The sequence below is a fragment of the Bradyrhizobium sp. Crot121 genome (genome assembly GCF_059512385.1).
Genome location: NZ_JCAMOR010000017.1, coordinates 54695 through 110930 on the forward strand (window position 1 = coordinate 54695; position 56236 = coordinate 110930).

Consider the following 56236-nt stretch of genomic DNA (forward strand, 5'->3'; position numbering starts at 1 on the left):
GAGAAGCTGGCCAAGCTGGTCCCGTTGGTCGAGGTCGGACTCAATCACGAACAGCAGCATCAGGAACTGATGTGGACCGACATCCTGCATGCCTTCGCGCAGAACCCGATCCCACCGGCATACGATCCGGCCTGGCGCTTCCCGGCCTCTAACCGCAGCGGCGAGGAATGGGTGACGCTGAACGAGGGCATCCACACCATCGGGCATGCGGGCGACAGCTTTCATTTCGACAATGAAAAGCCGGCGCATCGCGCCCTGGTCGGCCCGGTCAAATTGGCGCGGAATCTCGTGACCAACGCGGAGTGGCTCGCCTTCATCAAGGACGGCGGCTATTCGACAGCGACGCTGTGGCTGATGGACGGTTTTGCGACCGTCGAAAAGGAAGGCTGGGACGCGCCCGGCCACTGGCGCAACGTCGACGGCCAATGGCAGATCATGACCTTGGGCGGACTGCAGCCGATCGATCCGGCAGCTCCGGTCTCCCACGTCAGTTATTACGAGGCCGACGCTTTCGCCCGCTGGGCCGGCAAGCACCTGCCGACCGAGATGGAATGGGAGGTCGCCGCGCGCGCCGGGCAGCTCAACGACGCCTTCGGCATCGTCTGGCAGTGGACCCGCTCCTCCTATTCACCCTATCCCGGCTATCGGGCGATCGAGGGCGCGCTCGGCGAGTACAACGGCAAGTTCATGGTCAATCAATTGGTGCTGCGCGGCTCCTCGCTTGCAACTCCGAACGGTCACAGCCGTATCACCTACCGCAACTTCTTCTATCCGCACCACCGCTGGCAATTCACGGGACTACGTCTCGCCCATTACGCCTGATCGGTCCTCAAGCATGATCCGGAAAAGCACATACCGGTTTTCCGAAAAAATCATGCGCAAGAACAACCAAAAATCATAGCGCGCGGGAAGGCGCGTTCAGGAGAGTATCATGAATGTGCATGCCCGCGCTTTAGCCAAGGCCTATGCCTTTGACGAACAGACCGCAGCCTTTGCCGAAGATGTCATCGGACATCTCGCACAACATCCCAAGCACCTGTCGCCGAAATATTTCTATGACGCGACAGGCTCGGAGCTGTTCGAGCAGATCACGGTGCTGCCGGAATACTACCCGACCCGCACCGAGCTCGGCATCTTGCGCGATCGCGGGGCCGAGATCGCCGCGATCATCCCTGCGGGCGCCGCGCTGGTCGAGTTCGGCGCGGGTGCGACCACCAAGGTGCGCCTGTTGCTCGAGCACTGCGAATTCGGCGCCTACGTGCCCGTCGACATATCAGGCGATTTCCTGAATGCGCAGGCGGACGGCCTCCGCAAGGACTTTCCCGGCCTGCGCGTTTATCCGGTCGCGGCCGACTTCACCGCCCCGTTCACGCTGCCGGCCGAGATCGCCGAGATGCCGAAAGTCGGCTTCTTCCCGGGATCGACGATCGGCAATTTCGAGCCGCACGAAGCCACCGATCTCCTGCGCACCGCGCGTGAAATCTTAGGTGCGGGCGCGCAGATGATCATCGGCGTCGACCTCGAGAAAGACGAGCGCGTGCTGTACAACGCCTATAATGATTCAGCCGGCGTCACGGCGCGCTTCAATCTGAATGTGCTGGTGCGGATCAACCGCGAGCTCGGCGGCAATTTCGATCTCTCCGCCTTCTCCCATCGCTCGATCTACAACCGCGACCGCCACCGGATCGAGATGCACCTGATCAGCCGCAAGGCGCAGAGCGTACGGGTCCTCGGCAACACCTTTTCGTTCCGTCCCGGCGAGAGCATTCACACCGAGAACAGCTACAAATATTCGCTGGAGCGGTTCACGGAGCTGGCCCGAAGCTCGGGCTGGACGGTGCGGCAGTCCTGGACCGACGCGGCAAAGATGTTCTCGGTTCACGCGCTGGTCGCTTCGGAATGAGATTCCGAAGCCGAGCGCAGCGACACCGATTCCCACACAGCGACCACGATCATGATCGCGGTCGTGAGGAGCGAGAGCCATAGCGGCGACAGCTCGCTTCCGAACCAGCCCACCGCGAGCAGAGCGAGGATGCCGACGATGTGGGAGAGCTGCAGAAAACCCCGGATCGAGAGCTTGAACAGGATCGTCCCGACCAGGAACAGAAGCGGGCCGCCGATCGTGCTCAAGATCGTCTTGAGATCGGAATGACCGCTGGGATGCTTCAGCACCAACTCGTCCGACACCGCCGTCAGGATGATGCCGGCGACGATCGGCATGTGCAGATAAGTGTAGGCGAGGCGCGCCAATTTTCCTGATTCGGCCGATGTCGAGATCAGTTCGGAGCCGGCCTCGGCGCCCTTGTGGAAATAGATCCACCACATCGCGATGCTGGCGACCAGGGAGGACACGAAGGCCAGCACGATCTCGGTGGTCCAGCTCAGTTCGGCAAAGGTCGCTCCGTTGACGACAACAGCCTCGCCGAGCGCGATGATGATGAAAAGGGCGCAGCGCTCGGCCATATGGCCGCCTTCGACCGCCCAAGCCTCGAGCGATGACGGCCCCAACCCCGGGATCCAGAACCGCGCTGCCGGCGAGACATATTCGATCACGACCGCGATGATCCACAGCCATAGCCGGGACTCACCCTCGGCAAGGCCGCCGAGGATCCAGAACACGGCGGACGTGGAGAGCCAAGCCAGGATGCGGATGGCATTGTGGCGCACCGCCGTCCAGTGGTGCGGCGTGGAGACGAACCAGAAGGCGGTACGCCCGACCTGCATCACCACATAGGCGATGGCGAACCACAGGCCGCGGCCTTCAAAGGCCGTCGGAATCGTGGTCGACAGCACGAGGCCGCCGAGCATCATCAGGAACAAGAGGATGCGGACCGGCGTCAGTTCCGGATTGAGCCAGTTGGTTACCCAGGCCGTGAAGACCCAGACCCACCAGACCGAGAGGAACAGCAGCGTGACCTGGACCGCGCCGATCGGCGTGAAATGATGCAGCAGCGTGTGCGAGATCTGCGTGACCGCGAACACGAACAGCAGATCGAAGAACAGTTCGACATAGGTGACGCGGCTGTGCTGATGTGGCACGACGACGCGAAACATCGCGCCGCGTCGGTTCTCCGCAGCCATCGGTGCCCCCTACAGCATGCTCAAACAAAGAGATGGGGTCATGATCCGATTCCGTCCCATCGGATCATGATCTAACGAGATGATCAGGCCTCGGGCCCGCCAGGCACCCCGGTCTGCAGCGCCAATGCGTGCAGTATGCCGCCCATCTGTCCCTTGAGCGACTGGTAGACGATCTGGTGCTGCTGGACACGGGACTTGCCGCGGAAGGATTCCGAGATCACCGTTGCCGCGTAATGGTCGCCGTCTCCGGCCAGGTCGCGGATCGTCACCACGGCATCGGGAATGGCTGCCTTGATCATGGATTCGATATCGCGGGCGTCCATCGGCATCCCAGTACACCTCCATTTCGACGTTCAAATCGCGGCCGGCATGGCCGGCCACACGGAGCAAAACCTAGCGATTGCGCTCTTCTAGGTCATCCTATCAGCCACTATATACCGCTTCCAATCGTTTTAGCTGCATCATTCGGTCACAACGAACTGACCAAAAAAGGCGCAGAATCATGAAACTCCCAGGTCCCGACCATCCGATCACGATTGCCCCCAATCCCAAGCGCATCCGCGTCCGGGCGGGGGACGTCGTCATCGCCGACTCCACCCATGTGCTGACTCTGAAGGAAGCAAGCTATCCTGCCGTGCAATACATCCCGCGGGAAGACGCCAACATGGCCCTGCTCTCCCGGACCGAGCGGACCACACATTGCCCCTACAAGGGCGATGCGAACTATTTCAGCATCAATGCCAACGGCAAGACGCTGGAGAATTCGATCTGGACCTATGAGACGCCCTTCCCGGCGATGAAGGAAATCGCCGGTCACCTGGCGTTCTATCCGGACAAGGTCACGATCGAGGAAGTGGCGTAAGCGCGGAAGACAAGGTCTCGTCATGGCCGGGCCTGACCCGGCCATCCACCACGCTGCCGCTTCCCCGGCAAGAGGACGTGGATGCCCAGGCGAGCCCCGGGGCATGACGACGACGCTGCTCAATACTACGCCCTGAATATCGTGAGCCCGAGTATCAGGAGCACCAGGAAGATCACGACAAAAATATAGAACAATACCCGCGCGATATCGGCGGAGGCTGCCGATATGCCAGTGAAGCCGAGCAAGCCGGCTATAATCGACACCACAAGAAAAATCAGCGCCCATTTCAGTAACGTCATCGCCCTCTTCTCCAGCTATTTCGCGGGGACAACCTCGGGCGATAGCGCGAGTTCCAAAGCAGTGAGGCGGCGAATTGATCGCCGCCCCAGTTGACCCTGCAAGCTTCCTCTACCGTTCGATGGGCCCGGAAGAACCGGACGGAATGGCATCGTCTTCCGGGATGCCGTTCGGCGGCAGACCGGTCCCGGTTGCACCTGGCGATGTGCTGCGCGTGCCTGGCTGGTGCAGGGATGGATTCGTGGTGGACGTTCCGCCGGTGCCCATTCCGGTGGTGGAGCTCGACTGCCCGCCGGGCGCCGCCGAGATGCCGGCCGATCCCGGGTTGGTAGGTGTGGCCGCCGGTGGAGGCGTGCTGCCACCGGCCTGCTGCGCTGCCCCGGTGCCGCCGCCGCCTGGAGCTTGCGCGAAGGCGGCCGATGACACCGTCATCAATGACATCGCGATGACGGCCGATAGATGCAATTTGTGTCGCATGATAACTCTCCGCGTTGCATGCGGCCGCACCAACGTGCCGTGAATCGCCTCGTTCCGTTGTTTCGGCGACCGCGCAATCACATCGACGTTTCCGGATTGCAGCGATTGGGCCTTGCCCAATCCGGTTCCGGATTGCAACATCACAACCGATCACCTCTGAGAGGGGGGCGCATATGAGCTCGATCTCCCACACCATGGCGACCGCGGAAGCTCACGCTGCACCGAAAGCAAAAGCGCGCAACGCCGCGCTCGATCGTACCCGCACGTTCCTGACGCTGGTCGTGCTGCTGCATCACTCGGTGATTCCCTATACGTATTTCGGACACACCGATCCCAAGTACTCGCTCGTTTTCGACATGATCGTGCTCGCCACCGACAGCTTCTTCATGGCGATGTTCTTCTTCCTGTCGGGACTGTTCGTCTGGCCGGGCCTGTCTCGGAAGGGGCCGGTGCAATACTTGCTCGATCGCCTGGTTCGACTTGGCCTGCCCTTCGTGATCTGCGCGTTCACGCTCATTCCGCTGGCCTACTACTCCTTTGCGCTGCGTCAAACTCCGGATCTGAGCTTCTCCGAGTTCTGGTGGAAAACAATCACCGTCGGGCCGTGGCCGAGCGGCCCGATCTGGTTTCTCTGGATCTTGCTCGCCTTCGACCTCGTTGCGAGCGCGGCGTATCTGCTGTCACCCAAAATCATCGATCCGATCAATCGCCTGTCGCTGCAGGGGCGCGAACGGCCCACCCTGTTCTTCGTGGTCATGCTCGCGGTCACCGCCGTGCTCTACATTCCGGGGCGCGTTCACTTTGGGGCAGGGAGCTGGTTCGAGTTCGGACCGTTCTCGGTCCAGCACGGCCGCGTGCTGCTCTATGCGACCTACTTCTTTTTCGGTGCAGGCATAGGCGCCATGTATTTGGATCGCGGTCTGCTGGCTGCAGACGGCCGGCTTGCGAAGAGTAGCTGGGGCTGGGCGGTCGTGGCGCTGGTTCCGTATTGCCTGATGTGGGTACTGATCTACATCAAGCGCGAAATCCTGGGCAATCCGGTGCGGCTGCCGGACTGGTATGAGGTGACCTACGGTCTCTTCTTCGCTTCCTTCAGCGTCGCCATCATGTTCGTGATCCTGGCCTATTTCCTGCGATTCAAACAATCCGGCTGGAGCATCCTCGATCCGATGCAGCCGGATGCCTACGGCATGTTCCTGGTGCACTATCCGATCGTGCTCTGGCTGCAATATTGGATGTTTGATTTCAATTGGCCGGCGATCGTGAAGGCGGCCATCGCGTTTGTGCTGACGGTGCTGCTGAGCTGGGCGGCGACGGCGGGCTTGCGGAAGATTCCAGGCGCGAAGCACGTGTTGTGACGCCGCCGCCCTCTCCGCCGTCATTGCGAGGAGCGACAGCAACGAAGCAATCCATAGCTCCACAAGTGGCGACATGGATTGCTTCGCTCCGCTCGCAATGACAGCGGATAGAACGCGGCGCCCCTACGCCGCCTTGCCGCTCATATAGGCCGGCAACCAGCGCTCGAACGCTTCGTTCAGCGTCGTGATCGCCACCGGCGTTTCGCCTACGATTGAGATCGCGTCGCCGCCGGTGGTGCCGATGCGCGCGCACGGCATGCCGCAACCCCGCATCTTCGCAAGCACACGGCCGGCGTCAGCCTCCGGTACGGTAACGATATAGCGCGCCTGATCTTCGCCGAACCAGTAGGCGTGCGGCACCAGCGCCGTCGGTGCTGCCAACAACCGCGCGCCGATGCCGCTTGCGATCGCCATCTCGGCGAGCGCGATCAACAGCCCGCCGTCGGAGATGTCATGCACCGCGGTCGCGGTACCACCGTGGATCATCCCGCGCACGACATCGCCGTTACGCTTCTCGGCGGCGAGATCGATCGGCGGCGGTGCGCCCTCCTCGCGGCCGCAGATGTCGCGCAGATAGACGGACTGGCCGAGCCAGCCATGGGTCTCGCCGATCAAGAGGATCGCCTCGCCTTCCGCCTTGAACGCGAGCGTCGCGGACTTGGCGAAATCGTCGAGCACGCCGACACCACCGATCGAGGGCGTCGGCAGAATGGCGCGGCCGTTGGTCTCGTTGTAGAGCGAGACGTTGCCGGAAACGACCGGGAAGTCCAGCGCGCGGCAAGCTTCGGAAATGCCCTGCAGGCAGCCGACGAACTGGCCCATGATCTCGGGCCGCTCAGGATTGCCGAAATTGAGATTGTCGGTGATCGCGAGCGGCTTGCCGCCCACCGCGGTGATGTTGCGCCAGGCTTCCGCCACTGCCTGCTTGCCGCCTTGATAAGGATCGGCCTCGCAATAGCGCGGCGTCACGTCGACCGTCATCGCGAGCCCCTTCGGCCCATCCTGCACGCGGACAACAGCCGCATCGCCGCCGGGGCGCTGCACGGTGTTGCCCAGGATGACGTGATCGTATTGCTCCCACACCCAGCGCTTCGAGCACAGCTCGGGCGTGCCGATCAGCTTCTCCAGCGCCTGCGGAATGCCAAGCGGCGCCTCGACGTCGCGCGCATGGATCACGGGCTGCGCGGCGGAAGCCGTGTGCGGGCGGTCGTAGACCGGCGCCTCGTCGCCGAGCTCCTTGATCGGCAGATCGGCCATGACGTCGCCGCCATGCTTGACAACGAACCGCTTGGTCGGCGTGGTGTAGCCGACAACCGCGAAATCGAGGCCCCATTTGCGGAAGATCGCCTCGGCTTCCTGCTCCTTCTCGGGCTTGAGGACCATGAGCATGCGCTCCTGGCTTTCCGAGAGCATCATCTCGTAGGCGCTCATGCCGGTCTCGCGTGTCGGCACCGCGTCGAGATCGAGATCGACGCCGAGATCGCCCTTGGCGCCCATCTCGACCGCCGAGCAGGTGAGCCCCGCCGCGCCCATGTCCTGGATCGCGATCACGCAGCCCTTTTCCATGATCTCGAGGCAGGCCTCGAGCAACAGCTTCTCCGCGAAGGGATCGCCGACCTGCACGGTCGGCCGCTTCTCCTCGGAATTGTCGTCGAACTCGGCCGAGGCCATCGAGGCGCCATGGATGCCGTCGCGCCCGGTCTTCGAGCCGAGATAGACGATCGGCATGTTCACGCCGGAGGCCGCCGCATAGAAGATCTTGTCGGCGTCGGCGAGACCGACCGCCATCGCATTGACCAGGATGTTGCCGTCATAGCGGGTGTGGAAGCGGACCTGCCCGCCGACCGTCGGCACGCCGAAGGAATTGCCGTAGCCGCCGACCCCGGCGACCACGCCCGAGACGAGATGGCGCGTCTTCGGATGCTCCGGCGCGCCAAAGCTTAGCGCATTGAGGCAGGCGATGGGGCGCGCACCCATCGTGAACACATCGCGTAAAATGCCACCGACGCCAGTGGTCGCGCCCTGATAGGGTTCGATATAGCTCGGGTGGTTGTGGCTCTCCATCTTGAAGACCACGGCCTGGCCGTCGCCGATGTCGATCACGCCGGCATTCTCGCCCGGCCCCTGGATCACCCATGGCGCCTTGGTAGGCAGTCCGCGCAGATGGATGCGCGAGGACTTGTACGAGCAATGCTCGTTCCACATCGCCGAGAAGATTCCGAGCTCGGTGAAGCTCGGCACCCGCCCGATCAATTTCAGGATGCGCTCATACTCGTCCGGCTTGAGCCCGTGGGCGGCGACAAGTTCGGGGGTGATCTGGGGCTCGTTCATGGGTCCCTTATTAGGTAGATCGGCGGTGCGGGCAAAGGCCTTTTATGGCGCTTTTCCGCCCTGTCCAGAGCTTTGCGGCGGCGGGCCGCGGGCTGACGATTTGCAGAAACGGACAGGATCGGATTTAAGGACCGGAACTCAATTTTGAAAGCCTGCCAGCGTGAACGAGCTCTCCAAGACTGCATTCCTCCGCCGCCCCGACCTGCATGTCGCGACCGACGGCGAATTCAAGGGCTGGCGCACCTGGATCCGGGACAGTTTCGAGAGCCATATCGGCCCGTTCTGGCACCGGATGGATGAGAACGGCCGCGTGCAGTGCGCGTTCCGGGTGGAGAAAAAGCATCTCAACGGCATGCGCAACGTCCATGGCGGCTGCTTCATGGCCTTTGCGGATTACTGCCTGTTCGCGATCGCCTCGGCCGAATTGGAAGGCCCGGGCGTGACGGTGGCATTCTCCTGCGAATTCCTCGACGCGGCACGCGAGGGCGAATTGGTCGAATGCGTGGGCGAAGTGACCCGCGCGGGCGGTTCGCTGATCTTCCTGCGCGGCATGCTGAAAACGGGTGAGCGCTCGCTGTTCACCTTCTCCGGGACGATCAAGCGGGTGAAGCTGAAGGCGCCGCTTGAGGCCAGCGCATAGCTCCCGCCTTTCCTTTTTGCGCTCTCAGGCTAAGACTGGCTCCAGCGCGCCAATGCGCCGGGAGCAAGAGGTGCCGAAGAGCACATTAAGGACGGGTAGCGTGACGGCTGCCGTGGAGACGTCTGCACGATCAGCGCTGAAGCGGCCGCACCATCGCTGGCAGGATTATGCGCTGCTGCTCGCGCTCGCCTGCTGCTGGAGTTCGACTTATCCCTTGACCAAGATCGGTCTCGGCTCGATCCCGCCGATCACCTTCATCTCCGCCCGCTCCCTGATCGCGGCGCTGTTCCTCCTGGTGATCCTGCGCATCCGCGGCCGTCGCATTCCGACCGACGCCAAGGCGTGGAAGCTGTTTGCCTTCCAGCAGACCATCAACTCGACGGTCCCGTTCCTGGTGATCACCTGGGCGCAGCAATATGTGGCGGCGGCCCCCACCGTGGTGCTCGCCTCGACCACGCCGATTTTTGCCTTCCTGATCACCTGGGCCATCACGCGGCATGAGCCGGCGACACTGTTGAAGCTCGCTGGGGCGATCCTTGGCCTCGCCGGCACCGCCGTCATCATCGGCCTCGATGCGCTCGGTGGCCTCGGCAGCGAGATCTTTGCCGAGATGGCAATCCTGCTCGCCACCATCTCGTTTGCCTGCGCCACGATCTTCGGCCTGCGCCTGTCCGATTACGACCCAATGGTGGTTGCCGCCGGCTCGCTGTTGTTCGGCGGCCTCGTGCTGCTGCCAGCCGCCATCGTCGTTGAACATCCCTGGACGCTGCATCCGACGCCGCAGGCGCTCGCCGCCGTCACGACCATGGGCATCTTCTCCAGCGCGATCGGCCTGATGCTGTTCTACATGTGCCTCTCCCGCCTCGGCACGCTGATTACCAACGCGCAAGGCTACCTGCGCATCCCGATCGGCGTTGGCCTGTCGGTAGTGCTGCTCGGCGAAGCCGTACCCTCGAACCTCACCCTCGGGCTTGTGCTCGTCATGGCGGGCGTAGCCGCGATGACCGTTCCGGGCGACCGTTACAGGCTCGCCCTAAACTGGCTGCGGATGCGGCTGAGGGGCTGAGGGCCTCGAAAGCCTTTACTGCAGGCTCACCAGGGTCAGATCGACGAACCACGATTGCGGCGAGACGAATCCCTTGACCTTCGGGCTCATCGCGCGCGGGTTGAGATCGTGCACGATGTAGAGCCAGGGCGGGTTGTCGACCAGGCGTTCATGCGCCTTGCGATAGGCGGCCGCGATCACCTTGGGGTCGGTGGCCTCCGAGATCGTCTTGAGCGCATCGTCGAACTCAGGGTCCTTCCACTGCTCGAAATTGAACCCGTTCGGCGAAAAATTCTCGGACGAGAAATAGCGCGCCATGATGCCGGCATCGGAGGATGGCGACGAGATATTGAGCCCCATGGCGCCCTGCAAAGTGGGACTATCCGGCGTCGCCCGCGCGGCGGTCAACAGAACCTGCCATTCGATCACGTCGAAGGCCACGTTCACACCGCACGCCTCTTTCAGGTTTTGCTGCAGGAATTCGTTCATCGGCAAAGGCAGCATCTGGCCCGAGCCGGAATTCGAGATCAGCACCTTGAAGGACAATGGCTTCGCCGCCGTGTATCCGGCCTCGGCGAGCAGCGCCTTGCCCTTGGCGGGGTCGAACTTGTAGCGGTTCGCTGGCGAGCCGAAATCGGGGTCGCTGGCCTTGAGCCAGCCCACCGAAGGCTCCGCGGTCCCGTTCAGCAGTGCAACGAGCCCATCGCGATCGATGCAATAGTTCAGGGCCTGGCGGACTTTCACGTCCTTGAAGGGGCTGTTGGTCGCGCCGATATTGTAGAACCACGGCCAGACATGGGGATAGGAGCCGGTGGTGATGGTGAAGCCCGCCGATTTCAGCGAAGCGACGCCGTCGGCCGGCGGCACCTCGATCCAGTCGACCTGACCGGAGCGAAGCGCGGCCAAGCGCGAGTTCGCTTCAGGGATCGGCATGAGCACGACGTTGTCGACCTTCGCCCTTTTGCTCGCGTCCCAATACCCATCCCAGCGCATCAGATCCGCCTCCTGACGCGGCACGACCTTGGTGATGCGGAACGGTCCAGTACCGGCCGCGGGCAAAGTCGCGACGTTGGCCCAATCCCGCCCCGCCTTTTCGAACGAAGCCGGCGATGTGAACAGAAGATACACCGCCATGTAGGGGAAATAGGACGCCGGCTTGGTCGTGGTGATGGCGACCGTGAAGTCATCGATCTTCTTGTAGCTGCCCATCACGGGAACGCGCGCTCGCGACATCGCCGAACTCGCGGGCTCGAATTGCGGGCTGGACGTGTTGAAATAGCGCTCGAGATTCCAGATCACGGCATCCGCATTGAAATCCGTGCCGTCGTGGAATTTGACGCCATGGCGCAGATGGAAGATCCAGGTCTTGTTGTTCTCGGGATCCTGTTCCCATTTCTCTGCTAGCCCCGGACGCAAACCGGCCAATCTGTCGGTCCTGGTCAAATCCCACAGCACCAATCCCTCGAAGATCGGGTAGCCGAGAAAGCGCATTCCTTCGAAGCCGTTGTTCGGCAGCCCCGTAGCCGTGGGGATATCGGATGCTGTCATACCAATGCGCAGCGTGGTTTCGGCCATTACCGCATGCGACGAAAGCAGCGCGGCGGCGAGCGTGAACGTGCAGCAAGCCTTGCGAATGAGCATAAAACTCCTCCCGTCCGACGATCGGAAAGATCCGTGCCTGGATCGGGGAGTTACGGGCAAGTTTCAGGCCAGCAGTGCTGAGCCGATTATTTCTGGTCGTCGGCGAGCAACTTTTTGTATTTCTCGACATCGCGCGCGACGAGCTGTTGCAGCACGTCCGGCGCATGCTCGTTGGCGTCGGGCGCAACCGTCGACAGATCGGTGAAGCGTTTTTTCACCGCCTCGCTCTCCACGGCGGTCCGCGCCGCGGCGTTCAATTTGGCGATGATCTCGGGCGGCGTACCCTTTGGCGCGAATAACCCGTTCCAGCCCTGCGCCTCGAATTCGGGCAGGCCTGCTTCTGCCGAGGTCGGCAGATCAGGCAGCGTCGCAAGCCGCACGGTCGAGCCGACCACGAGTCCCTTCACCAGCTTCTCGTTGATCGCCTGCGACACCGAGGCCGCCGCATCGCAAACGCCGTCGATCTGGCCGCCGATCGCATCCGTCAGCGCTGGCGCAGCCCCGCGATAGCCGACCAGCGTCACGTCGATTCCGGCGGCGTTCACAAAACTCTTGCAGATCAGGTAATTCGAGGAGCCGACGCCGGCATGGCCAAGATTGATCTTGCCGGGATTCTTCTTCGCGTAAGCGATGAACTGCTGCAGATCCTTGGCGGGAAAATCCTTGCGCAAAGCAATGATGCCAAAGGTCTTTGCGACCACCGCGAACGGCACAAAGGAGTCCGGCGTAAACGGCAGTTTCGGATAGATCGTGTAGGTGGCGGCGCTGGTGCCGGCGTTGCCGATCGCAATCGTGTAGCCATCCGGCTCCGCACGCGCGGCCCGGGACAGCGCGGTCGAGCCGCCGGCGCCCGCGACATTCTCGATCACGATCGGCTGCCCTAGCGCCACGCTCATCTGCTCGGCAACCACGCGCGCAATCACGTCGGAGGTGCCGCCGGCCGCGAACGGCACGATCATGGTGATGGGGTGTTTCGGGAAATCCTGGGCGTGCGCCGTAGTCGCAAGCCAAAGCGACGCAATCGCCGCGAGCCACCTCGCGACGACCGACTTCACGCGGCCTTTTCCAGATGCTGGACCAGGCCCGCAAACAGGCCGCGGCCGTCGGTGCAGCCCATGATGTCCTCGACGTGATTTTCCGGATGGGGCATCATGCCGAGCACATTGCCGCCGTCGTTGACGATGCCGGCGATCGATTGCGCGGCGCCATTGATATTGTGGCGCTCGTCGACCACGCCGTCCGGCGAGCAGTAGCGATAGAGCACCCGTCCCTCGCCTTCCAATCGCTTGATCGTCTCTTCATCCGCCTCGTAATTGCCCTCGCCATGGGCGACCGGGACGCGGATCACCTGGCCGGCATTGTAGCCGCGGGTGAACGGCGTGTCGGAGCGTTCGACGCGCAGATGCACGTCGTGGCAGATGAACTTCAATCCCGCATTGCGCATCAACACGCCCGGCAGCAGGCCGGATTCGCAGAGGATCTGAAAGCCGTTGCAGACGCCGAGCACGAGACCGCCTTTGCCGGCGTAGTCGCGCACCGCGTTCATGATCGGCGCCCGCGCTGCAATCGCGCCGCAGCGCAAGTAATCGCCGTAGGAGAAGCCGCCGGGCACCACAACGAGGTCGGTGCCTTCAGGCAGCGAGGTCTCGGCATGCCAGACCATCGCCGGCTCCTTGCCCGAGATGAGCTTGAGCGCCCGCGCCATGTCGCGCTCGCGATTGATGCCGGGAAAGACGAGGACGGCGGATTTCATCAGAGCAGTTCGACCCGATAATTCTCGATCACGGTATTGGCGAGCAGCCTATCGGCCGCCTCCTTCAGCGCGGCTTCCGCCTTGGCGCGATCTGAGCCGGAGAGTTCGATGTCGAACACCTTGCCCTGGCGGACGCTGGCGACACCATCGACGCCGAGCGATTTCAGGGCGCCCTCGATCGCCTTGCCTTGGGGATCGAGGATGCCGGATTTCAACGTAACGGTGACGCGTGCCTTCACTTAAACCTAGCCCCTCTCAGCTCTTCACCAGCACCGGACCGGAGCCCGCCGGCCGCTCGTTCTCCATGAGGATGCCGAGCCGCTTTGCCACCTCGGTATAGGCTTCCAGCAGCCCGCCGAGATCCCTGCGGAAACGGTCCTTGTCGAGCTTCTCGTTCGACTTGATGTCCCACAGCCGGCACGAATCGGGCGAGATCTCGTCGGCGACGATGATCCGCATCATTTCGTTCTCAAACAGCCGCCCGCATTCCATCTTGAAGTCGACCAGTCGGATGCCGATCCCCAGGAAAAGCCCAGTCAGGAAGTCGTTGACGCGGATAGCGAGCGCCATGATGTCGTCGATCTCCTGCGGCGTCGCCCAGCCGAAGGCGGTGATATGCTCTTCCGACACCATGGGGTCGTTGAGCTGGTCGTTCTTGTAGTAGAATTCGATGATCGAGCGCGGCAACTGCGTACCTTCCTCGATACCGAGGCGCTGCGACAGCGAGCCGGCGGCGACGTTCCGCACCACCACTTCCAGCGGCACGATCTCGACCTCGCGAATCAATTGCTCGCGCATGTTGAGGCGACGGATAAAGTGCGTCGGCACCCCGATGTCATTGAGGTGCTGAAACAGGTACTCCGAAATCCGGTTGTTGAGGACGCCCTTGCCCTCGATCACCTGGTGTTTCTTGGCATTGAACGCGGTCGCGTCGTCCTTGAAGTGCTGGATGAGGGTTCCGGGCTCGGGACCTTCGTAAAGGACCTTGGCCTTGCCTTCATAAATGCGGCGTCGACGGCTCATTGGGATGTACCGTGTTTTGTTGAAATCCATGAATCTGGTGTGCTCCGGTTGACTAGGGATCGCGACCCACGACGGAGCTGCCGCGGAAGCCTGGAACCCCAAACAGAACAAGAACCAAGCCGTATGGCAACCTATCCGATTGGCCCATCCAGCACAATCGACCCGGACCCTTTATGGCCGACTTATCCGCCTTGGATTAGGGCGCCAAAATCTGCCATTCTGCCTGCGGCTTAACGGCTCGTTGTCTTGCCGATTCGTCCCTTCTATCTAGGCATCCGCCGGGGCTGCCGCAACGCAAGCTCCATCCGTCCGTCAGCAGCAATTGGAACCACCGATGACCACATTCGATAAGCGCGAGGAAGGTTTTGAGAAGAAATTCGCCCTCGACGAGGAGCAGAAATTCAAAGCCGAGGCGCGCCGCAACAAGTTGTTAGGCATGTGGGCGGCGGAAAAGCTTGGCCTCGCGGGCGATGCCGCCAACACCTACGCCAAGGAAGTGGTTGCCGCCGATTTCGAGGAAGCCGGCGACCAGGACGTGCTGCAGAAGGTCTTCAAGGACCTCACCGCGAAGGGCGAGGCCATCACGGAAGCTCAAATCCGCGCCAAGATGGACGAACTGCTGGTGCAGGCCGTGGCGCAGGTGAAGGCGGGGGCATAGGCCCGCTGCTCGGGGCTATTTCAACGTGATTTGAAAGCTCATCGAGCCGTTGATGGTCAAGCCCTCCTGCTGCTGACCAAATTGCCGGTTGATGTTGATGTTGCTGGTCACCGATTCCATCCGGCAGTCCTTGGCCAGCACTTCCCGCAGCAGATCACATTCGCGCGCCGCCATCTCATAGACGATGCGGCGCGCGCGTTCACGGAGCTTCTACGCCTCATCCCCCTCTCCGGTCGGACCGGCGATAAAGAAATTGATCGAGCTCTGAACCCGCACCGCCCCCTCCTGGCGCGGAGAGCTGCCGGATTGCTCGACGACGATCCGCTGCGCCGGCGTCTGGGCGAAAGCAGGAGCGATCAGGAACAGCAGGCCTATAGCTGCCGGGAGAAGAAGGCGCATCGGCGACATTATGGCGGACCCTTGCGGTTGAAGTGACGCGCCGGTCTATAGCGACCTTGGATTGCAATAAGACGAACCCTTGCCGCGAAAAATCGATGCACCACTTCATCCCGCGTTAACCGCCGTATTGTCTATCCCTCTTTGAACCCGTACTCCGGTACGTTGCCGCTGGCGCCGTAATATTTGTACGGCAGGAATTTTCCGGACATCGTGAACTTGACGCGGTCGCCCTTGGGACTCGGCAGGCGCTCCATCACCATGTCGAAGTCGATCGCCGACATGATGCCGTCGCCGAACTCCTCCTCGATCAGCGCCTTCCAGGCCGGGCCATTGACCATCACGAGCTCGTAGAAGCGGTAGATCAAGGGATCGGTCGGCGGCATCGGCACGCCCTCCCCGCGCATCGGCGTCTCGTTCAGCATCGCGATTTCCGACTTGGACAGGCCGAACAGCTCGCCGGCGTTCGCGGCCTGCGGCTTGGTCAATTTCATCTGGCCGAGGATCGCGCCTGTTATCAGCACCTCGGAATAGCCGCCGATCTCTTCGCAGATATATTTCCAGCTCCAGCCCTTCTCGCGCTTGATGTCGAGCAGCTTTTCGGTGAGGTCGGAACGTTTCATGTCAGGGTCTCCTTCTGCTCGTCATGCCCCGGCTTGTCCCGGGCATCCAAATTGTTGATCGGATTCAGGAAGACGTGGATGGCCGGGACAGGCCCGGCCATGACGTCTCGGTTGGCGGCTCGGCGTCCGATGCGATCGCCAATTCAGGCAAACGCGGCCGCACCGTCGGCACGTTGCGCGGGTCGTGGTCGGTGGCATCAGCCGCAAAGCTCTTGCTGCGGCTGACCAGGAAATCGATGATGTGGTTGCGGAGCGCGTAGTAATAGGGATGGCGGTGCAGATCTATGCGGCCGCGATCCTTGGGCAACGGATTTTCGACGATCTCGGCCAGCACGGCGCCCGGGCCGTTGGTCATCAGGAAGATCTTGTCGGCGAGATAGATCGCCTCGTCGACGTCGTGGGTGATCATGAACGCGGTCTGCCCGGTCTCGAGACAAATGCGCCGCACCTCGTCCTGCAGCGTGCCGCGCGTCAGCGCGTCCAGCGCCGAGAACGGCTCGTCCATCAGCATGATCTTCGGCGTGATCGACAGCGCCCGCGCGATGCCGACGCGCTGCTTCATGCCGCCCGACAGTTCGGACGGACGCTTGTGCTCCGAACCGGTGAGACCGACGAGATCGATGAACTTCTGCGCATGCGCCTTGACCTTCGCGCGGTCCCATTTGCGCCATTTCGAGCTGACGGCGTAGGCGACATTGCCGAGCACGGTGCGCCAGGGAAGCAGCGCGTGGCTCTGGAAGATCACGGCGCGGTCGAGGCTTGTGCCCTCGATCGCCTGCCCGTCGACGATCACGGCGCCCTCGCTCGGCTCGTCGAGGCCTGCCAGGATGTTGAGCACCGTGGTCTTGCCGCAGCCGGAATGGCCGATCACGCAGCCGAATTCGCCGCGCGCCATCGAGAGCCACAAGTCCTCGAACACGGTGGTGGCGCCGCCTCCCGCGCCCGGATAACGCCGCGCGATGCCTTCGATCGAGATGAATTTGTCGGTCATCGCCCTACTCCGGAAACGTGACCATGCGCGTGAAGCGCGCGAGGATCTGGTCGAGCAGCATGCCGACGATCCCGATCATGAGGATAGCGATGATGACATTGGTGATCGAGAGGTTGTTCCACTCGTTCCAGACGAAATAACCGATGCCGGTGCCGCCGACGAGCATTTCGGCAGCGACGATCACGAGCCAGGCGATGCCGATCGAGATCCGCATGCCCGTCAGGATCGTCGGCGCCGCGGCCGGCAGGATCACGGTGAAGGCGCGCCTGACGGTGCCGACTTCGAGCGTGCGCGCGACGTTGATCCATTCCTTGCGCACGCCGGCGACGCCGAACGCGGTGTTGAGCAGCATGGGCCACACCGAGCAGATGAAGATCACGAAGATCGCTGAAATCGACGAATCCTTGATGGTGTAGAGCGCGAGCGGCATCCAGGCGAGCGGCGAGATCGGCTTCAAGACCTGGATGAACGGGTCGAGCGCCCGGCTGATCAACGGCGACATGCCGATCAGGAAGCCGAGCGGGATCGCGACCAGGACCGCAATCAGATAGCCGAGCCCGACGCGGCCGATCGAATAAGCGAGCTGGATGCCAAGCCCCTTGTCGTTCGGCCCGTTGTCGTAGAACGGGCGCCTCAAGTGCTCCCACAATTTGGCGCCGACATCGAGCGGACCCGGCATCGCCGATTTGCCTTGCGTGGCGGTGAGCCCCATCAGCTTCGCGTATTCCGGGCTCATGTTGGTGGCCGGACCGGTGCTGCGGGTCGCAAGATGCCAGACGCCGATGAAGGCGGCGAACAGCACGATCGAGACGATCGCCGCGCGCAGGCGAAGGGAGTTCATCATCTCCCTCTCCCCGTAAGCGGGAGCCGCCCTCACGACGCCTTCCTGATCTTGAAGCTTGCGAGATAGTCGTCCGGCTTAGCGGGATCGAACGTCTTGCCCATCACCGCGAACGACTTGTACGTGGTCGTCGGCGGCGTCAGCCCCATCTCGGCCATCAGCTTGCCGGTGTCGGTGGCGAGATAGACCTGTTCGGCCACCGCCTTGTAATCGACATCACCCTTGATCTGCCCCCAGCGCTTCATCTGCGTCATGATCCAGACGGCGAACGACTGCCAGGGGAAGGGATCGAAGTCGACGCGGCCCGGCTGCGTGACGACATTGCCGAGACCATCGGCAAAGGTGCCCGTCAGGATCTGCTCGAGCACGATCTGCGGCTGATTCAGGTAGTTCGCCGGCGCGATCGCTTCCGCGATCTGCTTGCGGTTCTCGGCCTTGTGCGCGAACGCGGTGGCCTCGATGATCGATTTCAGCAGCGCGCCATAGGTGTTCGGCATCGAGGTGACGAACTCCTTCGATGCCGCGAAGGCGCAGCAGGGATGGCCCTCCCAGATGTCCTTGGTCAGGATGTGGATGAAGCCGGCGCCGTCATAGACCGCGCGCTGATTCATCGGATCGGGCCCGAGGAAGCCGTCGATATTGTCGGCGCGGAGATTGGCGACCATCTCCGGCGGCGGCACCGCGCGGATCTGCACATCGACGTCGGGGTCGAGGCCGTGCTCGGCGAGATAGTAACGCAGCAAGTAATTGTGCATCGAATAGTCGAAGGGTACGGCGAACTTGAAGCCCTTCCAATCCTTGGGATCGCGCTTGTCCTTGTGCTTGATCGCAAGCGTGATCGCCTGCCCATTGATGTTCTCGACCGCCGGCATCGTGTAGGGCAGCGGGTTGGAGCCGACGCCCATGGTGATCGCGAGCGGCATCGGCGACAGCATGTGCGCGGCGTCGTATTCCTTGTTGATGGTCTTGTCGCGGATGACAGCCCAACCGGCGGTCTTGATGACTTCGACGTTCAATCCGTGCTTGGCGTAGAAGCCCATCGGCACGGCCATGATGATCGGTGTCGCGCAGGTGATCGGGATGAAGCCGACCTTGAGGTCCTTCTTCTCGGGCGCAGCGCCTTGCGCGAACACCTCGGTCGCCGCCTTGATCGGGAAGAACTGCGACAGCGCCGCAAGCGCCGTGGAGGCGCCGACCGACTTCAGGAAGACGCGCCGGGTCGCGTCCTGCGGAAACACCGCGCGCATCACGGCTGAGGCGACGACGCCCTCGTAACGCTTGTCCTCGCTCTCCGCAGGCTCACAGCGCAGCGCCAGTTCGGCATGGCGGTGCTCGGCTTCGCTGAGATGGCGGCCGCAACTGCAGCCGGTGCGGAGATTGCGGTCGGGATCGAATGGATTGTCGAAGATGGACATCGGACCTCCTGCGCGGCGTTTGCCAAAGGATTTACGCAAGCTCCGTGCCAGCCTCTTTTTTGAGCCGATGACATTGATGTCGCAGGCTTTTATCGGCGCCTTGGCGACTACAAAAACTCGTGATACACGAAAAATCGGAATCAAATTACGATTTTTCGGGGCGACGTGCACGATGGACCTGGCTCTCAGCGCGACCGCGAGCGCATACGATGCGAACCTGCGTGCCGCTGCCTTCGAGTGCGCGATCGAGCCGACGCTGCTGCTCGATCCCGATGCCGACGTGATCCTCGACGCCAGCCCCGCCGCCTGTTCCCTGCTCGGCTATGACCGCGCGCTGCTGCGCCAGACCAAGGTGAGCACGCTGCATGCAGGCCAATTGCCGGCTTTGATCGTCTTCACCCAGGCGGTGCTCGACAAGGGCGCGTACTGGACCGATGCGCTGACACCACGACATGCGACCGGACAGAATCTTCGGATCGAATATGCCGGCTGCGTGGTGCCGCATGACGGGCGTACGCTGATGCTGCTGACGATGAGCGACCTCGACGCGCGCCGCCGGCGCTATGTCGATGCCGCCGCCGAGGACCACATGCGCAGCGGCATCGCCACCTGGCAGCGGGTCGAGCGCGTCTTCCAGGACATCGAGCGCGAGAACCAGTTGATCCTGCGCGCCGCCGGCGAAGGCATCTACGGCGTCAACGCGGAAGGAAAGACCACTTTCGTCAACCCAGCCGCCGAACGGATGCTGGGCTGGACCGCCGAGGAATTGGTGGGCAAGGAGATCCACCCTGTCGTCCATCACACTCATCATGACGGGCGGCACTACCCAGATCATGATTGCCCGATCTATGCGGCGTTCCGCGACGGCGCCGTGCACCAGGTCGACGGCGAAGTGTTCTGGCGCAAGGACGGCTCGCCGGTCTGGGTCGAATATACCTCGACGCCGATCCGCGACCGCGGCGTCGTGGTCGGCGCCGTCGTGGTGTTCCGCGACGTCAGCCACCGGCGCGAGGCGGACGAGAAGCTGCACGCCGCACTTGCCGAGGTCGATCGCCTGCGCGAGCGGCTGGAGCTGGAAAACGCCTACCTGCAGGAAGAAATCCGCATCGAGACCAATCCGCGCGGCATCATCGGCCAGAGCGAGGCGATCCAGAAGACGCTGCGCCAGGTCAAGCTGGTGGCGCCAACGTCGGCGGCGGTGATGATCACAGGCGAGTCCGGCACCGGCAAGGAGCTGATCGCGCGCGCCATCCATGAAGCGAGCAGCCGCTCCGATCGGCCGCTGATCCGCGTCAACTGCGCCGCGATCCCGCGCGAATTGTTCGAGAGCGAATTCTTCGGCCATGTCCGCGGCGCCTTCACGGGCGCGACGCGCGACCGCATCGGCCGGTTCGAGCTGGCCGACGGCGGCACGCTGTTTCTCGACGAGGTCGGCGAAATCCCGCTGGAGCTGCAGGGCAAGCTGCTGCGCGTGCTGCAGGAAGGCAATTTCGAGCGGGTCGGCGAGGAGCGCACCCGCACCGTGGATGTGCGGCTGATCGCCGCCACCAACCGCGACCTCAAGCAGGAGGTGCAGCGCGGCCGGTTTCGCGAGGATCTCTATTTCCGTCTCAACGTGTTTCCGATCGAATCGGTGCCCTTGCGCGAGCGGCGCGAAGACATCCCGCTCTTGGCGCAGCATTTCCTGAGCAGCGAAAGCAAGGCGCCGAGATCCGATCTGCGCCTGTCGGAGGGCGACGCCAGGCGCCTTGCCCGCTACGACTGGCCGGGCAATGTCCGCGAATTGCAGAACGTGATCGAACGCGCGGCGATCCTCGCCCAGAACGGCCGGCTGCGCATCGACCTGCCCGATGTGCCCGGCAACCAGGCCTCGCCGGGCTCGACCCGCGCCAAGGCCGACGCGCGTCCCGCGGTCATGACGGCAGCGGAGCTGCGCGATCACGAGCGCGCCAACATCGTCGCGGCGCTCGAAGCCTGCGCCGGCAAGGTGTTCGGCCCCGGCGGTGCGGCCGAAATGCTCGACATGAAGCCGACCACGCTGGCCTCGCGGATCAAGGCGCTCGGAATTGCCGGGCGGCAGCGACCGGTTTACCCCCCGTCAAGCACGGCAAGAGATCGGGGCGCGCCTTAAAAGCCTGTTAGGCGGGCACGGTGTTGTTGTACCCCGGGAAGACAGGGGTGCTCTGCAATGAAGTCCGACAAGGGACCTTACAGCCGGCCGCGCTGGGGCGTGACGCGCTGGCTGGCCGACGCCGGTCCCGGCGCGCCTGAGGATATCCGCGCGGCGCTGATCGCCGACCTCCACGGCTCGCTACCGGTGTTTGCGGCCGGCGCGGTCAACACGATGGCGGTGGCAGGCGTGATCGCGATCCGGCAACCGACCGCATTGTTCATCGCCTGGCTCATCCTCGAAGTCGCGATTTGCCTCGCCCGCCTTTCGGTATTGGTCGTCGCCCATCGCCGAGCGCGTGGCCGGCGCCGGACCCCGACCGACCTGCATGTGCTGCTCGCGGTCGCCTGGAGCGCCAGCGTCGGGTTCGGCGTGGCCGTCAGCCTCGCCAGCGGCGACCGGGTCGTCGCACTGCTCGCCTGCCTGTCGGCGGCGGCGATGGTCGGCGGCATCTGCTTCCGCAATTTCAGCGCACCGCGATTGGCCGGGACGATGATCCTGCTCGCCCTCGGCCCGATCGTCCCCGGCGCCGCGCTTGCCGGCGAGCCGCTGCTTTACCTCGTGTTCCTGCAGGTGCCGCTCTATCTCGCGGCGATGACGGACGCGGCCTTCCGGCTCAACAGGATGCTGATCGCGACGATGCGCGCCGAGCGAGAGAACGGCCACATGGCCCACCACGATGCGCTCACGGAGCTGTGGAATCGCGCCGGTATCGTCGATGCTCTCAACAGGAAGCTGGAGGCCTCCAGTCGCGACGACGGCTCCTTTGCCGTGCTGTTCTTCGATCTCGACAATTTCAAGCCGATCAACGACACCTTCGGGCATGCGGCCGGCGACAAGGTGCTCCAGCTGGTCGCCGACCGGCTCCGCCGCGCCCTGCCCAATAGCGCCGTCATCGCGCGCATGGGCGGCGACGAATTCGTCGTGCTGGCCGACAGCATCACCGCAGAGCAGGCGCTCGCCATCGGACATCGGATCATCGACGAGGTCGCGATGTCCTATCGGCTAGGCGAGGAGATTTGCGTCCAGGTCGGCGTCAGCGTCGGCGTTGCGATGTCGCCGGAGCACGGCACCGAGGCCGAGGAGTTGCTCTCGGCCGCCGATACCGCGCTCTATGAAGCGAAATCCACCGGCAAGTCCCGCTGCTGCCTCGCTTCCTTCGAGATCAACCTCGCGGCCCTGCAGCGGCTCCAACACAGCAGCGCGGCCAAGGCCGCCGGGATGGCGGCCTAGAATTTGAAGGGTCTCGTAGCCCGGGTGGAGCGCAGCGCAACCCGGGACTTCTGCGTCGACTCTTGCGAGCGGCCCCGGGTTACGCTGGCGCTCCACCCGGGCTACGGAGCGTCTCGCCGGGCTGGCAGGTTCGATGCGAGCCGGTCCAGTTCGCCGGCCAGATCGCGCTCGACTTCGGCTGCGCGCAGGTTGAGCACGCGATAGTCCCGCTCCTCCAGCCATTCCCGTCGTTTGGCCCGGTCGGCCACGATGGTCTCGCTCTCGTCAGGGTTTTCCAGCTCGATCGCGATCCGGTGGATGAAGGAGACGAAATCGGGGATATGACGCCCCACCGGGGTCTGGCGCTTGAACAGGCCGGCAAAGCGGCGATCCTTGGTCAGCGCCTGCCACAGGATGCGCTCCGCATCGGTCGGGTTGCGCCGGAGGAGCCGCGCCAGTCCGCGCACCGTGCTGCTGGCATCGGCGGAGGCGCCGCCGCCCTGCCCCTGCTCGGCGAGGAGCGCCCGCAGCCGGGTCGCCTGCTCGCCGTCGAGCACGCCGCCCTTGGCCGGCCCCTTGCGTCCCTCGGCGATCGCCATGATCACACCGTGCAGGGTATGCATGTCCTGCTTGGTCGGCTCCATCCGGGTGAAGATGTTGCGCAGGTTGACCAGCATAGTGTCGCGCTTCTCGCGCGGCCGCAGGAACTCGACCTTGTCGAGCTCGGCGACCAGATTGTCGAAGAACGCCTGAACCTGGTGCTGGGAGGCGCGCTCGGATCGCTCAGGCATCGCGAACGGCAGCACGCCCGCGGTCGCGAGCTTGAACCACTCATAGCCCATCAGCAGCACCGCCTGAGCGAGGTTCAGCGAGGCAAAGCCGGGATTGACCGGGAAGGTGACGATGCGGTCGGCGAGCGCGACCTCCTCGTTGGTCAGTCCGGCGCGCTCGCGGCCGAACAGGATGCCGGCCCCGCCGCCGGCGGCGACGTACGCCACGATCTCGCGCGCGGCCGCTTCCGGCCCGACCACCGGCTTGGCCTGGTCATGGGCGCGGGCGGTGGTGGCGAACAACAGGTCGAGATCGGCGACGGCCTCGGTGACGGTGTCGAACAGCTCGACATGGTCGAGAATGTGGTCCGCGCCCGCTGCGGCGCGCTGCGCGGCGATGTTCGGCCAGCCGTCGCGCGGATTGACCAGCCGGAGCTGCGACAGCGCGAAATTGCCCATCGCGCGCGCAGCCATCCCGATGTTCTCGCCAAGCTGCGGTTCGACCAGGATCACGACGGGACCCCTGAGGTCGTGGCCGGTCTTGGTCTTGTCGGTGCCGGACATCTTAAAACTTCGCTTCCTGATTCAATCTCTGAACAATCTGATTCAGGTCCTGAAGGAGTTGAATCAGAGTGCCAGGTTTCCTGCTACGCCCGGATTGCCCCGTGGGCGCAAATTTCTCAAGCGGAATAATGGCTTTACGGCTGTTCTTGAATCTTCATCCGAAACCTGAGATGCGAAGCGTCGCAACCCCACTTCCACTCTTCCGCTGCCGCCTGAAGCATGAGACATAGCGGCGGCATTCTCGGCTAAAAGATGAGCCGAAACTGCATAACCCCTTGGCTTCCGCCGGCGCGTTCCCGGTGCTATAGCCCCGAGGATAATCCGCTAGTCGCGCCCCAAAGCGTGCTGTTCCCCCAAGAGGCCCTATTCCCATGGCAAAAATCAAGGTGACCAACCCCGTCGTCGAACTCGATGGCGACGAGATGACCCGGATCATCTGGCAGTACATCAAGGACAAGCTGATCCACCCGTTCCTTGATATCAACCTGATGTATTTCGACTTGGGGATGGAGCACCGCGACAAGACCAACGACAAGGTCACGATCGATGCGGCGGAAGCGATCAAGAAGGTCGGCGTCGGCGTCAAATGCGCGACCATCACCCCGGATGAAGCCCGGGTGAAGGAGTTCGGCCTCAAGGAGATGTGGAAGTCGCCGAACGGCACCATCCGCAACATCCTGGGCGGCGTGATCTTCCGCGAGCCGATCATCTGCAAGAACGTGCCGCGCCTGGTTCCCGGCTGGACCAAGCCGATCATCATCGGCCGCCACGCCTATGGCGACCAGTACCGCGCCACCGACATCAAATTCCCGGGCAAGGGCACGCTGTCGATGAAGTTCGTCGGCGAGGACGGCACCGTGATCGAGAAAGAGGTGTTCAAGGCGCCCGGCTCCGGTGTCGCGATGCAGATGTACAACCTCGACGACTCCATCATCGACTTCGCCCGCGCCTCCTTCAACTACGGCCTGATGCGGAACTACCCGGTCTATCTCTCGACCAAGAACACCATCCTCAAGGTCTATGACGGCCGCTTCAAGGACATCTTCCAGGATGTCTTCGACCGCGAATTCAAGAAGGAGTTCGACGCCAAGGGCCTGACCTACGAGCACCGCCTGATCGACGACATGGTGGCCTCGGCGCTGAAATGGTCCGGCGGCTATGTCTGGGCCTGCAAGAACTATGACGGCGACGTCCAGTCCGACACCGTGGCGCAAGGCTATGGCTCGCTCGGCCTGATGACCTCGGTGCTGCTCACCCCCGACGGCAAGACTGTGGAAGCCGAGGCCGCCCACGGCACCGTGACCCGGCACTACCGCGAGCACCAGAAGGGCAAGGAGACCTCGACCAACTCGATCGCCTCGATCTTCGCCTGGACGCGCGGCCTCGCCCACCGCGCCAAGCTCGACAACAACCCCGAGCTTGCGAAGTTCGCCGACACCTTGGAGAAGGTCTGCGTCCAGACGGTCGAGGACGGCTACATGACCAAGGACCTCGCGCTCCTCGTCGGCGCCGACCAGCGCTGGCTGTCCACGACCGGCTTCCTCGACAAGGTCGCCGAGAACCTCACCAAGGCGATGGCGGCCTAAGCCGCCTTCCACTCGCGAAGCTCTATCACCCGTCATTGCGAGCGTAGCGAAGCAATCCATCTACCCCCTGCGGCACCATGGATTGCTTCGTCGCTTCGCTCCTCGCAATGACGGAATTTGGCAAGCGCCGCTCCAATAAGGGGATCTTATGCCGTCGCTTAGGACAGCCACGATCGCCCTTCTGGTAATGGGTTCCGCGACGGAAGCTTGCGTCGCAGACCCCCTTCCCGAGGCTATCGCTGCACCGGGAGAAGCGATCGTGCTCAGCGTTCACGCCGAAGGCGCGCAGGTCTACGAATGCAAGGCTGGCCTCGAAGGCAAGCTGGCCTGGGCCTTTCGTGAACCGATCGCAACGCTGATGGCCGACGGCAAGACCGTCGGCCGCCACTATGCCGGACCGAACTGGGAACATGTCGACGGCAGCGTCGTGCTCGGCCGGACTTCCAGCAATGCGCCCGGCGCGACACCGAACGACATTCCCTGGCTCAAGCTTGATGTGATCTCACGGCGCGGCAGCGGCACGCTGTCCGGTGTCACGACGGTGCAGCGGATCAACACCGCGGGTGGCATTCTCGAAGGCCCCTGCGACAAGGCCGGCGCGACCCACAGCGCGCCCTATTCCGCGGACTACGTGTTTCTCCGCAAGGGCTGAGCGGCCCGTCGGCAAGGGCGGTGCCGTGGAATGGGTAACCCATCAGCTTCGGAGCAAGCCGCGCGATGATGGGTTTCGCTTTCGCTCTACCCATCCTACGATCCCCTCGAATCTCACATCGATGTCGTCCCTGCGAAAGCAGGGATCCATAACCACAGGGCGGTATTGTGGAGCGAGCAACCGTTGCAGCGGAGCACGCCACAAGCGCCTGTGGGCAAGTCACGCCATCAGCGATCCCAGAAAACGGATCGCCGGGATGCTCGGCAGGAACGCATAGGCGCCGCCCCGAGTCCGGACGAACCGCGGCAACCCCCGCAGCCGGATCGTCGTGCCGGATTTGAGCGGCAGGTCGAACCAACTGGAGCCAGGATCGTTGGCGCCTGTGATCGGATCGTTGGAGCCGGTGATGCGTGGGTCCTGCAGGCCAAGATTCAGCCAATCACAGGACATGGCCTCGAACTGTGCGCCGAGACTCGCCCCAATGAAGTTGCCGAGCAGGCCCCGTTCCGGTTCGGGTTTGCTCGGATCACGAGGCTTCTGCGGATCATAGAGTGGTCCATAAGGCATCCCACGCCGAACAAGACGCCGACTGTTGTTCGCCACCCGTTGCACGATCTGGCCGCCCCGCGGGTTGCACCGCCGGATATGGGCTCCGTAGGGGCAGCGGGAGTCGCCAACGTAGTCAAAATTCGCCTGATCCACTTTGGGATCAGGCGCATCCGGGGACAGTGCCATCGGCGTGCCATCGCGCCACCGGCCGCACAAATGGGCGGCGACGACCTCACGCAAAGCCGCATGACGCGACAGGCCTTCGATTGACAAGGCTTGGCCGATTTTCGCTTCAGCACCGGGTGGCAGCAACTCGTCGACCTGCGGATGCTTGATCAAATCGCTTGCGGCTCGGTCGAGATACTCCTCGAAGCCGACCACATCCTGTTCCAGCACGCGAAAGGCATTGAAGGTGCCGTTGTGTCCCAATGCTTGGGGTTGAGGCACCCGCCGCGTCAAACCTTCGAAGTTGGTCGGATGTCCCAGCAACACGGTGCCGAGCGGCGCCTTGGGTTGTCCGTCTTCATAGCGTTGTCCGTCGTGAACCTCCGCGAATCTCGGTTGCATGATGTTGTCGCGATACCCGAAGTGAACGACGTCCTTGGGGAAGGCCCACCCCTCAAGAGCACCGAGCAGCCTGAAGGCTTTTCCGTCGGTGAGGGCACGCTGCTGAACTTGGTTCAATTGCGCGACCTCGTCGGCGTAGATCGTGGCGATGAGATGGATCCGCTTGGGAGCATCGAAGGGGGCTGGCCAGGTTTCCGGCGCATTCGGCCCGACATCGCCAAGCTTCAAGGCGCGGGCGTTCATGCCCTCGATGAATTCGTTGGGGAACATTTCAAGGGAAGAATTCGGCGTGCCGAGGGCGCGCAGTCCCTCGTAGGTCAGGCCAATGTTGAAACAGGTGTCCGGCTTGGTTCTCCCCCAATTCCCGGTCGTGATCTGCGGAACATCGTCGCCGCGGCCCGATGTCGAGGCGGCGAGCCAGCGCCGGGCCGCGATGCGATCGGCGACTTCAAGAATGAGGTAGCGCACGCGAGGCTTGCGATAGCCGCGCAAAATATTGCCCTGTATATCAGCGGCGTCGAATGCTGCGCTCACCAGCCTATCCCCAGTTGGTTGCGGACCTGAGCCGCCGAAAATCCGGGATAGGCCCGGTAGCCGCTGCCGAGCGAAACGTTCGCGTTAGCGCGGAGCTGGAGCACCACCTTGCGCGGAAGCAGGCGCAGATCGTCATTGCCGGATGCGGCCTTGTCGCCGTTCAAAGCTTCCTGGTCTCTCAGAAGATCGGTGGCCGTGTCCGGCACCTGGTACAGGTCGCGCTCGTGCACCCATTGGATGAACGCCTCGACATTATGCTCGCAGGGAATCACGGCCTCCCCTCCTTCGACAAGTTCGACCACGGCGTTGAACACGCTGCCGATCGTGGCGATGAAGTCACGAATGTAGTTGGTGAAGTCTCCGTCGTAGACGGAGAACATGCAAATATTGTCGCCGACGATGACGAAGCGCGCAAAGTGCACCGTGCCGACATTGTCCAATCCGGCATATATCGCATCCTTGTTTTGCGCGATCGCCAGCGCTGCCTTCGCTCGACCGATCGGCGACTTGTCCTTGAGCGGCATGATCAGGTTCATCATGCACTGCAGATTGTCGCCAGGCTGGATCGATGGGTGGGGACCGCCGGGCAGCGGCTTCACCGGCGTGCGCCACGCCCAGTAAGGCACCAGGACCCACGACGCCAAGAGCTGGAACAGGGGGTTCTTGGGCAACCGGTCTACAAACCGATCGAGCCAACCTTTCTCACCTAGCATCAGCTTAGCTCCACCTGAAGGGGCACCCGTCGCGCATTTCGCGCGAGACTTCATAAGCGCACCGGCGGGCGTGGAGGATCGGATCCCCGGAGGGCTCGATGCCAGGTACGAGACGCCAGGGATTAAAACTGATGCGTTCGCCGTCCGCGACCTGATCCTTGGCGAGATTGGTGAGCGTAAGGGTGCCCATGACGACCCGGACTCGCCTGGCCGGCCAAGGCTTTGTGGGATCGTCGAGCGCGTCGCCCGCTTCGCCGATTGTCATCATCAGCATGAACCGGGCCGGCCACCGCCGCAGGCGCTCTTCAAGTTCATGGCGCAGATATTTATCAACCGGCGTGGCAGTGGGATCGGTGGTACGGACGCCTGCAACCGGCTGCCAGGAAAAGCGAACGGGACGACGTACTCCATGGGGATCTTCCACCATGAAGGTGTGGATGGCGTGATAGGCCGCGCGGGCATAGCTCACCGGGGCGCCGATCACCCCGGCTTCGAACACTGCCAACTGGGCGAACCGGTGTTGATTGGCGTAACTGAGTATTCCCGCACCGTCACTCGTGGTTTGCTTTGGGTACGGGTCGCGAGCAGGCTCCTTGAGCTGCAGCATGTCGAGAATCTTCCGCCACGGGGATTCTCTTTGAACCGGCTGCGGCCTCGCGACCTTGGTGAACTCGAAAAAGTCCTCAACATTGCGGGCGAAAAATTCGGCGAGCGTCGTAGCGATCAGGTCGGCTGCCGTCCCATCCTGCAGGTGGAAACGTGTCGCCATTCCCCGAACATCGGACCATCCATCATGCTGCTTCGGCCCCCCTTGTCCGTTGGAGAACCTCACCGACACGCGAATGCGCTGTCCCTTGAAGTGCTCTGCGATGCAATAGTTGCGCGCCACGTCCGAAGCCATGAAATAGCCGTCTACGCCCACGCCGATCGTGTGCACCGGCCTTTGCCCGGGGGCAGGCTCCGGCAAATTGGCAATGATGGCGTCGACGAGCCGCCTTGCTTCCGATGAATCGCCCATGCCCCCTCCATTGCGAACGGACCGCCAGCCCGAATGCCGTCGGCGCCTGATGCGTTAGCGATGTCGATCGAATTCAGCCCGCGCCCTTCCCCAAACCTTACATTTGATCGCAAGTCGGATATGTGACGTAGTTCACAAATTAGCGGAACGAAGTGCCAAGCAATTCGGATCTGATAGCGCCAGACGGTGCTCGCGCACCGATAAAACGATGGGCTGAGTCCGGAGCCAAGCGGAGATCGTCAAACGCGATCCGGTGGCCGCATCCATTTCCGCGCAACGGGAGGCTGAACGGATTGGCTCCTTAGGTCTGGATCACTGCTACATAGTTGGTCGCGGCCATACTACTAATGGATGACCGCGCTCCGCGCGGTGAACTCCCATTCATATGCCTTTTGCATACGAACTAAATTGTGAGCATGCGCTTCTATCGGCCGTGAGGGCCCACGCCATGACCAAGCACTTTTCGACGCATATCATGACAGATGCGCTCCTAATCCTGGTATCTGTAGCAATAATCACGATTGTAGCGATATCCTTCGAGTCCATTCGGGCCGGCATCGCGGCTTCTATTCCAACCCCATTCGATCTTGCGATGGAGAGGACACTCGCAACCGTCCAACCGAACCTTGCCCGCGCACAACCGACATGCCGACTTCGTTCCGCTCCTTTGCAATGGAACGTGGACTGGCTTTTCGGGCCGCCTGTAGACCGCGGTTGATGAGAGCTCGTGAAGCAGCGGTGGCGTCGCGAGGCATCGCCATTTAGCGGCCCAGCCGCCTTTGCTTCGCTACGCAAAACAAGCGGACGTCACCGGTTTGACACCAAGGCCTATTGCGGCCCGCCCTGAGACTGGATTACAGGACCGCACGACTTAGCCGTCCCGTGAGCGCCACGCTCATCAGTCGTGACATCCCGTCCACCGCATCTCACCACAGTGCCCGTGACAATCGCGAGCCGCCCCTCGTTGGCGCTGAGACATTTGCGCCTCGTCCGGTTCTGCTTGAACTTGGTCTCAAGAACGGGTCTTTGGATGAGCCCGAACAATCGGAGCTGGGACCCGCATGTTCACCGACATGATGGAGCATTCGCAAATATGATGAACCTATTGATTTCGTTGCTTGTGTTTGCGCTGATATTTGGCGGCGCCTTGGCTGGGATGGCGGTTCGGCCGTTGTTGTCGGAACGTCACCTGCAGTCGGACTCCAAGGACGTCGTAAAGCTGACCGCAGGCCTGATTGGCACACTGACCGCACTCGTACTGGGTCTGTTGATCGCATCCGCAAAAACCACGTTCGACCAGAAGGCAAGCCAGGTCCGGCAGTTGACCGCAACGATCATCCTTCTGGACGATCTGGTTACGCAATATGGATCGGAAGCAACCCCTGTCCGAAAGCTCCTGCGGCAGAGCATACCGCCGATGGCTGATCGCATTTGGCACGAGCAAGCGAACTCAAACGGGAAACCCACGCGCTTCGAGTCCAGCGTCGAGGCATGGACATTCTATGATGAACTCGAACGGCTATCTCCGAACAACGATATGCAACGTTCCCTGCAGACTCGCGCCATTGCGGCTTTCACGGAAGGCGCGCAGATGCGACTGCGGTTGTTTACGCAGGCCGGAAGTTCAATTCCGACGCCTTTTCTGATCATCATGGTATTTTGGCTGAGCGCGATCTTTGTGAGCGCCACCCTGTTCGTGCGAGCGAATATCGTTGTCACGATCGCGCTGTTCGTATGCGCGCTGTCGTTTGCCGGCGCGATCTTTCTGGTTTTGGAGCTGGATGACCCCTTCACGGGACTGATGGGGATTTCAAGCTCGACACTGCGGAGTGCGCTCCCGCCGCTGAACTCGTAAGTTCTCCACTTCGCTCGAAAACGCTCTAGGCGGCCTGCGTGCGGCGGGCCGCGTCTTACCACCAGCGCGGTTGCATCGGTTGATAGTATTGGCCGGCGCGCGGGCGCGTATTGCCAGGTTGGGGGTTCCAATTGGGCTGGAAAAAGAAGCCGAAGCCGTTGTTGTTGCTCCAGTCGTTGCCGCTCGCAACCGGGACATTGACGACCGTAGGCCGGCGCATCTTGAAGCCGCCCTGGGGCTGGTTGTTCAGCACCGCGACGAACTCGGTGCGATAGTTGGTCTCGCGGCTCAGCGGCTCATCCGAGACGATGATCGAGGATCGCGGCAATGCCGTCGGCGCGATGCGATCGAGCACATCCTGCGGGATGGTGATGCGGTCGAGCGCGTGCTTGGCGTCGTCCCCGCTGTCGATCGTGACCGCGGTCCAGCGCAGGCTCGCGTCGTTGCGCGCCATCGCCGTGAACACATGCGTGCCGATCTGCTTGTCGGGATCACGGATCGTGACCGGAACTTCAATGGTCGCATCGAACACCTCGCCTCCGTCCGGCCACTCCTTGTGAGTGTTGCGCCGCACGTAAAGCTTCTGCGTCGCGCGGCTGATGTAGACGGAGACCGGCACGAGCGCGAGCTTCGCCTCGCTCGCCGCCTTGGCGGTGTCGGCCTTCCTGGTCTGGGCCGCTTTGGCGGCGTCCTTTGCGGCGGCGACGGCGTCGAGCTTCGACTTCGCGTCGGCCCTGGCGGTGTCGAGCTGCGTCCCTGCTTCCGTGGCCTTAAGGGCGGCCTTCTCCTTCTGCTCACTGGCCTGCGCCTTGGCCTGATCCGTATTTGCGGCGGCGAGCTTCTTGTCGGCGGATGCGAGCTCGGCGTCGGCGCGAGTCTTGAGCCCCTCCAGCTTGCGCAGCGACGCTGTGAGGGATGCTGTTTCGCGCGCCGCTGTCGCGGCGGCTTTCTTCGCCTCGTCGGCTGTCCTGGCAGCCTCGTCCGCCTCGCGGGCGAGCGCCTCGGCACGCGCCGGAGCAGCCGCGACGGCCTTCGCGTCCGGCACGAATAGCACCGGGTGAGAAAACTCGACCGGCTCCGCGTCGTTCGGCGAGATGATCACCCGCATGCCGATCCGCGTCTTGTCGAACAAATTCTCCGCAAAGTCGTAGGGCATCCGCACGCAGCCGTGCGAGGCCGCATACCCGGGCAGCGGCCCGCCGTGCAGCGCGATGCCGTTCCAGGTGATGCGCTGCATGTTCGGCATCCAGGCGTCGTCATAGAGCGTCGAGTGGTGGTCCTTGTCCTTCTCGATGACGGCGAAGATGCCGGCAGGCGTCTCGCGTCCCTTGGTGCCGGTCGACACCGGCGCGCGCAGGATCCAGCCCTCGGCGTCGTAGAAAGTGACCTGCTGGGACTTGATCGACACGATCGCCATGATCGGCTCGCCCGCATCGCGCGGCGCTGTCGCCTCAGTGGGCGGCGCGGGGCGCGCCTGTCTCGCCGCGGCGTCGGCGGTCAGCGCCGCCATCGCCACGAGCGCCACAATGGCGGAACTCCCCCAGCGCCGCGTCTCCACGGTGGATTGCGTCGTGATGAACCGATTTGCCATGCCATGTCCCGGTTGAAATGCCTGTCCGCGTCCATCGAGATCGGCGACCAGCTTATTTGACTCACCCCGATACGGCTAGACCGACCCGATGTCGGCTGCTCAGCCCGTGACCGATTTTGGCCGCTGAAGCTGGCAAGCTCCGCTCCCAGATGTAAAGCGGGCCAAGTTTGGGGCGGGCCATAACGCCGGCTTCTGACCCTGGATCATGATCCGATTAGACGGAATCGGATCATGATCTCATCTCTTTGTTTGAGCATGATCTTTTCGGAAAACCGGTTTCCACTTTTCCGGATCATGCTCTAACCGGATCTTGCTGGATGACCCAGTCGTGATGCATCGAACTCTACCATCGTGATATGTTGGCATGAAGGCACAATCGGGGGCCGAACATGGAGAAATACGGGGCCGGGTCGATTGTCGTCTCCGAATATGACCCCAACTGGCCGGCGTTGTTCGAACAGGAGTGCATGAGGATCAAGCATGCTCTCGGCTCGTTCGTCCTTGTCATCGAGCATATGGGGAGCACAGCGGTTCCAGGTCTCCCATCAAAGCCCATCGTTGACCTGCTGGTTGGTGTACCTAGCCTTGAAGAGGCAAAGGAACGTTGCATCGAGCCGTTTGTGGCACTTGGCTACAAGTACATACCGGAATACGCGTCATGGCTCCCCGGTGAGTTGTTCTTCCGTAAGGGGCCTCCGGGACCGTGGACCCACCATGTGCACTTGATGGAGCCGTCCCATCCTCGTTGGGAGGCACGTTTGGTGTTTCGCGACTATCTTCGCGCACATCCCGAGGCAGCACGCGCCTACGCCAGCGTTAAGCGAGCCCTTGCTGCATCTTCAAAAGACGACATAGAGGCCTATCGAACAGGCAAAGATATTTTTGTCGAAGAGACGACGGCCAAGGCTCGTGCATGGCGCGCGAGCCTTGGGCGTCTCCAGCGCGCAAATTGAGCACGGCGTCGGCGGCCGATTTCTCAGCCGCCGCCTTCTTGCATCGAGCATGTCAAAGCTGCGATATGCCGCCATCGACAACCAGCTCCGATCCGGTCATGAAGGAGGAATCCTCGCTCGCCAGGAACAGGGCCGCCCTGGCGATTTCCTCCGCTTCGCCGAAACGATGCAGCGGGATCTCATCCTCAATTGTCGCGGCCGCTTCATTGAGTTGCTTCTCGGAAAGCCCGAGCTTGCCATGAAACGGAGTGCTGATCGGACCCGGGCTTATGGCATTCACGCGGATGCCACGTGGCGCAAGCTCCGCGCCCAACGACCGCACCAGGGAACGCACTGCCGCTTTCGTGGCCGCCAAAATGGAAAGGCCCGGTGAACCAACTTCGTTCAGGAACGACGTCGTCATGATAATGCTTGCACCCTTGGCCAGCAGTGGAGCGACCGTCTGAGCGGTGAAGAAGACGCCCTTGAAGTTTACGTTGAACTGCGTGTCGACCTGATCTTCCGTGACGGCTTCCAGCGGGGCCGCTATGCCCATGCCAGCGTTCGCGAACAGCACGTCGATACGGCCGAACGTCTCGCCAATCTGACGAACGATATTTTCAATCTCCGCCGGCTTGCTCACGTCGCCGCGCAACGCGACAACGCCGTCCCCGAGCTGACTTGCCGCCGACTGCAACCGGGCAGGATTCTGCCCGACGATGATCACGGTAGCTCCTTCGTCCCGAAACAACCTTGCCGCTTCGAGCCCGATGCCAGAGGTTCCACCGGTAACAAGGGCGATCTTGTTCGATAGTTTCATGATTCTCTCCTGGTCCAAAGGTTTTGGGTTTGTGACCGGAGCGCGCGTTCCGTTGTCAGCAAACATGATCGTTGACCCTCGCTGCCGCAACAGAGATGATCTGTGCGGGCGGCAGAGAAAAACTTGTTCGGAGATTTATGCGGGCTCCCAACCACTTGAACGCACTCCGCGCCTTCGAGGCGGCTGCCCGGCACCTCAGCTACGTTGCGGCGGCAGACGAACTCAACGTGACGCCAGCGGCGGTGGGAAGCCTCGTGCGGACCCTCGAAGCGGTTGTCGGAGTCGAACTTTTTCACCGCTCTCAGGCTGGCCCCGCACGACTTGTTTTGACCGAAGCCGCGCAAGCTGCGCTACCCGAGCTTCAAGCCGGATTCGATCACCTGACCGCGGCCTTTGAACGTTTGAAAGCATCGCGCGGGATCGTCACGATCAATATCACCGTGCCGCCAGCCTTTGCGGACAAGTGGCTACTGCCGCGCGTCGAGCGTTTTGCGGCCGATCATCCCTTGTATGATCTGCGCATCGATACCAGCGGCCGGCTCGTTGATTTCGCGGCAGAGAGAATGGGTCTCGGCATTCGTTACGGCAGTGGTCACTGGCCAGGCCTCAAATCGACCTTCCTGTTGCGCGACGCATTTTTTCCGGTCTGCAGTCCAGCGTTGCTCGAAGGGCCGCACCCGCTACGACGCCCTGAAGACCTGAAGCATCACACGCTTATCCATGATCGTTCGATGGCGTTCGAAAATGCATTCCCGACATGGCGGACATGGCTGCAAGCAGCAGGCTTTCCGGACATCAACTGCGACCGTGGGCTGCAGATCAATGATTCAGCAGCAGCCTACCAGGCAGCGATGAATGGAAGTGGCGTTGCCCTGGGTCGGACGACACTGGTCGCCCTGGATTTGGAGACGGGCCGCCTTGTTCGTCCTTTCGGCGAAGCACTCAACTGTGAGCTTGCCTACTATGTTGTCCATCGGGCCGGCGCCGACGGCGACCCGGAAATCGTGGCGTTCAAGGAGTGGATCTGCGCTGAAGCGGAAACTGATCAAGCGAAGGTCGGCTAGTGGCTTTCGAAACAGCGATGGCGATATCAGAACTGACGACGGAATGTTCGCGTTGGGGCCACCCGAACGACAAGGACTTCAGTCGGTGCGCTTGAACGACTCCGTCTTGTTACCATTGACGACCGTCAGCTCGGACGGTCTTGCCTGATCGCCGCCGGCAAATCGCAATCGCATGTCGATCGCTGTTGCGAAGAATTCCCCGGCGGCCGCAGGATACACCGGAAGCGCCTGCTGATGCGCAAACTCGACGAGAAGGCGGTTGCCGTCACGTGCCACCATGATCTTGCCGTTCACGCTCTCACTCATAGGTTCCGGCATACGCTACGTTTGGTACGATATCGCTGATCTCCGGAATCGACGCTGCGACGATTGCGGAAGCGGTTGAGTCGATTGCGGACGACGTTGGAAGCAATCGCAATTTGCCTAATTCACAAGTGTCCATTGGCGCAAGTTACAGAAAAGTCATAACGGGCATAAGTCCTTCTACGCCACCGACCGCATCCACGCTGCAAACGCTTCGATGCTGGCTTGCCGCGGGTGGTCCGGGACGTGGACGACGTAGAAGCCGTAGCCGGGCAGCGCCAGATCGTGCGCCTTCACCAGTGCGCCGCTTTCGATCTCATGGCTCACCACGACGTCGCTGCAGATCGCGATCCCCTGCCCCGCTGCGACCGCATCGATGGCGTGGATCTCCTCGCGGAAGCTGAGGTCCCAATGCTCGGTCGCGGCAGGGATATCCGGATCGACGGAGCGAGCGACGGCGAGCCATCGCGACCAGCTCGGCGCCTCGCGATCCCCGTTCAGCCAGTCGTAATGGATCAGTGGATAGTGCAGGAGGTCGGCGGCGCGCGTGATCGCCGGACCGCCTTCGCTCAATAGCGCCGGGCTGCAGACCGGGAAGAAACTGTCGCGGAAGATTTCCCGCGCAGCCAGATCGGTCGGCATCGTCCGAGCGTAGCGGATCGCGAGATCGGCATCTCCGGCGCGCAGATTGAGCACGGCGTCAGTGCCGATGATCTCCAGCCGAATCTGCGGATACAGCTTGCGCCATCGCGGCAGGCGCGGCACCAGCCAGCGGCTCGCAAACGCGTTCGGACTGGTCACGCGCAACGTGGTCCTGGCGGTCTTCGCCGACACCGCGGTGACCACGGACGCGAATGTATCAAAGCCGTTCCGGATCACTGGAAATAGCCGCTCGCCCGCATCCGTCAGCGCCAGCGGTCGCGGGCGGCGGCGAAACAGCGGCCGTCCGCAGATCTCCTCGAGAATCCTGATCTGATGGCTGATGGCGGTCGGCGTGACGCCGAGCTCGGCCGCCGCGTCCCTGAAGCTTAGGCGTCTGGCGGCGGCCTCGAAGGCGCGAAGGGATCCCAGCGGCGGAAGCTTTCTCATGCCCGCAGTCTAGATGAATCCAATTCATCCAGCGACTGAGATATTCGATTTTGCCGCGACTAAAGTGCCGTGAGAGCATTATGGCCGCCGGTTCAGCAGCATCGGACCCAAACATGCGGATCGATCATTCTCCTGTCGTCGCGCCCTATCTGAAGGCTATCGCTGGGCTCGCTCCGCTTGCCGCCGAGCTGCGCGAGCAGTGCGACCGCGACCGCCGGCTCCCTCCGCCGATGTACGCGGCACTCGCTTCCGCCGGGCTGTTCCGGCTGTGGCTTCCCAAGGCATTGGGCGGGCCGGAATTGTCGCCACTCGAATTCATGGCAGTGGTCGAGCAAGTCGCGACGCTGGATGGCTCGCTCGGCTGGATCGTCGGCAATGGCGCAGGCATGAGCCGGATCGGCGGCTACGTCCCCGAGCCGACCGGGCGCCGCTGGTTTTCCAATCCTGGCGCCTTCATCGCGAGCGCGACCGGCGCCATCGGCGAAGCGCTGCCGTCAGATGGCGGCTACCGCGTCTCCGGGCGCTGGCCCTTCGGCAGCGGCGCCCACGGAGCGACGCTGTTCATGGGTCTTGCCGCTGACAAGACGAATGGCGAAAGCCGACTCTTGTGTTGCTACATGGATCGCGACGCCGTCGAACTTGACGACACCTGGCAGGTGTCGGGTCTTCGTGGCACCGGAAGCTGTCACTTCCAGGCGCAGGATGTGTTCGTGCCTGCCGCGCACACGCACAGCTTTCTGGAGCCAAGCCCATCACAGCCCGGCCTCATGTTCCGCCTGCCGCCCGCAACCCTGTTTCCCTGGACGATCGCGGCCGTCCCGCTCGGGATCGCCCGTGGCGCCATCGAGACCTTCGTCACCCTCGCCGAAACCAGATCCCGCAGCGGCAGCTCCGCCGTGCTTCGCGACCGTGAAACGGTGCAGGCCAGCGTCGGGCGAGCCGAAGCGCTGTACAGGTCGGCGCGGGCCTTCCTTGCCGACGCGATCACGGACCTCATGGAGGACGCCGAGCGCGGCGAACCATCGACGAGCGCACGCGCCGCTTATCGCACGGCATGCACGAATGCGGCGGAGAGCGCATCGCGCATCGTCCATCTGCTCGCGGCGGACGCAGGCGCGATCTCGATCTTCGAATCCTGCCCGCTGGAGCGGGCGCTCCGCGACATCCAGGCCGCAAGCCAGCACGTGGCGATGAGCCCGAACAATTACGTCGTCTCCGGCCGCATCCGCCTCGGCCTCGATGCCGGCACGGCGAGACTTTGAAGTGCTCAAGGAGCTGGCGCACCGCTCGTGATGGTGGGCACGCTTCCGCCTTCGCTCGTTGAGCTGCGGCAGACAAGTCGCTTTGCCCACCCTACGACGTCAGCGCAGGCCTGATTCAAATTTCAAACAGCGGGCCCGTAGGATGGGTAGAGCGAAGCGAAACCCATCGCGATGGAGCAAGCGGCACACCAATGATGGGTTTCATTTCGCTCTACCCATCCTACGTCTGAGTCAAACAGCGGATGTGAGTTCGCGTTCTCGCGGCACGAAGTGCCCAAGCTTTGCGTTCGTTTCACCCTCCTCGAGATCAGAGGGCGCAGGAAAGCCGGGTGCCGGTTGCACCCATGGGTCCCGTGCAACAAAAAGCACGGGGGTAGGACCACAGGTTCAACCGAAGCATTCCGGCTTTCCCTGCGCGATGGTTTACGGCTTACTTCGTGCTCTCCCCGGTGACCGGGCTCTTTTGCCACCGTCACTTCACAAGAAGCTTAGCGCCAGCGTCGGGGCGCCAGGACCACACGACTTCGCCGTCCGTGATGCGCGTGCTCGTCAGTCATACGCTTCACGTCCACCGCATCTCACCGCAACGTTCGTGACGATCGCGACCCGCCCCTCATTCGCGTGAGACGCGCGGAGTTAAATCACTGATTTGCCCGACGGCGAAAGCGGATTATTTTTCGTGCGAGGGATGGACAGACTTTCGGTGATTTGCCCGTCGGGTTGATTTGTCGCGCCCAAAGCGGCCACATCGTCATTGCGCTCGAAGCGAAGCAGGCCGTAGCGAAAACAGGATGCCGGTTTCAAAGGTTCAGCCGCTTGGACCCGCCAACGTCCGCTTTCAGATGCAAAGCGGGCCGAGCTTGGAGCGGGCCCTACGTCGCCTATTTGCTCCTATCCGATCAACGCAACACTCGACCCAGCGTCGGCTGCAAAGGGTGGGTCGGACGTGGCCAGACGCAACCAATCGCCGCAAATGACCCAACGGGGTTTGAAGGAGATTAGCAACCTTCGCTACGACAGCCCGTTATATTGGCATCACCGGCAAAAACACGGAGGCTCCGTAGGCGCCCGGTGGCTGAGAGACCGATTGCGCTCCCGCCTGCACAATATGGAGGAGCGCATGATCAAGCATCGTCGCTTCAGGAACACCACTTTGGAAGAAATGCTCGCGGACCAGGCACAGCGTCTGGCGAGGCAGGCCCAGGGCATCCCGCCCGGCTACAAGAGACAGCGACTTGTTCGCAAAGCTCGGCAAGCCGAAACAGCTTCTCACATGATTGATTGGGTAATGTCGTCCGGACTGCAGCCGCCGAAGTAATAAGGCCGCCTCAGTAGGCGGCCTCCTTCATTTCGAATGTTACCTGTTGGCCCTTCTCAGACTCGTGGGTCCGCTTTGCGCCAAGAGCTGCCGCTACGCGAGCCGCGCCTGACCCAACTCCGAGAAAGAGGTAAAATGCCTCAGGGTTACATCCGAGGAGCAACAACATGATCCCACAAATCCGTGAGCTAGTTCCGACCAGGATCGACTGGTGTGCCTCCGCGATCATAGGCAACACGATGCCGCCCCGAGATCCTGATGACGACGAAGAGGACGCGGACGACGACCAGGATGACGAAGAGAACGGAACCGACGAATCGCCGGTCGTGCGCGAGCCAGACGAAGACTAAGCAGGATGCGTTAGTATTGGCATAGCCTGAACTTCGGAGAGCATGATCCGCAACCAATGTGCGGCGCGCGGCCTCGGCTTCCAGGGCACCAACCAACACGAACGGGCGACGGTTCTCGGCGGAGCGACCTCTCGGCGTTCACTGGTGCAGGAGACTAGCATGACCCTCATATGGCTTGGTGTGCTGTTTGTTTTCGGCGGCGTGCTCCAGATGGTCTTTCAGCCAATCTGGCGAGGTCGATTAAGCGGCGGAAGGCTGCTTCGCTCCGGGCGTGACACACTGGAACCAGAAAGACCGGGTAGCGGCTTCGAAATCAAAGCCAATTGGCCTGGACTTGCGCTGGTCGCGCTCGGCGGTGCTTTCTTGCTGGCCGGAGCTGTCATCTGAGCTGAAACGAACCTCGTTAACGTCTCGGGCATGGCGCGCACCTCAGTGCTGTAGCCATGTATCTTCTTGGACCAGGAGCGGACACGAGAGGGGATTTCGTCTGTCAAGCTGGGGATTCCGGCTTTCTGTCTGGACGCTCAATAAGTTCATATATGGGAACGTGGGTGCATTCCGACCACGATTCCAGCGCGGCTCCGCAGACCGCGCAGATCGCGTCACCCGTATGCGGCATCAAGAACTTCTCTTCGGTGCGTCTGTACTCGGCGCCGCAATTGCATTGAACAATTGTCGCCATGCCCCGAGTATGCGCTTGGGAATGTGAATTTGCTATCGCGAACGCCACAACAAGAATATCGCCCCAGCATATGAGGGGCGCCTGGCGGTCGCTTGGCGAGCCATCCTTATTTTGACGTCGATCCAAGTGACGGAACGCAGCACATCTTCGTGAAGTGTCAGCGCTCCTTCCGCGTTTCTCCGGCCGTCAGCCAAAATCCAGTGCTATAAGAAGGGGTGTGGTTTTGTTTGCGTCGGCTGTGGGGCGGGACAATGCCAATCAATCGGCTGTTGAAAAATAAGTGCGCGCCGGAAGAAATCGAGCTTTTGAACAAGGCCTTCAACCACGCTCTCAACTTGCTGGGCGTGGTTGATCGTAACGACCCGTTTTGCGATATGGTCGCTCGCAAGGTTATCGACGTCCGCGCGACAGGCATTAGCGAGCCGCGAGAGATCGCGGAATTGGCTGTGCTGCGGATTGGCCTTCGGTAAGGCCGCGTCAGTCGGCAGCCTCTTTCATTTCGCCATTTCGCGAATGTCGCCTGCTGGGCCCATGGCTGAAGATCGCGACGTCGGCTCGTTGCGCGGTCAACCGGGGCTCTTAAGACAATCAGTTGGCGCAGCGGGTCGGCGGTCCAGCCTGGACGATCGCTCGACTGCCGAATTCGCATAGTCGCCTGCCCGCACTCTGATAATGCCGACGCTGTTGGAGGTCGCCGGCATTCTGACGCCCAGCCGCCCCGCGACCAGCGTATGACGTAAACTTGCTGAACCTGCGCCTCCCGACTTTTCACGGAGGATGCACAGTACGATCTGAATGCTCTTGTAAGGAGGAAAGGACATCCCATGCACCCAGCAATCATGGCCGTAATGGCGGCTACTCAATTGGTGACGCCCGTTTCCGAGACCATCCCAAAACTCAATGTCGAAGCTACCTGCAGAGGGTCGGTGGAAGCGGATAAGGCGATGGGTTTATGCCTTACCTCAAACCTTCGATAAGTGTATGAGCGATGAGAACTCAGCGCGTCAGCAATTGGACACGATTTGGCTTTCGTATTCCCCGACCATCAGAGTCCAGTGTGAGGGAGAGGCGACGGCCGCCGGCGACCCCAGCTATGTCGATCTCTTGACCTGTCTGCAGATGAGCAATGGATCGATCACGACCTCGACCACTGCTTTGAGGGGCGCGAGCAGAAAGAAAAAGGCGCCGAACTAGGCTGTGTATCGCGGCAGCGAGGAAACGTCGATCCCTAAAGCGGGATGACTTTTCTTCGAATCGTCATCCCGCTTTAGCTCTTTGTTTGAGCATGATCTCCGCGCAAACGCTTCGCGTTTGTCGCGAGGGAAATCCGCTTCACACTTTTCCGCATCATGCTCTAGCTTCGCCAAAGGCGATCCAAAACCATAGCCCTGACCAAGTTTCCGACGCCGGTCCAACGGCCAAACCGCGATTTGGTGCGCAAAATGCCGACGTCTTCAGCATCCGAACTCGCCACGAAGATCTTTCGCGCTTTGATAAATCGCCAGCTCAGCGGATTTCGCTTTTGAAACACCATCTGAACGTCATCTTGCAAGTATCCGGACAGGACGATGGGTGGCGGGGCGAACACTTCCGGCAATGTCGCGGACAAATTGCTGTCGGTCAGAACTTGCCATCGCGAGTGTCCGCCCATGAGCGGTGACCGCAAGCTGAATACCACTCGCCCTATCCTGGTTTCGCGGATCGCATAAGAACACATCGCACAAGGCTCAACGGTTGAATAGAGCGTGCAATCATCGAGGCTGGTCGCACGGAGCGTCTTCTGGGCCAAGGCAATTGCAACCATTTCGGCGTGTCGCGTAACGTCCTGTTCGACCTTGACCATGTTGAGGGATTCGCAAATGAACTGGCCTCGCCGAGCGATGACGGCCGCAAACGGGTATTCCCCGCTTTGACCCGCGGATTGGGCGAGAGCGATGCAGCGACGCATCATGATCGAATCTAACTCTGGGTCAGACATGCTCATGGGTGCCAGCAGACGCTTGCGCAGTTTTCTTCCACCTCGTGAACGATGTGTCTGCAACGTTCACTTGGTTGTTGCGAGGCTGCACCAAAAAGGAATGCTCCGCCTCTTGATTGCGTAGTTGGCCGCTTTGACTACACGAACCCTGCAAAACTAATGTTAGGTTCGCAGTGTTGACTATGCAGATTCGGAACGTCCAAGCCCCAATTGCGCGGCGCTTGCACGAGTCATGGGTTGGCACCAGCGCTTCTATTTCGTTATCCTCGGCCTTGTGGGCGCAGGCGGCGTTGGCGCCGCAGGCGACAGATTGAACGTCAGCCAGATGTTCCAGCCCGCTGGCCGATTTTCATTGGCGAATTCGCCGTAGGCCTTCAGGTTGAGATAGCCCTGCATGTCGCCGACCGGAAAGATATAGCCGAGCTGCGGTCCGGCGCCGCCCACCCGCGACTGGAAGCAGCCGACACGATTGCCGGAGCCGCTGTCACAGCCGAGCTGCTGGTAGACGTAACCCACGAGGCCGACCTGCCACTGCTTGGTCAGGAATTGCGATACGCCCCAGTCGAGGTGCATGTCGACGCCACTCTGATATTGAGTCGCAGGGTTGATGAAGTTGTAGGTGAATCCAAGCACCGCCGAAGCTTCGTGCCCAGTCTTCGGGTCGAAATAGGTGTAGCCGCCGCCGGCGTCGATCGCCCAGTGCCCGAGCCCCAGATTTGCAAGGCGGGATGACTCGTAGGCCCCGACCGGAATGTCCCCGGTGATGTAGGTCATGTAGTTGTGAACGCCGGAATTCCACTTCAACTGGAAGAACGGGATCAGATCGCCAAATGCGGTTAGCGAGCTATCGATGCTGTCGAACCGCGAGAACGGGAACGCGCCGCCCGGCGTCGTCAGTGTTCCCGTGAGTTGTCCCGCAAGTGATGTCGAGTTGTTGCCGTAAGCTGTTAACAGGACGGCAGAGGCCTGCGCGCCCAGCACGGGTGTCTCAAAAGTGTAGGTAGGGGCCACCAAGCCCAGATTGGCGGTTGCATTGACCCTTGCGTTCACGGTGGCCGTCAGATTTGCGGGAATGCCACCGATCGTGATCTCCCGTGCCCGCGCCACGTCACCGCCGGCGGAAACCGAGGTGCGATAGTAAATCGAAGTTATCGACCAACCCGGCTGTTGGGGGGTAGCCGCGAGGCTACCGAAGAAGCCGGGTATCCAAAAGCTGATGCCGCCTTCATCGGCCCGCGCTACATCATAGGGAAGCACAAGCAAGGTCGCAATTGCCGCACTCAACCGGCAGACAAAACCGGCCGTCGATATCGATTTCCCGCCCTTCATCCGCCAAGCCCCCTTTTATTCCACCGCTCCTCCGTCACCGCCGAAGAACGATCCGGCATGCGAGGGACCGGAAACGAAAAAATGCTACCACAGCGCGTCTACGTGTGATCGATGCTTTCGCAACCTGTGCATCCTTAGCGAGAGACTGTGCCTTCCATGCCACAATTTCCGGGCTGAAAATACTTGGTGGTTTTGCCGATTCTGCATAGCGCCGCTGATTTGCGCCTTACGAACATTTTTTGAAAAATGCCCCTCAGAAGTTTCGCTGAACGCGAAGCTCCAGATGGACTGCATCCTGGTCCTTGAACTCGTAGCGCGTCGCAGGCTTCGGAGCTGCCGCCCCGAGGACCGCAGAGCCTTGGAATTTCTGGTCGAGGTGAAACCACTGCACTTCCGCCGAGAAGGTCAGGTTCTTGACGGGTGTCCAGCGGGTCACCGTGCCGAGTTGCGAGACGTTGAAGTCGGGATTGCAGACATAGTCGGCGCTCACCGCCTTGGCCGGCGTGGTGTAGTTGGCGCAGATGAATGCCTTGGCCGTGCCGTCGTAGCGGACCACCGAATAGCTGCCATAGAGGCTCGTCGACCAGTACGGATCCCAGTTGTGATTGAATGCGCCGCGGACGCCAAAGGCCTCGGTCAGATGCAGCGAGCCGTCGCCGCCGGCTGCGACCGGCAGGTAAACCGCATCGGTGGTGGCGCCGAAGCCGATGCTCTGATAGGCCGCCGGATTGCTGGAGCCGCCGAACATCGCAAAGCTCGGCGAGGTCGAATCCGTTCCGATGATGTATTTCGTGGCTCCCTTGGCGTAGCTCGCATCGAGCTTGATGTCATCGGCAGTGCCGGTCGGCAGGTTCTTGATTTGCAGGGCGGCCATCACCGCGCCACCCCATCTGGTGTCAGGGTGACCGCTGATCTCCGACAACGCAGTCGGCGCCGCACCCGGCAAGCCGACCGCGCCGGCCGGCGCGCCAGCGGTGTTGAGGACGTTGTAGGAGGCGTTCACCTCATGCGCCGCTGCGGAAATCTGGAACAGGCCCCAGGCCTGATCGACGCGGATATTGCCGACGACCTCGGGGGCATGAACGCCGGCATAGGCGTTGCCGCTGTTCAACGTGGCATTCAGCGCCAGCGACAGATTGTAGACGGCGGTGCGGTCCCACACCGTAGGATCGTCAAGTCCGATGCTGCCGGTCACGCCGTTGCCGAAGTCCGCGGTGTACTGGATGTTGTTGGCACCGCTATTGTCACCGCTTTGGCCACCCAGCAGGAACGACGAGTTGTTGCCCGGAGTGCCCTGCCAGGGCGACGCGTAGGCGGACGCTGACTTGCCGAAGGTGAATCCCGCGAACTGGACGAAGAGATCATAGATGGCGACATAGCCGCCGCCGGGGGTGTCGAGCAGGTTCGAGTTCGCGACAGGAAGCGAGCCGTTGATCGAGTTCGGGTTGAAGGTGCTGCCCCCCAGCGTGGTGAACTGGAATTTGCTCGAAGCGAAGGTGCGGACCACGCCATATTCGGTGGCGGTGCGGGTATCGACCGTCAGCACCATGCGCGAGCGGTCGACGAAATAATCGAAATAACGGTTCCGCTGCCCGGCATCGCCATTCCACGCCGGCTGGCCGTGGGCGGCGCCGCCGTTGAAGGTGACGTCGGCACGCACATAGCCGCCGAGCTTGATGCAGGTGTCGGTGCCCGGAATGAAGAAGAAGCCCGCGCCGTACAGCGAGCACGCCTTCACATATTCGACGGCCTTCGCCTTGACCGGCAGATCCGCGGCCTGGGCGCCGCCGATGGCCATCAGGCCGGCCATTATTCCGAGAACGAGATTCCGCGCCCTTTTCATTCCGGGGCTCCTTCCCGTGACTCATGCAGGTGCGTGCGCCAAGAGTGAATCCAAGACGGTCGGCAGGCAATACGTGCCAATGGACCGCGCGCAACTCGCTGGCCGGCTGTGATTTTTCTGCCACGCTGGCGGCATCCCGCTGTCGTTCCCGCGAAAGCGCAGGCAGCCGTTGTGACGCGAGCAAGCGATTGCAGAGCTGTAGGGTGGGCAAAGGCGCACTTGCGCCGTGCCCACCATCTGGCGCCGTGGTCGCGATGGCGGGCACGCTTCCGCCTTCGCTCGTTGAGCTACGGCGGACAAGTCGCTTTGCCCACCCGACGACGTCGCCGCGAGTTCTGATTCAAGATGTCAAACAGCTCTCCGCTGTCGTCGTCCGGCTTGACCGGACGATCCAGTATTCCAGAGGCAGTCGTGCTTGAGCCGAGAGGCTCCCGGATACTGGATGCCCGCCTTCGCGGGCATGACGGTGGAGTGTGTGAAGGGATGTGAGTCCGCGCTCTCGCAGCATGGGATGCCCGAGCTTTGCGTCTCGTTTCACCCTCTCATCGATATCAGAGGGCGCAGGGAAAGCCGGGTGCTGGTTGCACCCGTGGGTCCCGTGCAACAAAAAGCACGGGGGTAGGACCACAGGTTCAACCGAAGCATTCCGGCTTTCCCTGCGCAGTGGTTTACGACTTACTTCGTGCTCTTCCCGGTGACCGGGCTTTCTTGCCACCGTCGCCCGCAGACTGTCTCTACGAACTTAGCGCCAGCGTCGGGGCGCCAGAACCACACGACTTCGCCGTCCGCTGATGTTGCGTTCGTCTTTCGCAACACCCGCGTCCACCGCATCTCACCGCAACGTTCGTGACGATCGCGACCCGCCCCTCATCTACCGTGAGACGCGCGGAGTTAAATCACTGATTTGCCCGACGGCGAAAGCGGTATATTTTTCGCTGATAGTCTGGACAGACTTTTGAGTGATTTGCCCGTCGAGGCTGGGCAAGTATTCAATCAGCCTTGAACGGCGCAGAAATGCATTCGCCGTTGCGGGCGATTGCACGTAGAAAATTCCATCCTCATTGCCATGCGCGTCGCGCAAAGAAAGGACGTTCTACGAGGACGCGCCCGCGGCGAATACTTGCCCAGCCTCGTCGGGTCATTCTGTCGCGGCCAAGCATCGAAATCGTCGTTGCGCCCGAAGCGAAGCACACCATAGCGAAAGCAGGATGCCGGTTTCAAAGGCTCAGCCGAATGCCCTGCATGTCCGATTTCGGAGGTAAGAACGGAAGTAAAAAAACTAGATCCAAGAGCGACCGTTGCGCCGATCCGCAGAGGGAAGACATTTTAGTTGATATTCTCTATCCCGGAGTTGGATCGTGCCACCAGTTATGACGGTGTCAGATACGATCCAGCCTCTGCCTGCAGTAACACCTGCGACGATGAGCGTCATTTTCGGTCCCTAGGAGAGCAGTCGTAGCAACGCGCCTTACCGACTTACCACGCGTCTTCGCGAGAGTATCCGCGAAAGTAATCTGCCGCCGAGCTACAGTTCAACCTCACGGAGGGTTCGGTCTGCTGGTGGCCCATCACGTCGATATTGTCGTATCTGCTGTCGCGCCGCTCACCAGGACTCAGCGGGCATGATCATTTACGAGTGCACGGCCTGATCGTCGTTTCCGCCGCTGGTCTCCGCCGGCTCCGCCTGCGCGATCTCGGCCGCGGCGATGTCCCCCTTGCTGACTTCCCCGGTGTCGGCGATCCGCGCCTCTGCCGTTTCCTTCACATGCGCGGCCAGCGCCGGCAGGCGTTCGATCAAAGCGTGGAAATCCTGCGCGTCGAGCGCCAGCAACCTCGTCTTGCGCATCGCTGTCACGGTGCCGGAGCGGCTGGTGCGCTTGAGCAATGCGATCTCGCCGAAAAAGGTGCCGTCGGAGAGCCTGACCCGCTGGCTCGGCAATTCGATCTCCACCTCGCCTGCGGTGATGAAATACATCGAGGAGGCCGCGTCGCCGCGGCGGACCAGCACCTCGCCCTGCTCGATGGTCTGGGCTCGCAGCAGCCGCATGATGTCGGCGATCTCGGCGGCGCCGAGATGGGAGAACAGCGGCACTCGCGCCAGCATGCCCCAGGTGACGACGAAATCGCGCCGGCGCACCTCGTCGGCGAAGGCGGTCGAGATGATCGCGACCGGCAGCGCGATCATGGCAAATCCGAACACGATCGCGAACACCGTGACGATCTTGCCAAGCGGCGTCACCGGAATCACGTCGCCATAGCCGACGGTGCCGAGCGTCACCATCGCCCACCACATCGCCTGCGGGATGGTGCCGAACTTGTCCGGCTGGACCTTGTGCTCGATCGCGTAGAGCAGCGAAGCGAACAGCAGCACCGCGCCTGCGAGGATCACGAGGCAGCCGACCAGCGTGCGCCGCTCGGCGTGCAGCGCCGCCAGCAGCGAGCGCATCGCCGGCGAATAGTGCACCAGCTTCAAGAACGGCAGCATGCCGAACATCACCACCGCGGTCTTGTCGCCCAGCATCAGCGCGATCGCCGACGGCACGAACGCGATGAGGTCGATGATGCCGAAGCTCGAGAACACATATTCGAGCCGCGCCCGCACGGCCGTCGTGGCGTGCAGGGAGTGACCGGCCACGCTCCAGATCCGCACCGCATATTCCAGCGCGAACACGATGACTGCGGCGACCTCGATGGTCGTGAACAGCGTCCCGAACGAGGCGTCGAACTCCGGCACCGACGCCAGGATCGCCGCCAGCACATCGATGGCGATGATCAGGACCAGCAGCCCGACCAGGCGCGCGCCGGGCGTATAAGGCAGATGATCGTGTTCGAGCAGCTCGTAGAGCCGGTCCCGCAACTCAGGGGCACCGGTCTCGCGCTTGCCCGGCATGGTCAATGAGATCGTGATGCGATTAGACGGAATCGCATCACGATCTCATCTCTTTGCTTGAGCATGATCTCTTCGGAAAACCGGGTCCACTTTTCCGGATCATGCTTTACACGCCGGCCAAAGCTTGCTCGATCGCGGATAGCGCCGCATTGGCCTTGGCGCCGTCAGGTCCTCCGGCCTGCGCCATGTCGGGCCGGCCCCCGCCGCCCTTGCCGCCGAGCGCCTCCGATCCCTTGCGCACCAGATCGACCGCGTTGAAACGCGAGGTGAGATCGGCGGTGACGCCGACCACGATGCCGGCCTTGCCGTCCTCGGTGACGCCGACGATCGCGACTACGCCGGAGCCGATCTGTTTCTTGCCGTCGTCGACCAGGCTCTTCAGGTCCTTGGTCTCGACGCCCTCGACCGCGCGCGCCAGCAGCTTGACGTTGCCAACCTCGCGCACGCCGGCGTCCCCGCCGTTCGAGGAGGCGCCGCCGCCCATCGCCAGCTTCTTGCGCGCATCCGACAGGTCGCGCTCGAGCTTCTTGCGCTCTTCCATCAATGAGGCGATGCGCGCCGGCACGTCCTCGACCGAAGTGCGCAGCTCCTGCGCCGCGGTCTTCGCCAGCGCGATGGTGTCGTTGGCATGCTTGCGGGCGTAGCTACCCGTCAGCGCCTCGATGCGGCGGACGCCGGAGGCGACCGCGCTCTCGCTGGTCACCGAGATCAGGCCGATGTCGCCGGTGCGCCGCACATGGGTGCCGCCGCACAATTCCACCGACCAGCCAAACGCGTTCTGGCCCTGCTCGCGCGGGCCCTTGCCCATCGAGACCACGCGGACCTCGTCGCCGTACTTTTCGCCGAACAAAGCGCGGGCGCCGGCTTCGCGGGCGTCATCGACCGCCATGACGCGGGTGGTGACCTCGTCGTTCTCGAGCACCACGTCATTGGCGATGTCCTCGACCCGGGCGAGTTCCTCCGCCGTGATCGGCTTCGGGTGCACGAAGTCGAAGCGCAGCCGGTCCGGCGCCACCAGCGAACCGCGCTGGGCGATGTGGTCGCCGAGCACCTGCCGCAACGCCTCATGCAGGAGGTGCGTCGCGGAGTGGTTGCGCCGGATAGCCGAACGCCTGCCATGATCGACGTCGAGCTGCAGCGCGGTGCCGGCCTTCAGCGTGCCCTGCTCCACCTGGCCGATGTGGACGAAGAGATCGCCGGCCTTCTTCTGGGTGTCGGTGACGCGGAAGGTGACGCCCTCGCCGGTGAGCAGGCCGGTGTCGCCGACCTGCCCGCCGGATTCCGCATAGAACGGCGTCTGATTCAGGACCACCGCGCCGCTCTCGCCGGCCTTCAGGCCGTCGACCTCGGCGCCGTCCTTCGCCAGTGCCGCGACCACGCCCTCGGCACGCTCGGTCTCGTAGCCCAAGAATTCGGTCGCGCCGAGCTTCTCGCGCAGCGGGAACCAGATGCTCTCGGTCGCAGCCTCGCCGCTTCCGGCCCAGGCCGCACGCGCCTTCTCGCGCTGGCGCTCCATCGCGTCGGTGAAGGAGGCCTGATCGACGCTGATGCCGCGCGACTTCAGTGCGTCCTGGGTCAGGTCGAGCGGGAAACCATAGGTGTCGTAGAGCGTGAACGCAGTGTCGCCATCGAACATGTCGCCCTTTTTCAGGCCGGCGCTCTTCTCATCGAGAATGGCAAGACCGCGCTCCAAGGTCTTGCGGAAGCGGGTCTCTTCCAGCCGCAGTGTCTCTTCAATCAGTTTCTCAGCGCGCACCAGTTCCGGATACGCCTGGCCCATCTCGCGGACCAGCGCCCAGACGAGGCGATGCATCAACGGCTCGCGCGCGCCGAGGAGCTGCGCATGGCGCATCGCGCGGCGCATGATCCGGCGCAGCACGTAGCCGCGGCCCTCATTGGAGGGCAGCACGCCGTCGGAGATCAGGAACGAGGAGGCGCGCAGGTGGTCGGCGATCACGCGCAGCGAGGCTTTGTGCTCGCCCCTCGGGTCGGCGCCGGTGAGATCGGCGATCGCGCGGATCAGGGAGACGAACAGGTCGATATCGTAATTGTCGTGGACGCCCTGCAGCACGGCGGCGACGCGCTCCAGCCCCGCGCCGGTGTCGATCGAGGGCTTCGGCAGCGGATTGCGCACGCCGCCCTCGAGCTGCTCGAACTGCATGAACACGAGATTCCAGATCTCGATGAAGCGGTCGCCGTCCTGCTCCGCCGAGCCGGGCGGGCCCCCCCAGACCTTGTCGCCATGGTCGTAGAAGATTTCCGAGCACGGGCCGCACGGGCCGGTATCGCCCATCTGCCAGAAATTGTCGGAGCCGGCGATGCGGATGATGCGCGATTCCGGCAGGCCGGCGATCTTCTTCCAGAGATTGAAGGCCTCGTCGTCATCGATATAGACGGTCGCCGTCAGCTTGTCCTTCGGGAGCCCGAATTCCTTGGTGACCAGGTTCCAGGCCAGCTCGATCGCGCGATCCTTGAAGTAATCGCCGAACGAGAAGTTGCCGAGCATCTCGAAGAAGGTGTGATGGCGCGCGGTATAGCCGACATTGTCGAGGTCATTGTGCTTGCCCCCGGCGCGCACGCATTTCTGCGAGGTGGTCGCGCGCTGATAGGGGCGCTTCTCGACGCCGGTGAAGACGTTCTTGAACTGCACCATGCCGGCATTGGTGAACATCAACGTCGGGTCGTTGCGCGGAACCAGCGGCGACGACGGCACGATCTCGTGGCCGTTCTTCGCGAAGAAATTCAGAAAGGTCGACCTGATGTCGTTGACGCTGCTCATAGCCATCCAATCGGAAAAGGGGCCCGGAATCCGCCACAAAAGGGTTAATCTTCCGGCCGAACGCTTTTAGACAAGGCGCACGGCGGTGTCCAGAAACTGTGCAAGCACATCATAGGCTTGCCGCGATCGCGTAAACCGGCCGTTGATAGTTGCCGCAGCCGCGTTGACAGCCTTGGCCGCGTCGTGTTTCCCTCTTATCTAGTATCAGTCACGTCGGGAGAGACCGGCCTTGAGCCGGCGCCGAAGGAGCAACCGCCCCGGAAACTCTCAGGCAAAAGGACCGCGTGACCACTGACATCTGGAAAGAGGTGCGTGAGGCTTCAAGCCGGACGTACCCGCCGACGGGATAATACTCTCAGGCAAAGCGACAGATGGGGCTTTTGGGTTTCCAGGGGATGGTCCCCAGGGAACCGCGAGGGCCCTGCAATGCTTGCGCGAGACGAATCCGACCTCAAACGCACTCCGCTTTATGCGCTGCACCTCGCCCGCGGAGGCAAGATGGTGCCGTTCGCGGGCTACGAGATGCCCGTGCAGTATCCCGCCGGGGTGCTGAAGGAGCACCTTCATACGCGCGCCGCCGCCGGGCTGTTCGACGTCTCCCATATGGGCCAGCTCGCGCTGCGGCCGAAATCCGGCAAGGTTTCCGACGCAGCTTTGGCGCTGGAGCGGCTGGTGCCGCAGGACATCCTCGGCGTCGCGCCAGGACGGCAGCGCTATGCCCAGTTCACCAACGCCGACGGCGGCATCCTCGACGACCTCATGGTCGCGAATTTCGGTGATCACCTGTTCCTGGTGGTGAATGCGGCCTGCAAGGCCGAGGACGAGGCGCATCTCCGGCGACATTTGTCCGATGCCTGCGATATCGATTCGCTGTCGGGCCGCGCGCTGATTGCGCTGCAGGGGCCCAGGGCCGAATCGGCGCTGGCGAAAATTTGTGCAGACGCGCCGTCGATGAAGTTCATGGACGCCGGCCCGCGCCGCGTCGCTGAGTTCGACTGCTTCGTCTCCCGCTCCGGTTACACCGGCGAGGACGGGTTTGAAATCTCCGTTCCCGTGGAGCATGCCGAAGCGCTGGTGACCCAACTCCTGGATAATCCGGATGTGCTGCCGATCGGGCTCGGCGCGCGCGACAGCCTCCGGCTGGAGGCCGGGCTCTGCCTCTACGGCCACGACATCGACACCACGACCACGCCGGTCGAAGCCGCGCTGGAATGGTCGGTCCAGAAGAGCCGCCGCAAGGGCGGCGCCCGCGCCGGCGGCTTTCCGGGCGCGGACAAGATCCTCGACCAGTTCGAGCATGGCGCCCCGCGCCGCCGCGTCGGCTTGAAGGCGCAGGGACGCGCGCCGGTGCGCGAGGGTGCGCCGCTGTTTGCCGATGCTGATACGGGCGAGGCGATCGGCAAGGTGACGTCGGGCGGCTTTGGCCCCAGCCTCAATGCACCGGTCGCGATCGGCTACCTGCCCACCCCGCTCTCCGCCATCGGCACCAATGTTTTTGCGGAGGTGCGCGGCCAGCGCCTGCCGCTTGCGGTCGCCGCCACGCCTTTCGTTCCCAACACCTATAAACGCTAGAGGACACTTTTCATGACGACGCTCTACACGTCCGACCACGAATGGCTCAGCATCGAGGGCGATGTCGCCACGATCGGGATCACCGATTACGCGCAGCAACAGCTCGGCGACGTCGTGTTCGTCGAGCTGCCGAAGGTCGGGCGCGCGCTAAAGAAGGCGGAAGCCGCCGCCGTCGTCGAATCCGTGAAAGCGGCCTCCGACGTGTACGCGCCGATCTCGGGCGAAGTGCTCGAGGTCAATGACGCGCTCGCCGCCGAGCCGGCGCTGGTCAATTCGGATGCCGCAGGCAAGGCCTGGTTCTTCAAGCTGAAGATCGCCGACAAGGGCGAACTCGGCGGCCTGATGGACGAAGCCGCCTACAAAGCCCACACCGCCTGAGAGGTTGCCATGAACGCGCCGTTCAAACCGACCAGTGAAGCCGCGGCCACCTTCGTGCGCCGCCACATCGGCCCCTCGCCGCGCGACGTCGACGCGATGCTGCAGACCGTCGGCGCCACCAGCCTTGCCGCGCTGATGGGCGAGACGCTGCCCTCCTCGATCCGGCAGAAGGCCCCGCTCGATCTCGGCCGTGCGCTGAGCGAGACCGAGGCGCTGGCCCACATGACCGAGCTGGCCGCGCAGAACCAGGTGTTCACCTCGCTGATCGGCCAAGGCTACTCCGGCACGATCCTGCCGGCGGTGATCCAGCGCAACATCCTGGAAAATCCGGCCTGGTACACGGCCTACACGCCCTATCAGCCCGAGATCAGCCAGGGCCGGCTGGAAGCGCTGTTCAACTTCCAGACCATGATCTGCGACCTCACCGGGCTCGACGTTGCCAACGCCTCGCTGCTCGACGAGGCAACCGCTGCGGCCGAAGCGATGGCCCTTGCCGAGCGACACTCGCAGGTCAAGGCGCAGGCATTCTTCGTCGACCACGAAGTCCATCCGCAGACGCTCGCGGTGCTGCGCACCCGCGCCGAGCCGCTGGGCTGGAGCCTGATCGTCGGCGATCCCCTCACCGATCTCGACAAGGCCGACGTGCTCGGCGCCCTCCTGCAGTATCCGGGCACATCAGGCGCGGTGCGCGACCTGCGGCCCGTGATCGCAGCGCTGCGTGCCAAGGGCGCGCTCGCGATCGTCGCCGCCGATCTTTTGGCACTGACGCTGCTGGCGTCGCCGGGCGAACTCGGCGCCGACATCGCGATCGGCTCGGCGCAGCGCTTCGGCGTGCCGATGGGCTATGGCGGCCCGCATGCCGCCTACATGGCGGTGCGCGATGCGTTGAAGCGCTCGCTGCCCGGCCGCATCGTCGGTCTGTCAGTGGATTCGCGCGGGATGCCTGCCTACCGGCTGGCGCTGCAGACCCGCGAGCAGCATATCCGCCGCGAGAAGGCGACCTCCAACATCTGCACCGCACAGGTGCTGCTCGCCGTTATCGCCTCGATGTACGCGGTCTATCACGGCCCCGAGGGCCTCACTCATATCGCGCGCAATGTGCATCGCCGCGCGTCCGTGCTGGCGGCGGGATTGCGCAAGCTCGGCTTTGCGCCGACGCGCGAGGCGTTCTTCGACACGCTGACCGTCGAGGTCGGCGCGAAGCAGAGCGAGATCGTCGCTCGCGCGCGCACGGAGAAGATCAATCTGCGGATCGGCGACAGTACGCTCGGCATCGCCGTTGACGAGACCACGACGCCCGAAATCATCGAGGCGGTGTGGCGCGCATTCGGCGGTACGCTTGCCTATGCCGGCATCGAGACGGGCGCGCGCGAGGCGCTGCCAACGGAATTGAAGCGCACCACCGCGTTCCTGACCCATCCCGTGTTCCACGCGCATCGCTCCGAGACCGAGCTGCTCCGCTACATGCGCAAGCTGAGCGATCGCGACCTCGCGCTCGATCGCGCGATGATCCCGCTCGGCTCCTGCACGATGAAGCTGAACGCGACCACGGAGATGGTGCCGCTGACCTGGCCGGCGTTCGGCAGCCTGCATCCGTTCGCGCCGGCAGATCAGGCCAAGGGCTATCAGGCGCTGTTTACGCGATTGGAAAAATGGCTGTGCGACATCACCGGCTATGCCGCGGTGTCGCTGCAGCCGAATTCCGGGGCGCAAGGCGAATATGCCGGCCTGCTCGCGATCCGCGGCTATCATGCCGCGCGCGGCGAGGCGCATCGTAAGATTTGCCTGATCCCCTCCTCCGCCCACGGCACCAATCCGGCATCCGCCGCGATGGCCGGCATGGACGTCGTGGTGGTCGCCTGCGATGCGCGCGGCGACGTCGATGTCAACGATCTCCGCGCCAAGGCGGAGAAGCATTCGGCGAATCTTGCGGCTGTGATGATCACCTATCCGTCGACGCATGGCGTGTTCGAGGAGCACATCAGCGAGATCTGCGATATCGTGCATGCCCATGGCGGACAGGTCTATCTCGACGGCGCCAATTTGAACGCGCAGGTCGGACTGTCGCGGCCCGGCGATTACGGTGCCGACGTCAGCCATCTCAACCTGCACAAGACGTTCTGCATCCCGCATGGCGGCGGCGGCCCCGGCATGGGCCCGATCGGCGTGCGGGCGCATCTGGCCCCTTATCTGCCCCGCCATCCCGCAACGGACGGCGGCACGCCGCACCCGGTCGGGCCGGTGTCGGCCGCGCCGTTTGGCTCAGCGTCGATCCTGACCATCTCCTACATCTACATCCTGATGATGGGCGGCGAAGGCCTGACGCGCGCCACCGAGATCGCGATCCTCAATGCCAACTACATCGCCGCGCGCCTGCAGGCGCATTTCCCGGTGCTGTACCGCAACGCCAAGGGCCGCGTCGCGCATGAATGCA

At 62.7% G+C, this 56236-nt stretch carries 51 protein-coding genes and 1 riboswitch (2 of these 52 cut by a window edge); of the genes, 22 read left to right on the top strand and 29 right to left on the bottom strand.

Annotated features, from left to right (window positions below):
• Window positions 1–822: the 3' portion of an ergothioneine biosynthesis protein EgtB gene (gene egtB, locus AC5ZGW_RS17175; protein ID WP_130226220.1), read on the top strand. Its footprint begins 432 nt before the window's first position; only the last 822 of its 1254 coding nucleotides appear in the window; its start codon lies beyond the left edge, outside the window; its stop codon occupies window positions 820–822.
• A 109-nt stretch (window positions 823–931) separates the two neighbouring features.
• Window positions 932–1903: an L-histidine N(alpha)-methyltransferase gene (gene egtD / locus AC5ZGW_RS17180; protein ID WP_130226219.1), complete on the top strand. Its 972-nt coding sequence runs from the start codon at window positions 932–934 to the stop codon at window positions 1901–1903.
• On the opposite strand, the gene AC5ZGW_RS17185 is transcribed toward egtD, so the two are convergent.
• Together AC5ZGW_RS17185 and AC5ZGW_RS17190 are read right to left on the bottom strand one after the other, a co-directional pair.
• On the bottom strand, window positions 1879–3081 hold the full coding sequence (locus AC5ZGW_RS17185; RefSeq protein WP_130226218.1) for a low temperature requirement protein A: 1203 nt from the start codon (window positions 3079–3081) through the stop codon (window positions 1879–1881). The two genes, egtD and AC5ZGW_RS17185, sit on opposite strands and share 25 nt — an antisense overlap.
• Window positions 3082–3164: 83 nt before the next feature.
• Window positions 3165–3410, bottom strand: a complete 246-nt coding sequence (locus tag AC5ZGW_RS17190; protein ID WP_028166386.1) for a BolA/IbaG family iron-sulfur metabolism protein — start codon at window positions 3408–3410, stop codon at window positions 3165–3167.
• A gap of 173 nt (window positions 3411–3583) precedes the next feature.
• Between AC5ZGW_RS17190 and AC5ZGW_RS17195 the strand changes: the two genes are divergently transcribed.
• The gene (locus AC5ZGW_RS17195; protein ID WP_028166385.1) at window positions 3584–3943 is read left to right on the top strand and encodes a DUF427 domain-containing protein; all 360 of its coding nucleotides are present in this window, start codon (window positions 3584–3586) and stop codon (window positions 3941–3943) included.
• A gap of 125 nt (window positions 3944–4068) precedes the next feature.
• Here the strand turns inward: AC5ZGW_RS17195 and AC5ZGW_RS17200 are convergent, their stop codons facing one another.
• Together AC5ZGW_RS17200 and AC5ZGW_RS17205 are read right to left on the bottom strand one after the other, a co-directional pair.
• Entirely contained in the window at window positions 4069–4242 is a 174-nt protein-coding gene (locus tag AC5ZGW_RS17200) for a DUF1328 domain-containing protein (protein ID WP_028166384.1), read from the bottom strand.
• Between the two features lie 109 nt (window positions 4243–4351).
• Window positions 4352–4717 (bottom strand): hypothetical protein, encoded by a 366-nt coding sequence (locus AC5ZGW_RS17205; RefSeq protein ID WP_130226217.1) that lies wholly within the window; start codon window positions 4715–4717, stop codon window positions 4352–4354.
• 173 nt (window positions 4718–4890) lie between these two features.
• Here AC5ZGW_RS17205 and AC5ZGW_RS17210 point away from each other — a divergent pair, with 173 nt between their 5' ends.
• Window positions 4891–6075: an acyltransferase family protein gene (locus AC5ZGW_RS17210; RefSeq protein WP_130226216.1), complete on the top strand. Its 1185-nt coding sequence runs from the start codon at window positions 4891–4893 to the stop codon at window positions 6073–6075.
• 123 nt (window positions 6076–6198) lie between these two features.
• Here AC5ZGW_RS17210 and purL read toward each other — a convergent pair whose 3' ends face one another.
• Window positions 6199–8406, bottom strand: coding sequence for a phosphoribosylformylglycinamidine synthase subunit PurL (gene purL / locus AC5ZGW_RS17215; protein WP_130226215.1), 2208 nt, complete (start codon window positions 8404–8406; stop codon window positions 6199–6201).
• A gap of 160 nt (window positions 8407–8566) precedes the next feature.
• On the opposite strand from purL, the gene AC5ZGW_RS17220 reads away from it, so the two are divergent.
• Complete coding sequence (locus tag AC5ZGW_RS17220; RefSeq protein WP_130226214.1) at window positions 8567–9046, top strand: PaaI family thioesterase; 480 nt, start codon at window positions 8567–8569, stop codon at window positions 9044–9046.
• A 70-nt stretch (window positions 9047–9116) separates the two neighbouring features.
• A complete protein-coding gene (locus tag AC5ZGW_RS17225; protein WP_245474742.1) occupies window positions 9117–10112 on the top strand; it encodes a DMT family transporter in 996 nt (331 codons plus the stop codon).
• A 15-nt stretch (window positions 10113–10127) separates the two neighbouring features.
• Here the strand turns inward: AC5ZGW_RS17225 and AC5ZGW_RS17230 are convergent, their stop codons facing one another.
• The 5 genes from AC5ZGW_RS17230 to purC form a co-directional block, all read right to left on the bottom strand.
• Window positions 10128–11732 carry an ABC transporter substrate-binding protein gene (locus AC5ZGW_RS17230; RefSeq protein ID WP_130226212.1) on the bottom strand — a complete coding sequence of 535 codons (1605 nt, stop codon included), beginning with the start codon at window positions 11730–11732 and terminating at the stop codon, window positions 10128–10130.
• A gap of 86 nt (window positions 11733–11818) precedes the next feature.
• A complete protein-coding gene (locus AC5ZGW_RS17235; RefSeq protein WP_165435241.1) occupies window positions 11819–12787 on the bottom strand; it encodes a tripartite tricarboxylate transporter substrate binding protein BugD in 969 nt (322 codons plus the stop codon).
• The gene (gene purQ, locus AC5ZGW_RS17240) at window positions 12784–13485 is read right to left on the bottom strand and encodes a phosphoribosylformylglycinamidine synthase subunit PurQ (RefSeq protein WP_130226211.1); all 702 of its coding nucleotides are present in this window, start codon (window positions 13483–13485) and stop codon (window positions 12784–12786) included. Before purQ ends, AC5ZGW_RS17235 begins: the two co-directional genes overlap by 4 nt.
• On the bottom strand, window positions 13485–13724 hold the full coding sequence (gene purS, locus AC5ZGW_RS17245; protein ID WP_028166376.1) for a phosphoribosylformylglycinamidine synthase subunit PurS: 240 nt from the start codon (window positions 13722–13724) through the stop codon (window positions 13485–13487). The genes purQ and purS overlap by 1 nt, the downstream gene beginning before the upstream one ends.
• A 16-nt stretch (window positions 13725–13740) precedes the next feature.
• Window positions 13741–14508: a phosphoribosylaminoimidazolesuccinocarboxamide synthase gene (purC, locus tag AC5ZGW_RS17250; RefSeq protein WP_008974302.1), complete on the bottom strand. Its 768-nt coding sequence runs from the start codon at window positions 14506–14508 to the stop codon at window positions 13741–13743.
• Window positions 14509–14842: 334 nt separating this feature from the next.
• Between purC and AC5ZGW_RS17255 the strand changes: the two genes are divergently transcribed.
• Window positions 14843–15166 carry a DUF1476 domain-containing protein gene (locus AC5ZGW_RS17255; RefSeq protein WP_028166375.1) on the top strand — a complete coding sequence of 108 codons (324 nt, stop codon included), beginning with the start codon at window positions 14843–14845 and terminating at the stop codon, window positions 15164–15166.
• 15 nt (window positions 15167–15181) lie between these two features.
• Here the strand turns inward: AC5ZGW_RS17255 and AC5ZGW_RS17260 are convergent, their stop codons facing one another.
• The 6 genes from AC5ZGW_RS17260 to AC5ZGW_RS17285 form a co-directional block, all read right to left on the bottom strand.
• Window positions 15182–15340 (bottom strand): hypothetical protein, encoded by a 159-nt coding sequence (locus tag AC5ZGW_RS17260; protein ID WP_245287454.1) that lies wholly within the window; start codon window positions 15338–15340, stop codon window positions 15182–15184.
• Window positions 15341–15376: 36 nt separating this feature from the next.
• Window positions 15377–15565 (bottom strand): hypothetical protein, encoded by a 189-nt coding sequence (locus AC5ZGW_RS17265; protein WP_245474741.1) that lies wholly within the window; start codon window positions 15563–15565, stop codon window positions 15377–15379.
• A gap of 131 nt (window positions 15566–15696) precedes the next feature.
• On the bottom strand, window positions 15697–16185 hold the full coding sequence (gene cynS, locus AC5ZGW_RS17270) for a cyanase (RefSeq protein WP_130226210.1): 489 nt from the start codon (window positions 16183–16185) through the stop codon (window positions 15697–15699).
• Between the two features lie 64 nt (window positions 16186–16249).
• Window positions 16250–17176 (bottom strand): ABC transporter ATP-binding protein, encoded by a 927-nt coding sequence (locus AC5ZGW_RS17275; protein ID WP_130226209.1) that lies wholly within the window; start codon window positions 17174–17176, stop codon window positions 16250–16252.
• 4 nt (window positions 17177–17180) lie between these two features.
• Window positions 17181–18020 carry a nitrate ABC transporter permease gene (gene ntrB / locus AC5ZGW_RS17280; RefSeq protein ID WP_028166373.1) on the bottom strand — a complete coding sequence of 280 codons (840 nt, stop codon included), beginning with the start codon at window positions 18018–18020 and terminating at the stop codon, window positions 17181–17183.
• A 29-nt stretch (window positions 18021–18049) separates the two neighbouring features.
• A complete protein-coding gene (locus AC5ZGW_RS17285; RefSeq protein WP_130226208.1) occupies window positions 18050–19432 on the bottom strand; it encodes a CmpA/NrtA family ABC transporter substrate-binding protein in 1383 nt (460 codons plus the stop codon).
• 172 nt (window positions 19433–19604) lie between these two features.
• Between AC5ZGW_RS17285 and AC5ZGW_RS17290 the strand changes: the two genes are divergently transcribed.
• Together AC5ZGW_RS17290 and AC5ZGW_RS17295 are read left to right on the top strand one after the other, a co-directional pair.
• Entirely contained in the window at window positions 19605–21563 is a 1959-nt protein-coding gene (locus AC5ZGW_RS17290) for a sigma 54-interacting transcriptional regulator (RefSeq protein ID WP_130226207.1), read from the top strand.
• 57 nt (window positions 21564–21620) lie between these two features.
• Entirely contained in the window at window positions 21621–22835 is a 1215-nt protein-coding gene (locus tag AC5ZGW_RS17295; protein WP_130226206.1) for a GGDEF domain-containing protein, read from the top strand.
• Between the two features lie 101 nt (window positions 22836–22936).
• Here the strand turns inward: AC5ZGW_RS17295 and AC5ZGW_RS17300 are convergent, their stop codons facing one another.
• Window positions 22937–24148 carry a TrmJ/YjtD family RNA methyltransferase gene (locus AC5ZGW_RS17300; RefSeq protein ID WP_463327629.1) on the bottom strand — a complete coding sequence of 404 codons (1212 nt, stop codon included), beginning with the start codon at window positions 24146–24148 and terminating at the stop codon, window positions 22937–22939.
• A 371-nt stretch (window positions 24149–24519) separates the two neighbouring features.
• Between AC5ZGW_RS17300 and AC5ZGW_RS17305 the strand changes: the two genes are divergently transcribed.
• Window positions 24520–25734 carry an NADP-dependent isocitrate dehydrogenase gene (locus AC5ZGW_RS17305; RefSeq protein WP_130229753.1) on the top strand — a complete coding sequence of 405 codons (1215 nt, stop codon included), beginning with the start codon at window positions 24520–24522 and terminating at the stop codon, window positions 25732–25734.
• A 187-nt stretch (window positions 25735–25921) separates the two neighbouring features.
• Entirely contained in the window at window positions 25922–26386 is a 465-nt protein-coding gene (locus AC5ZGW_RS17310; RefSeq protein ID WP_245287455.1) for a DUF3455 domain-containing protein, read from the top strand.
• 219 nt (window positions 26387–26605) lie between these two features.
• On the opposite strand, the gene AC5ZGW_RS17315 is transcribed toward AC5ZGW_RS17310, so the two are convergent.
• From AC5ZGW_RS17315 to AC5ZGW_RS17325, 3 genes are read right to left on the bottom strand one after another with little or no spacing between them, the layout of a single operon-like run.
• A complete protein-coding gene (locus AC5ZGW_RS17315) occupies window positions 26606–28036 on the bottom strand; it encodes a Dyp-type peroxidase (protein WP_130229754.1) in 1431 nt (476 codons plus the stop codon).
• A complete protein-coding gene (locus AC5ZGW_RS17320) occupies window positions 28033–28749 on the bottom strand; it encodes a hypothetical protein (protein WP_130229755.1) in 717 nt (238 codons plus the stop codon). Before AC5ZGW_RS17320 ends, AC5ZGW_RS17315 begins: the two co-directional genes overlap by 4 nt.
• A 4-nt stretch (window positions 28750–28753) precedes the next feature.
• A complete protein-coding gene (locus tag AC5ZGW_RS17325; protein ID WP_130229756.1) occupies window positions 28754–29767 on the bottom strand; it encodes a catalase in 1014 nt (337 codons plus the stop codon).
• A gap of 964 nt (window positions 29768–30731) precedes the next feature.
• Between AC5ZGW_RS17325 and AC5ZGW_RS17330 the strand changes: the two genes are divergently transcribed.
• Entirely contained in the window at window positions 30732–31622 is an 891-nt protein-coding gene (locus AC5ZGW_RS17330) for a bestrophin-like domain (RefSeq protein WP_130229757.1), read from the top strand.
• Between the two features lie 55 nt (window positions 31623–31677).
• Here the strand turns inward: AC5ZGW_RS17330 and AC5ZGW_RS17335 are convergent, their stop codons facing one another.
• Entirely contained in the window at window positions 31678–33213 is a 1536-nt protein-coding gene (locus tag AC5ZGW_RS17335) for a L,D-transpeptidase (RefSeq protein ID WP_130229758.1), read from the bottom strand.
• A gap of 389 nt (window positions 33214–33602) precedes the next feature.
• Here AC5ZGW_RS17335 and AC5ZGW_RS17340 point away from each other — a divergent pair, with 389 nt between their 5' ends.
• Entirely contained in the window at window positions 33603–34166 is a 564-nt protein-coding gene (locus AC5ZGW_RS17340; RefSeq protein ID WP_130229759.1) for a GrpB family protein, read from the top strand.
• A gap of 52 nt (window positions 34167–34218) precedes the next feature.
• Here AC5ZGW_RS17340 and AC5ZGW_RS17345 read toward each other — a convergent pair whose 3' ends face one another.
• Window positions 34219–35031, bottom strand: a complete 813-nt coding sequence (locus tag AC5ZGW_RS17345) for an SDR family oxidoreductase (RefSeq protein ID WP_245475059.1) — start codon at window positions 35029–35031, stop codon at window positions 34219–34221.
• An 89-nt stretch (window positions 35032–35120) separates the two neighbouring features.
• Here AC5ZGW_RS17345 and gcvA point away from each other — a divergent pair, with 89 nt between their 5' ends.
• Entirely contained in the window at window positions 35121–36029 is a 909-nt protein-coding gene (gene gcvA, locus AC5ZGW_RS17350) for a transcriptional regulator GcvA (protein WP_245475060.1), read from the top strand.
• Window positions 36030–36107: 78 nt separating this feature from the next.
• On the opposite strand, the gene AC5ZGW_RS17355 is transcribed toward gcvA, so the two are convergent.
• Window positions 36108–36323 (bottom strand): hypothetical protein, encoded by a 216-nt coding sequence (locus tag AC5ZGW_RS17355; protein WP_130229760.1) that lies wholly within the window; start codon window positions 36321–36323, stop codon window positions 36108–36110.
• Window positions 36324–36512: 189 nt separating this feature from the next.
• A complete protein-coding gene (locus AC5ZGW_RS17360) occupies window positions 36513–37421 on the bottom strand; it encodes a LysR substrate-binding domain-containing protein (protein ID WP_028166359.1) in 909 nt (302 codons plus the stop codon).
• 80 nt (window positions 37422–37501) lie between these two features.
• Here AC5ZGW_RS17360 and AC5ZGW_RS17365 point away from each other — a divergent pair, with 80 nt between their 5' ends.
• From AC5ZGW_RS17365 to AC5ZGW_RS17385, 5 genes are all read left to right on the top strand, one after another.
• Window positions 37502–38683, top strand: coding sequence for an acyl-CoA dehydrogenase family protein (locus AC5ZGW_RS17365; RefSeq protein WP_130229761.1), 1182 nt, complete (start codon window positions 37502–37504; stop codon window positions 38681–38683).
• Between the two features lie 1120 nt (window positions 38684–39803).
• Window positions 39804–40001, top strand: coding sequence for a hypothetical protein (locus AC5ZGW_RS17370; RefSeq protein WP_130231101.1), 198 nt, complete (start codon window positions 39804–39806; stop codon window positions 39999–40001).
• A gap of 167 nt (window positions 40002–40168) precedes the next feature.
• The gene (locus AC5ZGW_RS17375) at window positions 40169–40351 is read left to right on the top strand and encodes a hypothetical protein (protein ID WP_130231099.1); all 183 of its coding nucleotides are present in this window, start codon (window positions 40169–40171) and stop codon (window positions 40349–40351) included.
• 159 nt (window positions 40352–40510) lie between these two features.
• Window positions 40511–40738: a hypothetical protein gene (locus AC5ZGW_RS17380; protein ID WP_028166356.1), complete on the top strand. Its 228-nt coding sequence runs from the start codon at window positions 40511–40513 to the stop codon at window positions 40736–40738.
• A 546-nt stretch (window positions 40739–41284) separates the two neighbouring features.
• A complete protein-coding gene (locus AC5ZGW_RS17385) occupies window positions 41285–41503 on the top strand; it encodes a hypothetical protein (RefSeq protein WP_130231097.1) in 219 nt (72 codons plus the stop codon).
• A gap of 884 nt (window positions 41504–42387) precedes the next feature.
• Here the strand turns inward: AC5ZGW_RS17385 and AC5ZGW_RS17390 are convergent.
• The 5 genes from AC5ZGW_RS17390 to alaS all read right to left on the bottom strand — a co-directional run bounded on the left by AC5ZGW_RS17390 (window position 42388) and on the right by alaS (window position 51852).
• Window positions 42388–43017, bottom strand: a complete 630-nt coding sequence (locus tag AC5ZGW_RS17390) for a nucleoside deaminase (RefSeq protein ID WP_130231095.1) — start codon at window positions 43015–43017, stop codon at window positions 42388–42390.
• Window positions 43018–43263: 246 nt separating this feature from the next.
• Entirely contained in the window at window positions 43264–44340 is a 1077-nt protein-coding gene (locus AC5ZGW_RS17395; RefSeq protein WP_130231093.1) for a SphA family protein, read from the bottom strand.
• A 253-nt stretch (window positions 44341–44593) separates the two neighbouring features.
• On the bottom strand, window positions 44594–46183 hold the full coding sequence (locus tag AC5ZGW_RS17400) for a porin (RefSeq protein ID WP_130231091.1): 1590 nt from the start codon (window positions 46181–46183) through the stop codon (window positions 44594–44596).
• Window positions 46184–47813: 1630 nt separating this feature from the next.
• Window positions 47814–49073, bottom strand: coding sequence for a cyclic nucleotide-gated ion channel (locus AC5ZGW_RS17405; RefSeq protein ID WP_130228485.1), 1260 nt, complete (start codon window positions 49071–49073; stop codon window positions 47814–47816).
• A gap of 106 nt (window positions 49074–49179) precedes the next feature.
• On the bottom strand, window positions 49180–51852 hold the full coding sequence (gene alaS / locus AC5ZGW_RS17410) for an alanine--tRNA ligase (protein WP_165435425.1): 2673 nt from the start codon (window positions 51850–51852) through the stop codon (window positions 49180–49182).
• Between the two features lie 203 nt (window positions 51853–52055).
• A riboswitch (glycine riboswitch) is annotated at window positions 52056–52145 on the top strand.
• A gap of 133 nt (window positions 52146–52278) precedes the next feature.
• Here alaS and gcvT point away from each other — a divergent pair.
• The 3 genes in view from gcvT to gcvP are tightly spaced (at most 12 nt apart) and all read left to right on the top strand, a layout consistent with a single transcriptional unit that may run on beyond the window.
• The gene (gcvT, locus tag AC5ZGW_RS17415; RefSeq protein ID WP_130228483.1) at window positions 52279–53424 is read left to right on the top strand and encodes a glycine cleavage system aminomethyltransferase GcvT; all 1146 of its coding nucleotides are present in this window, start codon (window positions 52279–52281) and stop codon (window positions 53422–53424) included.
• Window positions 53425–53436: 12 nt separating this feature from the next.
• Window positions 53437–53802, top strand: coding sequence for a glycine cleavage system protein GcvH (gcvH, locus tag AC5ZGW_RS17420; protein WP_028163506.1), 366 nt, complete (start codon window positions 53437–53439; stop codon window positions 53800–53802).
• Between the two features lie 9 nt (window positions 53803–53811).
• On the top strand, window positions 53812–56236 hold the 5' portion of the coding sequence (gcvP, locus tag AC5ZGW_RS17425) for an aminomethyl-transferring glycine dehydrogenase (RefSeq protein WP_130228482.1). Its footprint extends 449 nt past the window's final position; the window shows 2425 of its 2874 coding nt (coding positions 1–2425); its start codon is at window positions 53812–53814; its stop codon lies off the right edge, out of view.

What these genes read in the sequence shown, in the direction of transcription:
- egtD (WP_130226219.1), top strand. Translation starts at nt 932, where the DNA reads ATGAATGTGCATGCCCGCGCTTTAGCCAAGGCCTATGCCTTTGACGAA.
- AC5ZGW_RS17185 (WP_130226218.1), bottom strand. Translation starts at nt 3,081, where the DNA reads ATGGCTGCGGAGAACCGACGCGGCGCGATGTTTCGCGTCGTCGTGCCA.
- AC5ZGW_RS17190 (WP_028166386.1), bottom strand. Translation starts at nt 3,410, where the DNA reads ATGCCGATGGACGCCCGCGATATCGAATCCATGATCAAGGCAGCCATT.
- AC5ZGW_RS17195 (WP_028166385.1), top strand. Translation starts at nt 3,584, where the DNA reads ATGAAACTCCCAGGTCCCGACCATCCGATCACGATTGCCCCCAATCCC.
- AC5ZGW_RS17200 (WP_028166384.1), bottom strand. Translation starts at nt 4,242, where the DNA reads ATGACGTTACTGAAATGGGCGCTGATTTTTCTTGTGGTGTCGATTATA.
- AC5ZGW_RS17205 (WP_130226217.1), bottom strand. Translation starts at nt 4,717, where the DNA reads ATGCGACACAAATTGCATCTATCGGCCGTCATCGCGATGTCATTGATG.
- AC5ZGW_RS17210 (WP_130226216.1), top strand. Translation starts at nt 4,891, where the DNA reads ATGAGCTCGATCTCCCACACCATGGCGACCGCGGAAGCTCACGCTGCA.
- purL (WP_130226215.1), bottom strand. Translation starts at nt 8,406, where the DNA reads ATGAACGAGCCCCAGATCACCCCCGAACTTGTCGCCGCCCACGGGCTC.
- AC5ZGW_RS17230 (WP_130226212.1), bottom strand. Translation starts at nt 11,732, where the DNA reads ATGCTCATTCGCAAGGCTTGCTGCACGTTCACGCTCGCCGCCGCGCTG.
- purQ (WP_130226211.1), bottom strand. Translation starts at nt 13,485, where the DNA reads ATGAAATCCGCCGTCCTCGTCTTTCCCGGCATCAATCGCGAGCGCGAC.
- purC (WP_008974302.1), bottom strand. Translation starts at nt 14,508, where the DNA reads ATGAGCCGTCGACGCCGCATTTATGAAGGCAAGGCCAAGGTCCTTTAC.
- AC5ZGW_RS17255 (WP_028166375.1), top strand. Translation starts at nt 14,843, where the DNA reads ATGACCACATTCGATAAGCGCGAGGAAGGTTTTGAGAAGAAATTCGCC.
- AC5ZGW_RS17260 (WP_245287454.1), bottom strand. Translation starts at nt 15,340, where the DNA reads ATGGCGGCGCGCGAATGTGATCTGCTGCGGGAAGTGCTGGCCAAGGAC.
- AC5ZGW_RS17265 (WP_245474741.1), bottom strand. Translation starts at nt 15,565, where the DNA reads ATGCGCCTTCTTCTCCCGGCAGCTATAGGCCTGCTGTTCCTGATCGCT.
- cynS (WP_130226210.1), bottom strand. Translation starts at nt 16,185, where the DNA reads ATGAAACGTTCCGACCTCACCGAAAAGCTGCTCGACATCAAGCGCGAG.
- AC5ZGW_RS17275 (WP_130226209.1), bottom strand. Translation starts at nt 17,176, where the DNA reads ATGACCGACAAATTCATCTCGATCGAAGGCATCGCGCGGCGTTATCCG.
- ntrB (WP_028166373.1), bottom strand. Translation starts at nt 18,020, where the DNA reads ATGATGAACTCCCTTCGCCTGCGCGCGGCGATCGTCTCGATCGTGCTG.
- AC5ZGW_RS17285 (WP_130226208.1), bottom strand. Translation starts at nt 19,432, where the DNA reads ATGTCCATCTTCGACAATCCATTCGATCCCGACCGCAATCTCCGCACC.
- AC5ZGW_RS17290 (WP_130226207.1), top strand. Translation starts at nt 19,605, where the DNA reads ATGGACCTGGCTCTCAGCGCGACCGCGAGCGCATACGATGCGAACCTG.
- AC5ZGW_RS17295 (WP_130226206.1), top strand. Translation starts at nt 21,621, where the DNA reads ATGAAGTCCGACAAGGGACCTTACAGCCGGCCGCGCTGGGGCGTGACG.
- AC5ZGW_RS17300 (WP_463327629.1), bottom strand. Translation starts at nt 24,148, where the DNA reads ATGTCCGGCACCGACAAGACCAAGACCGGCCACGACCTCAGGGGTCCC.
- AC5ZGW_RS17305 (WP_130229753.1), top strand. Translation starts at nt 24,520, where the DNA reads ATGGCAAAAATCAAGGTGACCAACCCCGTCGTCGAACTCGATGGCGAC.
- AC5ZGW_RS17310 (WP_245287455.1), top strand. Translation starts at nt 25,922, where the DNA reads ATGGGTTCCGCGACGGAAGCTTGCGTCGCAGACCCCCTTCCCGAGGCT.
- AC5ZGW_RS17320 (WP_130229755.1), bottom strand. Translation starts at nt 28,749, where the DNA reads ATGCTAGGTGAGAAAGGTTGGCTCGATCGGTTTGTAGACCGGTTGCCC.
- AC5ZGW_RS17325 (WP_130229756.1), bottom strand. Translation starts at nt 29,767, where the DNA reads ATGGGCGATTCATCGGAAGCAAGGCGGCTCGTCGACGCCATCATTGCC.
- AC5ZGW_RS17335 (WP_130229758.1), bottom strand. Translation starts at nt 33,213, where the DNA reads ATGGCAAATCGGTTCATCACGACGCAATCCACCGTGGAGACGCGGCGC.
- AC5ZGW_RS17340 (WP_130229759.1), top strand. Translation starts at nt 33,603, where the DNA reads ATGGAGAAATACGGGGCCGGGTCGATTGTCGTCTCCGAATATGACCCC.
- AC5ZGW_RS17345 (WP_245475059.1), bottom strand. Translation starts at nt 35,031, where the DNA reads ATGTTTGCTGACAACGGAACGCGCGCTCCGGTCACAAACCCAAAACCT.
- AC5ZGW_RS17360 (WP_028166359.1), bottom strand. Translation starts at nt 37,421, where the DNA reads ATGAGAAAGCTTCCGCCGCTGGGATCCCTTCGCGCCTTCGAGGCCGCC.
- AC5ZGW_RS17365 (WP_130229761.1), top strand. Translation starts at nt 37,502, where the DNA reads ATGGCCGCCGGTTCAGCAGCATCGGACCCAAACATGCGGATCGATCAT.
- AC5ZGW_RS17370 (WP_130231101.1), top strand. Translation starts at nt 39,804, where the DNA reads ATGATCAAGCATCGTCGCTTCAGGAACACCACTTTGGAAGAAATGCTC.
- AC5ZGW_RS17375 (WP_130231099.1), top strand. Translation starts at nt 40,169, where the DNA reads ATGATCCCACAAATCCGTGAGCTAGTTCCGACCAGGATCGACTGGTGT.
- AC5ZGW_RS17380 (WP_028166356.1), top strand. Translation starts at nt 40,511, where the DNA reads ATGACCCTCATATGGCTTGGTGTGCTGTTTGTTTTCGGCGGCGTGCTC.
- AC5ZGW_RS17385 (WP_130231097.1), top strand. Translation starts at nt 41,285, where the DNA reads ATGCCAATCAATCGGCTGTTGAAAAATAAGTGCGCGCCGGAAGAAATC.
- AC5ZGW_RS17390 (WP_130231095.1), bottom strand. Translation starts at nt 43,017, where the DNA reads ATGAGCATGTCTGACCCAGAGTTAGATTCGATCATGATGCGTCGCTGC.
- AC5ZGW_RS17395 (WP_130231093.1), bottom strand. Translation starts at nt 44,340, where the DNA reads ATGAAGGGCGGGAAATCGATATCGACGGCCGGTTTTGTCTGCCGGTTG.
- AC5ZGW_RS17400 (WP_130231091.1), bottom strand. Translation starts at nt 46,183, where the DNA reads ATGAAAAGGGCGCGGAATCTCGTTCTCGGAATAATGGCCGGCCTGATG.
- AC5ZGW_RS17405 (WP_130228485.1), bottom strand. Translation starts at nt 49,073, where the DNA reads ATGCCGGGCAAGCGCGAGACCGGTGCCCCTGAGTTGCGGGACCGGCTC.
- alaS (WP_165435425.1), bottom strand. Translation starts at nt 51,852, where the DNA reads ATGAGCAGCGTCAACGACATCAGGTCGACCTTTCTGAATTTCTTCGCG.
- gcvT (WP_130228483.1), top strand. Translation starts at nt 52,279, where the DNA reads ATGCTTGCGCGAGACGAATCCGACCTCAAACGCACTCCGCTTTATGCG.
- gcvH (WP_028163506.1), top strand. Translation starts at nt 53,437, where the DNA reads ATGACGACGCTCTACACGTCCGACCACGAATGGCTCAGCATCGAGGGC.